52 protein-coding genes (1 of these 52 only partly in view) are annotated in these 57,671 nt (G+C 66.5%); 37 read left to right on the forward strand and 15 right to left on the reverse strand.

Translation table 11 applies throughout. The features are described from left to right. Positions 1-211: 211 nt before the first annotated feature. Entirely contained in the window at positions 212-409 is a 198-nt protein-coding gene (locus tag CH339_RS07995) for a cation transporter (protein WP_111433822.1), read from the reverse strand. Positions 410-877: 468 nt separating this feature from the next. Between CH339_RS07995 and CH339_RS08000 the strand changes: the two genes are divergently transcribed. Beyond that, positions 878-2,281 carry an EAL domain-containing protein gene (locus tag CH339_RS08000; RefSeq protein WP_111433823.1) on the forward strand — a complete coding sequence of 468 codons (1,404 nt, stop codon included), beginning with the start codon at positions 878-880 and terminating at the stop codon, positions 2,279-2,281. A gap of 458 nt (positions 2,282-2,739) precedes the next feature. Here the strand turns inward: CH339_RS08000 and mutL are convergent, their stop codons facing one another. After that, positions 2,740-4,608, reverse strand: coding sequence for a DNA mismatch repair endonuclease MutL (mutL, locus tag CH339_RS08005; RefSeq protein WP_111433824.1), 1,869 nt, complete (start codon positions 4,606-4,608; stop codon positions 2,740-2,742). Between the two features lie 260 nt (positions 4,609-4,868). Here mutL and CH339_RS08010 point away from each other — a divergent pair, with 260 nt between their 5' ends. Then, on the forward strand, positions 4,869-5,738 hold the full coding sequence (locus CH339_RS08010; protein WP_111433825.1) for a TIGR01459 family HAD-type hydrolase: 870 nt from the start codon (positions 4,869-4,871) through the stop codon (positions 5,736-5,738). Between the two features lie 220 nt (positions 5,739-5,958). Continuing rightward, positions 5,959-6,639, forward strand: a complete 681-nt coding sequence (locus CH339_RS08015) for a sulfotransferase (RefSeq protein ID WP_146610138.1) — start codon at positions 5,959-5,961, stop codon at positions 6,637-6,639. 157 nt (positions 6,640-6,796) lie between these two features. Here the strand turns inward: CH339_RS08015 and CH339_RS08020 are convergent, their stop codons facing one another. Next, a complete protein-coding gene (locus CH339_RS08020; protein WP_111433827.1) occupies positions 6,797-7,501 on the reverse strand; it encodes a protein phosphatase CheZ in 705 nt (234 codons plus the stop codon). An 81-nt stretch (positions 7,502-7,582) separates the two neighbouring features. Next, positions 7,583-7,969 carry a response regulator gene (locus CH339_RS08025; RefSeq protein WP_111433828.1) on the reverse strand — a complete coding sequence of 129 codons (387 nt, stop codon included), beginning with the start codon at positions 7,967-7,969 and terminating at the stop codon, positions 7,583-7,585. A gap of 451 nt (positions 7,970-8,420) precedes the next feature. On the opposite strand from CH339_RS08025, the gene CH339_RS08030 reads away from it, so the two are divergent. The 3 genes from CH339_RS08030 to CH339_RS08040 all read left to right on the forward strand — a co-directional run bounded on the left by CH339_RS08030 (position 8,421) and on the right by CH339_RS08040 (position 11,539). Further along, the gene (locus CH339_RS08030) at positions 8,421-8,837 is read left to right on the forward strand and encodes a MaoC family dehydratase (protein WP_111433829.1); all 417 of its coding nucleotides are present in this window, start codon (positions 8,421-8,423) and stop codon (positions 8,835-8,837) included. 131 nt (positions 8,838-8,968) lie between these two features. Next, complete coding sequence (locus tag CH339_RS08035; protein WP_111433830.1) at positions 8,969-9,970, forward strand: bifunctional riboflavin kinase/FAD synthetase; 1,002 nt, start codon at positions 8,969-8,971, stop codon at positions 9,968-9,970. Between the two features lie 126 nt (positions 9,971-10,096). Next, positions 10,097-11,539, forward strand: a complete 1,443-nt coding sequence (locus CH339_RS08040; protein WP_111433831.1) for a TrkH family potassium uptake protein — start codon at positions 10,097-10,099, stop codon at positions 11,537-11,539. A gap of 15 nt (positions 11,540-11,554) precedes the next feature. On the opposite strand, the gene CH339_RS08045 is transcribed toward CH339_RS08040, so the two are convergent. After that, a complete protein-coding gene (locus CH339_RS08045) occupies positions 11,555-12,784 on the reverse strand; it encodes a glycosyltransferase family 4 protein (protein ID WP_111433832.1) in 1,230 nt (409 codons plus the stop codon). Between the two features lie 348 nt (positions 12,785-13,132). Between CH339_RS08045 and ileS the strand changes: the two genes are divergently transcribed. The 5 genes from ileS to CH339_RS08070 all read left to right on the forward strand — a co-directional run bounded on the left by ileS (position 13,133) and on the right by CH339_RS08070 (position 20,539). Beyond that, positions 13,133-16,141, forward strand: a complete 3,009-nt coding sequence (gene ileS, locus CH339_RS08050; RefSeq protein ID WP_111433870.1) for an isoleucine--tRNA ligase — start codon at positions 13,133-13,135, stop codon at positions 16,139-16,141. After that, positions 16,138-16,671, forward strand: a complete 534-nt coding sequence (gene lspA / locus CH339_RS08055) for a signal peptidase II (RefSeq protein ID WP_111433833.1) — start codon at positions 16,138-16,140, stop codon at positions 16,669-16,671. The genes ileS and lspA overlap by 4 nt, the downstream gene beginning before the upstream one ends. Positions 16,672-16,753: 82 nt before the next feature. Next, complete coding sequence (locus CH339_RS08060; protein ID WP_146610139.1) at positions 16,754-17,434, forward strand: hypothetical protein; 681 nt, start codon at positions 16,754-16,756, stop codon at positions 17,432-17,434. A gap of 253 nt (positions 17,435-17,687) precedes the next feature. After that, positions 17,688-19,154, forward strand: a complete 1,467-nt coding sequence (locus CH339_RS08065) for a M16 family metallopeptidase (RefSeq protein WP_207189594.1) — start codon at positions 17,688-17,690, stop codon at positions 19,152-19,154. A gap of 50 nt (positions 19,155-19,204) precedes the next feature. After that, entirely contained in the window at positions 19,205-20,539 is a 1,335-nt protein-coding gene (locus CH339_RS08070; protein ID WP_245408118.1) for a M16 family metallopeptidase, read from the forward strand. A 21-nt stretch (positions 20,540-20,560) separates the two neighbouring features. On the opposite strand, the gene CH339_RS08075 is transcribed toward CH339_RS08070, so the two are convergent. After that, entirely contained in the window at positions 20,561-21,088 is a 528-nt protein-coding gene (locus CH339_RS08075; protein WP_111433835.1) for a DUF6101 family protein, read from the reverse strand. A 334-nt stretch (positions 21,089-21,422) separates the two neighbouring features. Between CH339_RS08075 and CH339_RS08080 the strand changes: the two genes are divergently transcribed. The 7 genes from CH339_RS08080 to lpxK all read left to right on the forward strand — a co-directional run bounded on the left by CH339_RS08080 (position 21,423) and on the right by lpxK (position 28,849). Next, positions 21,423-22,769, forward strand: coding sequence for a TldD/PmbA family protein (locus CH339_RS08080; RefSeq protein ID WP_111433836.1), 1,347 nt, complete (start codon positions 21,423-21,425; stop codon positions 22,767-22,769). Beyond that, a complete protein-coding gene (locus CH339_RS08085) occupies positions 22,756-23,559 on the forward strand; it encodes a 3'(2'),5'-bisphosphate nucleotidase CysQ (RefSeq protein ID WP_245408119.1) in 804 nt (267 codons plus the stop codon). Before CH339_RS08080 ends, CH339_RS08085 begins: the two co-directional genes overlap by 14 nt. Before the next feature lie 42 nt (positions 23,560-23,601). Further along, positions 23,602-23,850, forward strand: a complete 249-nt coding sequence (locus tag CH339_RS08090) for a DUF4170 domain-containing protein (protein ID WP_111433838.1) — start codon at positions 23,602-23,604, stop codon at positions 23,848-23,850. 94 nt (positions 23,851-23,944) lie between these two features. Continuing rightward, positions 23,945-25,804: an ABC transporter ATP-binding protein gene (locus CH339_RS08095; protein WP_111433839.1), complete on the forward strand. Its 1,860-nt coding sequence runs from the start codon at positions 23,945-23,947 to the stop codon at positions 25,802-25,804. Positions 25,805-25,808: 4 nt separating this feature from the next. Continuing rightward, positions 25,809-26,507, forward strand: coding sequence for a lysophospholipid acyltransferase family protein (locus tag CH339_RS08100; protein ID WP_111433873.1), 699 nt, complete (start codon positions 25,809-25,811; stop codon positions 26,505-26,507). 6 nt (positions 26,508-26,513) lie between these two features. Continuing rightward, positions 26,514-27,815, forward strand: coding sequence for a 3-deoxy-D-manno-octulosonic acid transferase (locus tag CH339_RS08105; protein WP_245408120.1), 1,302 nt, complete (start codon positions 26,514-26,516; stop codon positions 27,813-27,815). After that, positions 27,812-28,849 carry a tetraacyldisaccharide 4'-kinase gene (lpxK, locus tag CH339_RS08110; protein ID WP_111433840.1) on the forward strand — a complete coding sequence of 346 codons (1,038 nt, stop codon included), beginning with the start codon at positions 27,812-27,814 and terminating at the stop codon, positions 28,847-28,849. The genes CH339_RS08105 and lpxK overlap by 4 nt, the downstream gene beginning before the upstream one ends. Before the next feature lie 135 nt (positions 28,850-28,984). Here lpxK and CH339_RS08115 read toward each other — a convergent pair whose 3' ends face one another. Together CH339_RS08115 and CH339_RS08120 are read right to left on the reverse strand one after the other, a co-directional pair. Further along, complete coding sequence (locus tag CH339_RS08115; protein ID WP_111433841.1) at positions 28,985-29,197, reverse strand: DUF2093 domain-containing protein; 213 nt, start codon at positions 29,195-29,197, stop codon at positions 28,985-28,987. Positions 29,198-29,263: 66 nt separating this feature from the next. Continuing rightward, a complete protein-coding gene (locus CH339_RS08120) occupies positions 29,264-29,719 on the reverse strand; it encodes a nucleoside deaminase (protein WP_201240970.1) in 456 nt (151 codons plus the stop codon). Positions 29,720-29,775: 56 nt separating this feature from the next. On the opposite strand from CH339_RS08120, the gene CH339_RS08125 reads away from it, so the two are divergent. After that, on the forward strand, positions 29,776-30,843 hold the full coding sequence (locus CH339_RS08125; protein ID WP_201240971.1) for a pseudouridine synthase: 1,068 nt from the start codon (positions 29,776-29,778) through the stop codon (positions 30,841-30,843). Beyond that, positions 30,840-31,403: a 16S rRNA (guanine(966)-N(2))-methyltransferase RsmD gene (gene rsmD / locus CH339_RS08130; protein WP_111433842.1), complete on the forward strand. Its 564-nt coding sequence runs from the start codon at positions 30,840-30,842 to the stop codon at positions 31,401-31,403. Before CH339_RS08125 ends, rsmD begins: the two co-directional genes overlap by 4 nt. A 218-nt stretch (positions 31,404-31,621) precedes the next feature. Here the strand turns inward: rsmD and ubiA are convergent, their stop codons facing one another. Then, a complete protein-coding gene (gene ubiA, locus CH339_RS08135) occupies positions 31,622-32,557 on the reverse strand; it encodes a 4-hydroxybenzoate octaprenyltransferase (protein WP_111433843.1) in 936 nt (311 codons plus the stop codon). Between the two features lie 192 nt (positions 32,558-32,749). Between ubiA and purD the strand changes: the two genes are divergently transcribed. The 4 genes from purD to CH339_RS08155 all read left to right on the forward strand — a co-directional run bounded on the left by purD (position 32,750) and on the right by CH339_RS08155 (position 37,179). After that, positions 32,750-34,132 carry a phosphoribosylamine--glycine ligase gene (gene purD, locus CH339_RS08140; protein WP_111433844.1) on the forward strand — a complete coding sequence of 461 codons (1,383 nt, stop codon included), beginning with the start codon at positions 32,750-32,752 and terminating at the stop codon, positions 34,130-34,132. Between the two features lie 113 nt (positions 34,133-34,245). Further along, positions 34,246-35,154: an alpha/beta fold hydrolase gene (locus tag CH339_RS08145; protein ID WP_111433845.1), complete on the forward strand. Its 909-nt coding sequence runs from the start codon at positions 34,246-34,248 to the stop codon at positions 35,152-35,154. A gap of 3 nt (positions 35,155-35,157) precedes the next feature. Next, complete coding sequence (locus CH339_RS08150; protein WP_111433846.1) at positions 35,158-36,243, forward strand: phosphotransferase family protein; 1,086 nt, start codon at positions 35,158-35,160, stop codon at positions 36,241-36,243. A gap of 45 nt (positions 36,244-36,288) precedes the next feature. Beyond that, entirely contained in the window at positions 36,289-37,179 is an 891-nt protein-coding gene (locus CH339_RS08155) for a patatin-like phospholipase family protein (protein ID WP_111433847.1), read from the forward strand. A gap of 115 nt (positions 37,180-37,294) precedes the next feature. Here CH339_RS08155 and CH339_RS08160 read toward each other — a convergent pair whose 3' ends face one another. The 4 genes from CH339_RS08160 to CH339_RS08175 form a co-directional block, all read right to left on the reverse strand. After that, positions 37,295-39,109 (reverse strand): monovalent cation:proton antiporter-2 (CPA2) family protein, encoded by a 1,815-nt coding sequence (locus CH339_RS08160; protein ID WP_111433848.1) that lies wholly within the window; start codon positions 39,107-39,109, stop codon positions 37,295-37,297. Between the two features lie 133 nt (positions 39,110-39,242). Next, the gene (gene tldD, locus CH339_RS08165) at positions 39,243-40,667 is read right to left on the reverse strand and encodes a metalloprotease TldD (protein WP_111433876.1); all 1,425 of its coding nucleotides are present in this window, start codon (positions 40,665-40,667) and stop codon (positions 39,243-39,245) included. A 61-nt stretch (positions 40,668-40,728) separates the two neighbouring features. Continuing rightward, positions 40,729-41,679 (reverse strand): LysR substrate-binding domain-containing protein, encoded by a 951-nt coding sequence (locus CH339_RS08170; RefSeq protein ID WP_111433849.1) that lies wholly within the window; start codon positions 41,677-41,679, stop codon positions 40,729-40,731. Between the two features lie 391 nt (positions 41,680-42,070). Further along, the gene (locus CH339_RS08175; RefSeq protein ID WP_201240972.1) at positions 42,071-42,580 is read right to left on the reverse strand and encodes an invasion associated locus B family protein; all 510 of its coding nucleotides are present in this window, start codon (positions 42,578-42,580) and stop codon (positions 42,071-42,073) included. A 483-nt stretch (positions 42,581-43,063) separates the two neighbouring features. On the opposite strand from CH339_RS08175, the gene coxB reads away from it, so the two are divergent. The 8 genes from coxB (at position 43,064) to CH339_RS08215 (ending at position 49,663) form a co-directional block, all read left to right on the forward strand. Continuing rightward, positions 43,064-43,948, forward strand: a complete 885-nt coding sequence (gene coxB, locus CH339_RS08180; protein WP_111433850.1) for a cytochrome c oxidase subunit II — start codon at positions 43,064-43,066, stop codon at positions 43,946-43,948. Positions 43,949-44,024: 76 nt separating this feature from the next. Next, positions 44,025-45,620, forward strand: a complete 1,596-nt coding sequence (gene ctaD, locus CH339_RS08185; protein WP_111433851.1) for a cytochrome c oxidase subunit I — start codon at positions 44,025-44,027, stop codon at positions 45,618-45,620. A gap of 102 nt (positions 45,621-45,722) precedes the next feature. Further along, on the forward strand, positions 45,723-46,670 hold the full coding sequence (locus CH339_RS08190) for a heme o synthase (protein WP_111433852.1): 948 nt from the start codon (positions 45,723-45,725) through the stop codon (positions 46,668-46,670). Next, positions 46,667-46,849: a cytochrome c oxidase system small membrane protein gene (locus tag CH339_RS08195; RefSeq protein WP_111433853.1), complete on the forward strand. Its 183-nt coding sequence runs from the start codon at positions 46,667-46,669 to the stop codon at positions 46,847-46,849. The genes CH339_RS08190 and CH339_RS08195 overlap by 4 nt, the downstream gene beginning before the upstream one ends. A 31-nt stretch (positions 46,850-46,880) precedes the next feature. Beyond that, positions 46,881-47,504 carry a cytochrome c oxidase assembly protein gene (locus tag CH339_RS08200; RefSeq protein ID WP_111433854.1) on the forward strand — a complete coding sequence of 208 codons (624 nt, stop codon included), beginning with the start codon at positions 46,881-46,883 and terminating at the stop codon, positions 47,502-47,504. Positions 47,505-47,561: 57 nt separating this feature from the next. Continuing rightward, positions 47,562-48,431 carry a cytochrome c oxidase subunit 3 gene (locus CH339_RS08205; RefSeq protein WP_111433855.1) on the forward strand — a complete coding sequence of 290 codons (870 nt, stop codon included), beginning with the start codon at positions 47,562-47,564 and terminating at the stop codon, positions 48,429-48,431. Positions 48,432-48,509: 78 nt separating this feature from the next. After that, entirely contained in the window at positions 48,510-48,881 is a 372-nt protein-coding gene (locus tag CH339_RS08210) for a DUF983 domain-containing protein (RefSeq protein ID WP_111433856.1), read from the forward strand. Positions 48,882-48,937: 56 nt separating this feature from the next. Beyond that, positions 48,938-49,663 carry an SURF1 family protein gene (locus CH339_RS08215; protein WP_245408123.1) on the forward strand — a complete coding sequence of 242 codons (726 nt, stop codon included), beginning with the start codon at positions 48,938-48,940 and terminating at the stop codon, positions 49,661-49,663. Positions 49,664-49,723: 60 nt separating this feature from the next. Here the strand turns inward: CH339_RS08215 and CH339_RS08220 are convergent, their stop codons facing one another. Together CH339_RS08220 and CH339_RS08225 are read right to left on the reverse strand one after the other, a co-directional pair. Next, positions 49,724-50,209 carry a peroxiredoxin gene (locus CH339_RS08220; RefSeq protein WP_111433858.1) on the reverse strand — a complete coding sequence of 162 codons (486 nt, stop codon included), beginning with the start codon at positions 50,207-50,209 and terminating at the stop codon, positions 49,724-49,726. Between the two features lie 126 nt (positions 50,210-50,335). After that, the gene (locus tag CH339_RS08225) at positions 50,336-51,187 is read right to left on the reverse strand and encodes a protein-disulfide reductase DsbD domain-containing protein (RefSeq protein ID WP_170138444.1); all 852 of its coding nucleotides are present in this window, start codon (positions 51,185-51,187) and stop codon (positions 50,336-50,338) included. Positions 51,188-51,384: 197 nt separating this feature from the next. Between CH339_RS08225 and CH339_RS08230 the strand changes: the two genes are divergently transcribed. The 5 genes from CH339_RS08230 to CH339_RS08250 form a co-directional block, all read left to right on the forward strand. Beyond that, positions 51,385-51,987, forward strand: coding sequence for a YqgE/AlgH family protein (locus CH339_RS08230; RefSeq protein ID WP_244669082.1), 603 nt, complete (start codon positions 51,385-51,387; stop codon positions 51,985-51,987). Between the two features lie 154 nt (positions 51,988-52,141). Beyond that, positions 52,142-53,548 (forward strand): threonine synthase, encoded by a 1,407-nt coding sequence (gene thrC / locus CH339_RS08235; RefSeq protein WP_111433861.1) that lies wholly within the window; start codon positions 52,142-52,144, stop codon positions 53,546-53,548. Positions 53,549-53,551: 3 nt separating this feature from the next. Beyond that, entirely contained in the window at positions 53,552-54,838 is a 1,287-nt protein-coding gene (locus CH339_RS08240) for a M16 family metallopeptidase (RefSeq protein ID WP_111433862.1), read from the forward strand. Between the two features lie 16 nt (positions 54,839-54,854). After that, on the forward strand, positions 54,855-55,472 hold the full coding sequence (locus tag CH339_RS08245) for a GNAT family N-acetyltransferase (RefSeq protein ID WP_420825915.1): 618 nt from the start codon (positions 54,855-54,857) through the stop codon (positions 55,470-55,472). An 83-nt stretch (positions 55,473-55,555) separates the two neighbouring features. Beyond that, positions 55,556-57,671, forward strand: partial view of an EAL domain-containing protein gene (locus tag CH339_RS08250; protein WP_244669083.1) — the 5' portion only. The gene runs 770 nt beyond the window's last position; only the first 2,116 of its 2,886 coding nucleotides appear in the window; its start codon is at positions 55,556-55,558; its stop codon lies beyond the right edge, outside the window.

A 57,671-nucleotide genomic window follows, 5' to 3' on the forward strand; every position in this document is an offset into this window, starting at 1 on the left:
CGCGGCACGGGCCACCGAACTCGGCCGCCGCCGCGGCCGCGCCGCCCTCAAAAGGGCCTATCACGCCGTCCGCGACCGCGCCGAACCGCTGCGCGGCTAGCACCTTCCGCCGGAAAAGCTCGAACGCCGCAACCGCGGCGCGGAGCCGTCGTGCGGCATCCGCTTAAGGGCCGGCTTCCCGAGTCGAGGCGCGGCCCGCAGCCGAAAAACCCTATTTCGCGACCTCGTAGCCGGCGTCTTCGATCGCCTGGGAAAGTGCCGCCTTTTCCGCCGTCGCCGAGGCGATGTCGACCCGGCCGGCATCGAGATCGATGGCGACCTCGGCCGCCGGATCGACGTCGGCGACGGCCTTCTTCACCGCGGCGACGCAATGATTGCAGGACATTCCGGTAACGTTGAGACTGATCATTCTGGATCTCCTGGGTGGGAAAACGCCTTTGGTCCGAATGTGGAGCTTCCAGCAACCGGAAGGTCAAGCGGGACGGCAAACGGCGCTCGCGGCGGGGTGTCGCGGCTGTGCACAAGCTTGTGGATAACATGTATACGTACCGGGGATGGACTGTGACGGGTGAGGGGATTGCGTTGGTTGAAATGGCCGAAAGACCGCAAAAACGGCCGAATTTGCCTGCGCAAAAGCCCGCTGATGGCGGTCCGGGGCAGGTGTCGCGCTTTCAACTACGGTGTTTTTCAGGGCGCGGGCCGGGCCGGAATGCGCGCACGGTGCCGCAATACCGGTGAAAACCGGGGCGATTGGAAGCTGTTCTCCGGGGAAACACGGCAGACCGGCCGTGCAGGCCGGTGAAAAATCGCGCATCATCCCGTTAATGATTCGCGATTCTGCTGGGGAATCGCGGCTAGCGAACTGTTCGACACGCGTATGGCCCGCATCATCGCCATTTTCGTTTTCGTCTGCATGGTCGTGATCGCCGGCTCCGTCGGCGTCGTCGCCCATCTGCAGCTCGGCGCGGATATCGGCGAGGCGCTCCTGCTGTCTGCCGCCGTCATGCTGGTGGTGGTGATGCTGCAGGCGGAGTCCCAGCGCCGCCGCGAGCGCCGCCTCGTCGCCGGCCGGTTCGATGAGGTGCTGGAGAATTTCGAGGCCACCGCCGACGAGATCACCAATGTGGAGCGCCGGCTCGTCAAGCTGGAGGCGGAGACCCAGCCCGAACGCAGCAATCAGATCGATTCCCTCCTCGCCGAGGTCGAGGTGCTGGGTGCCATCGTCAAGCAGATGGCCGAGCAGCTGACCGAAAGCGAAGCCCGCATCGCCGACCTGGAAGAGCGCGAGCGCCAGGCCGCCGCGCCGCCGCCGGTGGCGATGATCCCGTCGCGCGACGGCGAAGAGCCCGTGCGCGACGAGGAGGCGGAAGAACGGGCCGCGCTGGCGGAAGAAGAGGCCGAGACGGCCGCCCGCCGCAAGGAGTCGGCCCGGATCGAGGCCGAACGCCGCCGGCTCGTCGCCGCCGTCCGCTCCGCCCTCGACAACGACCGCATCGAATTGCACATGCAGCCGATCGTCTCCCTGCCGCAACGCCAGGTCCGCTTCTACGAGGTGCTGACGCGGCTCCTGGAGGAAGACGGCAGCTACCTCTACCCGGACAGCTTCCTCCACGCCGCCGAAAGCGCCGGCCAGATGCCGCGCATCGACCGCTTCGTGCTGCAGAACGCCTCGCGCATCGCCCGCCGCCTGACCCAGCGCAATCGCGGCCTCGGCCTGTTCTGCAACCTGTCCGGCACCAGCCTCGTCGACGAGCAGTTCCTCGGCGAGTTCGAGCGCTTCCTGGAGATCAACAAGGATCTCGCCCGCTCCATGGTGTTCGAGCTGCGCCAGGAGTCGCTGCGCGCCATGGGGCCGCTGGAGCTGGAGGGCCTGACCTTCCTGCGCGACCTCGGCTGCCGCTTCTCGCTCGACCGGGTCCGCGACCTGCACATCGACTTTGCGGATCTCTCGGCCCGCGGGTTTCGGTTCGTCAAGCTGCCGGCCGGGCGCCTGCTCGACGAGGACACCCCGCCGCGCGGCGATATTCACGTCGCCGACATTGCCGACCTTGCCTCGCGCCACGGCATCGAGATCATCGCCGACACGGTGGAGCGCGAGGCCCAGGTCATCGGCCTGCTCGATTTCAAGCTGCGCTACGGCCAGGGCGCCGTCTTCGCCCACCCCAAACCCGTGCGCCCGGAGGTGCTCGCCTCCCTGTCGCCGCCCGACGGCCAGCCCGCGCCGGCAACCCCGCCGCCGGCCCCGAGCCTCGCCAAAACCCGCCGCCGCGCCGCGGGGTAGGGAGGCGCATCGCCCGTTGGTCTTGCCGGGTCATCTCTCCCTTGCGTCATCCCGGGTGCATTTTCACTCCGCCGTCATCCCGGGCGGAGCGCAGCGGAGACCCGGGACCCATTGCCCATAGCAACGTTGTAGTCCGTCGAGAGTCCTGCCACGGCGAGCGTCCACGCGAAGGCCTCGTTCCATCAACACCCGGCATACCGTGTGGATGGGAGCAATGGGCCCCGGATCAAGTCCGGGGTGACGGGGAGAGGGTGTTGCGGGCCGATGCGTCGCCTTGCCCGCGCTTCGGATCATGTCGCGCTGAGAGCGCATGGCAGGCGCCCCATGGATTGCCGCGTCGGCCTGGCGGCCTCCTCGCAATGACGCTGAAATGACAGAGAAAACCGTCATTGCGAGCGGAGCGAAGCAATCCAGTGCGGCCTTAGCCGCTTATCTCAACACCGGCGAGTGAAAAAAAATTACTTCCGACCGAACAGCCGCTCGATGTCGGAGAGTTTCAGCTCCACGAAGGTCGGCCGGCCGTGGTTGCACTGGCCGGAGTTGGGCGTTGCCTCCATGTCGCGCAGCAGCGCGTTCATTTCCGCCGCCTTCAGCCGCCGCCCGGCGCGCACCGAGCCGTGGCAGGCCATGGTCGCGGCGATATGGTCGAGCCGGTCGCGCACCCGCGTCGAGGCCTCCCATTCGGCAAGGTCGTCGGCAAGGTCGGTGACGAGGCCGCGGATGTCGATCTCGCCCATCATCGATGGCGTCTCGCGCACGGCGACGGCTCCGGGCCCGAAGGCTTCCAGCACCAGCCCCGTCTCGGCGAGTTCGTCGGCCCGGTCCAGGAGCCGCGAGATGTCCTCCTCGGGAAGCTCGATGACCTCCGGAATGAGCAGGATCTGGCGCGCAACGCCCCTGGTCGCCAGCGCCGTCTTGAGGCGCTCATAGACCAGCCGCTCATGGGCGGCGTGCTGGTCGACGATGACGATGCCGTCCTCGGTCTGGGCGACGATATAGGTCTCGTGCAACTGTGCCCGCGCCGCGCCGAGCGGCAGCGCCATGTCGCCGACAGCATCGCCGCCCGGATAGTCCGGCGCCTCGTCATGGCCGCGCGCATCGGCCGACGGCATGGCGAAATCGGCAAAGCCCGCCTGCTCCTCCTCAAAGCCCGACGGCGCCGGGCGTTCCAGCGGCAGCGTGTCCGTATCGCTCTCGGCCGTGGGGGTCACCGGCCGATAGGGCGAGGCGCGCCAGTCGCTCGATTGCCAGGCCGTCGCGGGCCGATGGGGCGACCGGGGAGGGGGCGCGCCGCGCGGCCTCAAGGCCTCAAGCGTCCGGGCCGCGCCGGTCGTCGTCGCCCGCGGGCCGCTGGCGCCGAGCGCCTGGCGGACGGCGCCGACCACCAGCCCGCGCACCAGCCCCGGATCGCGGAACCGCACGTCGGCCTTGGTCGGATGGACGTTGACGTCGACCTGGTGCGGGTCGAGGTCGATGAACAGCGCGACGGCCGGATGGCGGCTGCCGGCAAGGAGGTCGCGATAGGCGCCCTTCAGCGCGCCGAGCAAGAGCTTGTCGCGCACCGGCCGCCCGTTGACGAAGAAGAACTGCTGCAGCGTGTTGGCGCGGTTGTAGGTCGGCAGCCCGGCAAGGCCGGAGAGCCTGACGCCCTCGCGCTCCGCCTCGATCGGGATGGCGTTGGAAACGAATTCGCGCCCGACCACCTGGGAAATGCGCTCGCCGCGTGTGGCGGCCGGAAAGTCGAGGGCGCTGCGGTCCGACCCGGTCAGCGCGAACCGGATACTGGGATGGGCGAGCGCCAGCCGGCGCACCGCATCGGTGATCGCCGTCGCCTCGGCCCGGTCCGATTTCAGGAATTTCAGCCGCGCCGGGGTCGCAAAGAACAGTTCCTTGACCTCAACCCGCGTGCCGGCCGTCAGCGCCGCCGGCTTGGGGGGCGTGAGGCGCCCGCCGGCGACCGCGATCTCCCAGCCATGGGGCTCGTCCGTGTGCCGCGATGCGATGGTCAGTTCGGCGATCGCGCCGATCGACGGCAGCGCCTCGCCGCGGAAGCCGAGGGTGCGGATATCGAGAAGGTCGTCCTCGGTCAGCTTGGAGGTGCAGTGGCGCTCCACGGCGAGCTCCAGATCGGCCCGCGTCATGCCGCGGCCGTCGTCGCTGACCCGGATCAGCGACTTACCGCCGCCGGCGGTCACCACCTCGATCCGCCGCGCGCCGGCATCCAGCGCGTTTTCCACCAGTTCCTTGACGACGCTCGCCGGCCGCTCGACGACCTCGCCGGCCGCGATCCGGTTGACGACTGCATCGGAGAGTTTCTTGATCGCCAAGGCGTCCGGTCCTGTCCTGTCAAAAAGTTGTGCTGCCGAAGGGCATTGACGGCCCTCGCTGCGAAACGCGCGAAGGATATCGTGAAACCGGGCGCTTGCCGTCGCCCCAATTGCGGCGGTCAATGCCCGCCAATATTACTGCCGGATTCGCGCAGCGCCGTCACACGGCTTCAACAATCCTCTGCAAAGGCGGCACATGCAGGGCAGCCATACAGGCCGCCGCCTTGACCCCCACCCCGTTACCGGCTACCGCCACCGCCATGACAACCGAACCCGTTCCGCTCGCCAAGGGCCTTTCCGAAATCGCCGGCCGCTATCGCGGCCTCCTCTGCGACGTCTGGGGCGTCGTCCACAACGGCGTCGCCGCGTTCCCGACCGCCTGCGAGGCGCTGCAGAACTTTCGCGCCGGCGGCGGCTCCGTGGTGCTCCTCACCAACGCGCCGCGCCCGTCCGGTCCGATCTACGACCAGCTCGCCCATGTCGGCGTGCCGCGCGATGCCTTCGACAGCGTGGTGACCTCCGGCGATGCCACCCAACTCTTTTTTGCCCGCGAGAACGTCCGCAAGGTCTTTCACCTCGGCCCCGACCGCGATCTCACCCTCTATGACGGCACCGGCATCGACCGCGTCGACCCCGGCGAGGCGGAGCTGGTCGTCTGCACCGGCCTCTTCGACGATACCACGGAGACGCCGGAAGACTACCGCGATCTTCTCGCCGATCTGAAGGCAAAGGGGCTTCGCCTCGTCTGCGCCAACCCCGACGTCGTCGTCCACCGCGGCGACACCCTGATCTGGTGCGCCGGGGCGCTCGCCCGGGACTACGCCGCGATCGGCGGCGACGTGACGATCTTCGGCAAGCCCTACGCGCCGATCTACGACGCGGCCCTCGGCCGGCTCGCCGAGGTGGCGGGCAGGGATCTGAAAAAGGACGAGGTTCTCGCCATCGGCGACGGCCTTCCGACCGACATCGCAGGCGCCTCGGACCAGGGTCTGCCGACGCTGTTCATCACCGGCGGCATTCACGCCGCCGATTTCGGCCCCATAGAGGCGCCGGACATGGCCAAGGTGACGGATCGGCTGGAAAGCGAAGGACGCCGGGTGGTCGCCGCCATGCCGCGGCTTTCCTGGTAGGCGCTGGGCCGGACCCGCGACCCTGCGGTCGTCATCGACCGCGCGAAGGTCGGGCAGCACATATCCACCACAATTCGGCATCGCATGACGCGAGCAGGTCTCCGGCGCGCCCGGACACTCGAAGTGCGTCCGTGTGCCAAAATTTATATTTCGTATGATACGAATTGCAGACAGTCTGGGAAAATTGTAAAACGGGCCAGTTTTCAAAAAGACGGCAGCAGTGGTTGTGGCGACTCCCGAGATAACATTTGGCCAAAACGGGCATGCCGAATACGCCAAGATTTTCGTCGTCGGCCTTCCGAAGACCGGCCTGACCTCGTTGCGCCGCATTTTCGAGATCGCCGGGCTGCGCCAGCGCGGCAAGAACAAGGCCTTGCTGCGCGCGATCTGGAACGGGGACTGCTCAAATGCCGGCAGTTTTTTCGAGGAAGCCGATGCGTTTTCCGATTGGCCGATCCCTATCGTCTACCGCGAGCTTTGGCAGAAATACAAAAACAAGGCGCTTTTCATTCTGTCCATGCGCGAAGACGAATGCGCCTGGATCGAAAGCCTGAAGACGCATGCGGAAAGTTACCACTGGCAGGGTAACGTCGCGATGCGCAGGTTCTTTGGATATTATTATCCGCACGGGCGCGAGGAAGAACACATCGCCGCCTATCGCGATTTCAATACCGAGGTCCTGAACTTCTTTCGCGACGTCGGCGGCTCCGTGATGGTCTACCGGACGGGCAACAAGGACGACCTCAATCGTCTCGCCTCGGTCCTGGGCGTTGCGCCGTCGGCGATCGCCGGCGTGCACGAGAACAGCGGCTCGCAGCGACGGCGGCGCTATCCCATTCGCAGCCTGATGAACCGCTTTCTCGTGAAAATATACAGGGCCAAGATCGCCCTGTTCGGATGACCGGCGCTCCGGTCCCGCGCCGACAGGAACCGGCGTGCCGCCGGCGCTGCAGCCGAACGGCGACAGTCGGGGATCGCTGCGGCGGCGCAGACGGCAAAATGCGCGCGGTCGGATAACCGCGCGCCGTCCGGTCTTTCTGTTTGCCGCCGTTAAAAGGTCAATCGAACAGCTTGTCGATGTCGTTCTGGGAGCTCGATCCGGCGTCGTCGGCCTCATCGCCGTCCTCGGCGAGCATCCGGTCGATGTCGCTCTGGTCGACGCCTTCACCGGCGTGCTGCGGCCCGTGCAGGATCAGTTCGCGCCGGCGCCGTTCCTCATCGGTTTCCTCGTGGACTGCATCCTCGCCGACGAGCTTCAGCCGGTCGATGAAGGAGGACACCCGGGTCTCGATGAACGACAGGGTGGAAACCACCTTGGAAATCCGCTGGCCGGTGATGTCCTGGAAGGCGCAGGCCTCGAAGATCTCCACCACCCGGTCGTTGACGACTTCCTGGAAGGCCTCCGGGTCGCTCTGGTCGGCCGACATGATGGCCTCGGCCGCTTCCATGATCGAGTGGGTCGCCTCTTCGGTCGAGGCCACGATCGCGTCGAGTTCCTTGCCGGCCTCGGGGATGCGGTTGTGCTTGATATCCTCGGCCCGAAGGCTGGCGATCTCGTTGCGCATCTCCTCGATCGCCGTGGCGATCGCCGTCAGGTCCTTGTAGACGACCGTGTTGATCTTCTCGAAGACCTCCTTGTAGGAGTCGGTCATGGTCTCGGCGAGCGCCATGACTTCCTTCAGCGAGATCTCGCCGTCGCTCGGCTTGTGCTGCTGGATGTATTCCGCCACGCGTTTGACGTGGTCTGGCGAACCCTTGGACATGTCTATCCCTCATCCGGTCCCTTGGCGGAACCGGAACCTCGCCGGGAAAGTCCCGGCGGTCCCGTCACGGATTGCAGTCGATTACTCGGACGCGAAAACGGCGTCGATCTTGCCCTTCAGCGTCTGCGCGTTGAACGGCTTCACGATGTAGTTGTTGACGCCGGCCTTCTTGGCGGCGATCACGTTTTCGGTCTTCGATTCCGCCGTCACCATGATGAACGGCGTCTTGGAGATCGAATTTTCCGCACGAACCTTTTTCAAGAGTTCGTATCCGGTCATCGGCTCCATATTCCAGTCGGAAATGACCAGACCGTATTTGCGTTCCTGCATCTTGCCGAACGCCTCAGTACCGTCCGAGGCCTCGTCAATATCCGAGAACCCGAGTTGCTTCAACAGGTTCCGAATGATGCGAATCATAGTCTTGTAGTCATCGACCACAAGGACCGGCATTGAAAGATCAAGCGCCATCGTTTACTCCACACTTCTCAACGACCGCGGCGAATACGCCCCTGAATTGGTTCGCGATGTTGCGACTGGGGGCTTGATTGTCTGTAATCATGTGCATCCCCATCGCCGAATATAGTGATAGGCTCTGAAAGTTCCGTTAATTCCGAAAAAGTCTATGTATACGGCCGGAAAACCTCGGCTTTGCGGTATTCGGGACCGCAGGAAGCCTTGCTCCGGGGCGGTGCGAAAGCGGCCTTCGGGCGCTCCGGCCGCCCCGTCCTATGGCCATGTTGACGCTTCCAAGGCTCTCGCCTAAGGGTTGGCGGCAGGGCTCTTACGGCCCCGGAAACCCTCGCCGCCGCGGCACCTGCCGGAAAGGCGGGGCAAGACAAGAGCAACGGGCCTTTCCCGGTGGGAGAAACAGGAAGTGCTGGAACTCAGAACTTTATTTTACGAAGATCTTTCCGTCGGCATGACGGAAACCTTCATCAAGACGGTGTCGGCCTCCGATGTGGTCGGTTTTGCCGAGGTCTCCGGCGACCGCAACCCGATACATCTTTCCGAGCATTTCGCGGCGCGCACACCCTTCAAGAGCCGCATCGCCCACGGCCTCTACACCGCCAGCTTGATTTCGGCCGTGCTCGGCACGCGGCTGCCGGGGCCGGGCGCGATCTATCTGTCCCAGAGCCTCAACTTCAAGGCGCCCGTGCATATCGACGACGAGGTCGTGGTCACGGTGGAGGTCATCGAACTGCTGGAGCGCGGCCATCGCGCGCGTCTGCACTGCGAGTGCCATGTCGGCGAGACGCTGGTGCTCGACGGCGAGGCGATGGTCAAGGTGCCCTCGCGCACCGCCCGTCCGCTCGGCTCCAGGCCGCTTTCCACCTGAGTGCGCCGCCGGCACCCGGTCGATGGCGCCAGGCACTTGACGCCGATCCGGTGAAACGGCAGGGTCGCGCCGCTGCGAGGGGCCTATGGGAAGGCGATCCCTCCGCGGCGCAACAGGATCCGAAATTTTTCATGGAAGACGTCGGCAACGCCTCGAAGGGTCGGTTCGTCCATGCCGCCGGGCTGGACGCCGTGCCGGCTGCGGTCAAGGGCGGCGTCGTCGCCATCGGCAATTTCGACGGTGTCCATCGCGGCCACCAGGCGGTGTTGGAGCGCGCCGTCACGATCGCGCGGGAATCGGGCGTGCCGGCGCTGGCCATGACCTTCGAGCCCCATCCGCGCCGCGTCTTCCGCCCCGACCTGCCGCTCTTCCGGCTGACGCCGCCGAACGCCAAGGCAAGGGTGATCGAGGCGATCGGCCTCGACGGCGTCATCGTCGTGCCCTTCGACCGCGATTTCGCCGCCGTCTCCGCCGAGGACTTCATCGAGGACATCCTGCTGGAGCGCCTCAGGGCGAGCCACGTGGTCGTCGGCTACAATTTCCATTTCGGCAAGGGCCGGGCCGGCTCGCCGAGCTTCCTGGAGGAGGCCGGGGCGCGCTTCGGCTTCGGCGTCACCGTCGCGGAAGCCTTCGGCGACGAGGGCGGCGAGAGCATCTCCTCCAGCCGCGTGCGCGCGGCGCTGGAAGACGGCGACGTGGCGGGCGCCGCAAGCCTCCTCGGCTATCGCTGGTTCATCGAGGCCGAAATCGTCCACGGCGACAAGCGCGGCCGCGAACTCGGCTTTCCGACCGCCAACATGAAGCTTCCCGGCGACTGCGGCCTTGCCCACGGCATCTATGCGGTCAGGATGCGCGTCGACGGCGTTGTCTATGACGGTGCGGCAAGCTATGGCCGGCGCCCGACCTTCGGCGACGGCATTCCGCTGCTGGAAGTCTTCCTGTTCGATTTCGACGGCGACCTCTACGGCAAGACCGTCGACGTCACTTTCGTCTCCTATTTGAGGGCGGAGGAAAAGTTCGACAGCATCGAGGCGCTGGTTGCCCAGATGACCCGCGATACCGAAGAGGCGCGCATGGTGCTGTCCGGGCTGGCGCCGGCCTCACCGCTCGATGCCGCCCTTGCGTTTTCCTGAAAACGCCCCTTTGCAACGGGAACCGCTGCCGCCTATAGACGGTTTTAGCAATTGTGCGGGGGCGACCCCGAACGCTGCCGCGTCGATGTGCGGTGCGCCGCGCGCGGCATCCCTGAAGGGCTCTTGATGAACGTCCGGCCGATCTTCTTCATCCTCGGCTTTCTCTATTTCGGGCTGGCAACGTCGATGATCGTGCCGGCGATCGTCGACGTCGCCGTCGGCAATCCGGACTGGATCGCCTTCGTCGCCTCGGCGCTCTTCACCGGCGCCATCGGCCTCTTGCTGGCGCTCTCCTTCCACCGCGAACTGGTGGAGGGGCTGAGCATCCGCCAGGCCTTCCTGTTGACGACGCTCGCCTGGACGACCCTGCCGGCCTTCGGCGCGCTGCCCTTCCTCGGCCTCGGCATTTCCTACGCCGATGCCGTCTTCGAGGCGGTCTCCGGCATCACCACCACCGGCTCCACGGTCCTCGACCACCTGGAAAGCCAGCCGCCTGGGCTGCTGCTCTGGCGCTCGATCCTGCAATGGCTCGGCGGCGTCGGCATCATCGTCATGGCGATCGTGCTGTTGCCGTATCTGCGCGTCGGCGGCATGCAGCTCTTCCAGACGGAAAGCTCCGACCGCAGCGAGAAGATCGTGCCGCGCGCCGGCGATTTCGTGCGCCTGCTCGCCGGCGTCTACCTGCTTTTGACGGTGCTGTGCGCGCTCGCCTACCGGGCCTCGGAGATGACCTGGTTCGACGCCATCAACCACGCCATGACGACGCTGTCGACGGGTGGCTTTTCCACCCACGACGCCTCCTTCGGCTATTTCACCGAACCGTCGACGGCCTGGATCGCGGTCGTCTTCATGTTCCTCGGCGGCGTGCCCTTCACGCTGATCATCCAGGCCGTGCGCGGCCGCCCGCTGGCGCTGTGGCACGACCCGCAGGTGATCACGCTGTTCCGGTTCCTCGTCGTCGTCTCGCTGTTCGGCGCGCTGTTCCTGGTCTTCACCCACCGCTTCGAACTGCTCGACGCGCTGCTGATGACCGCCTTCAATTTCACCTCGGTGGTGACGACGACCGGCTTCTCGTACAACGACTATACGCTCTGGGGCGCGCCCATCGTCGGCACCATCTTCATGCTCACCTTCGTCGGCGGCTGCACCGGCTCCACGGGGGGCGGCATCAAGATCTTCCGCTTCATCGTCTTTGCCGGCACCCTGCGCCACCATCTGAGGGTGATGGTGCGGCCGCACCGGGTGGTGTCGGAGCACTACAACAACGTCCGCCTGACGCCCGACATCGTCACCTCGGTGCTCGCCTTCCTCGTCGCCTATCTCGGCCTCGTCGGCGTCTTCACCGTGATCCTGACGCTTCTCCACCTCGATCTCGTGACCGCGCTGACCGGCGCCGCCCAGGCGATCGGCAATGTCGGCCCGGGCCTCGGCGACGTCATCGGCCCGTCCGGCAATTTCGCATCGCTCTCCGACGGTGCCAAATGGGTGCTGTCGGCGGCCATGCTGATGGGCCGGCTGGAGCTCTTCACCGTGCTGGTGATCTTCGATCCGGAATTCTGGTCGAACTGACGGGCGTAGGCGGAGCTACTTTCCCCTTCCGGGCAATGTGCCGGTGGCGACGTCCATCATCAGTTGCCGGTGCGCCGGCACGAGGTTCTTCGCCGCATAACGGTCGAGCGCCGTCTGCCGCGCGGCAAGGCGCAAGGGCCTCAGCTTCACCTGGTTCTCGATTGCCTCGTCGATGCGGGCCGCCAGCTTTTCGGTATCGAAGAAGTCGGTGAGGAGGCCGTTGAGGCCGTCGGCGATCACCTCGCGCACCGGCGGCGTATCGGAGGCGACGATCAGCGCGCCGCAGGACATCGCCTCCAGCATCGACCAGGACAGCACGAACGGCACCGTCAGATAGACGTGGACGCTGGAGATCTGGATGACGCTGCGGAAGGTCGCGAACGGAACGAGGCCGAGGAAATGGATGCGCGCCGTGTCGAGGCCGAGCGTCTCAAGGGCATGCTCCTTGTAGCTCTTGCCGTCCTTGCGCTTGGCGCCATAGGCAACCCGGTCGTCGCCGACGATCACGGTGTGAAGGTTCGGCCGGCTCTTCTGCAGCCGCGCCACGGCTTCCATGAATTGCGGAAAGCCGCGATAGGGCTCCATGCCGCGGGCGACATAGGTGATGACCTCGTCCTTCACCGTCAGCGTCACGCCGTCGACCTCCAGCGTGGCATCGCCGTCCGGCGCCAGATAGTCGGTGTCGACACCGTCGTGGAGCACGCTGATGCGCCCGGTCAGGTGGTCGGGGAATTGCGAGAGCTGCCAGCGCGTCGGCGACACGCCCCAGTCCATCTGGGCGATGTCCATCAGGATCGGCGCGTTGCGCATCCGCGTGCGGGCGTCGGAATCCTCCGAGCGATCGCCGTCGTCGAGGAAGTCGGCGTCCGAGCCGTGCGGCCGGTAGTACCATTCGAAATAGGAAAGCAGCTTGGTGTCGGGCCACAGTTCGCGCAAGAACAGCGCCGGCCCCCAGCCGGAATGGGCGCAGACGATGTCCGGCCGCCAGCCGCGCTGCTTCAAGGGATAGAGCCCCTGGAACGCGGCCTGCGCCGTCAGCACCGCCGATTCCATCGTCGCCGCCGCCGGGTGGATCGCCTGGGTGACCTCCCGGTGCGGCTTGTAATTCACCCGGCTGATCGGAAAGGTCTGGCTGTTGGTGGCGAGCGTTCCCGCTACCATCTCGAAGCTTGTGTCCTCGGCCAGATAGTGCATCAGCCGCCGGTACTGGCCGGGAAAATTGTTGTGCAGGAACAGAATGCGCATGACGTGGCGGCCCCCTTCGCGATCCGGCTGCACATTGCCGCGTTTTCGCGCCGCAATAAAGCCCGCAAGGGACGCGTTGGGCCGAAACCAACGGGAGGCTTTTCTTGGGAAGCCCCGGTTGGTAAAAGGCCCGCCATGAGCTTCAGAAAAACCGCGACATGGCCGTTGAGGCCGCCGACCCGAATTACGCGCCCGGCCTTCGCCTGACCGCCTAAGAGACGGCGCGCGAGGGACCGGGACCGAAGCAGCCGCGCCGCCGCCCGGCCGGGCTCTTCATTCGCCGCGAACACCACACTCCTCGATGACAGGATGCGCGACAAAAAGCGCATCGCCGAAAGCGACCCCGCAATGACCGATACGACCGATACCCGGGACTATTCCAAGACACTGTTCCTGCCGAACACAGAGTTTCCCATGCGCGCCGGCCTGCCCAAGAAGGAGCCGGAGATGCTGAAGCGCTGGGACGAGATGAACCTCTACAAGCGCCTGCGCGAAGACGCCGCGGGCCGCGAGAAGTTCGTGCTCCATGACGGCCCACCCTATGCCAACGGCAACATCCATATCGGCACCGCCCTCAACAAGGTGCTGAAGGACGTCATCACCCGTTCCATGCAGATGCTCGGCTACGATTCCAACTACGTGCCGGGCTGGGACTGCCACGGCCTGCCGATCGAATGGAAGATCGAGGAGCAGTACCGCGCCAAGGGCAAGAACAAGAACGACGTCCCGATCAACGAGTTCCGCAAGGAATGCCGGGACTTCGCCGCCAATTGGATCAAGGTGCAGTCGGACGAGTTCCGCCGCCTCGGCGTCGAGGGCGACTTCGAGACGCCCTATACGACGATGGCCTTTTCGTCCGAGGCGCTGATCGCCAAGGAACTGATGAAATTCGCCATGTCCGGTCAGCTCTATCGCGGCTCCAAGCCGGTGATGTGGTCGGTGGTCGAGCACACCGCGCTCGCCGAGGCCGAGGTCGAGTACCACGACTACGAATCCGACACGATCTTCGTGAAGTTCCCGATTCAGCCGTCATCTGTGGATGGGGTTTTGGTGGTCAGCGATATTGTTGTTCCGTCGATGCAAATACCCGAGCCTCCGCTGGAAATGTTGAAACGCGCATCCGTGGTCATCTGGACGACCACCCCCTGGACCATTCCGGGCAATCGGGCGATCTCATATTCATCACGTATCAAATATGGTCTGTACGAGGTGACCGCGGCACCGGAGGGCAATTGGGCCAAGGTCGGTGATTGTTATGTGCTGGCAAAGAGCCTTGCTGAGAAAGTGAAAGCTGCTGCCCGGATTGAAGATTGGAACTTAGTTTGCGACATCGATGCCGAGTCACTCGGTAGGCTCACCTGCGCCCATCCGCTCGCCGACCTCGGCTACGACTTTTCCGTGCCGCTGCTCGACGGCGACCATGTCACCGACGAGGACGGCACCGGCTTCGTCCACACCGCCCCCAGCCACGGCGGCGAGGACTTCGACATCTGGATGGAGAAGAAGGCCGAGATCGAGGAGAGGGGGATCTCGTCGAATATCCCCCATCCGGTCGACGCCGAGGGCTTCTTCACCAAGGACGCGCCCGGCTTCGAGGGCGGCCGGGTCATCGACCAGAACGGCAAGAAGGGCGACGCCAACAAGGTCGTCATCGACAAGCTGGTGGAAGCCGGCGCGCTGATCGCCCGCGCGCGCCTCAAGCACCAGTATCCCCATTCCTGGCGCTCCAAGAAGCCGATCATCTTTCGCAACACGCCGCAATGGTTCGTCCATATGGACCGCGACCTTGCCGGCTACGGCCTTAATGGCGGCGCTTCGAACGAAAAGGACACGCTCCGCGAGCGCGCCCTTAACGCGATCGAAGACACCCGCTTCGTGCCAGCGGCCGGCAAGAACCGGCTCTACGGCATGATCCAGCACCGCCCGGACTGGGTGCTGTCGCGCCAGCGCGCCTGGGGCGTGCCGATCACGGTGTTCGTCAACAAGGAGACCGGCGAGATCCTGCAGGACCAGGAGGTCAACGACCGCGTCATCAAGGCCTTCGAGGAAGAGGGCGCCGACGCCTGGTTCGCCGACGGCGCCAAGGAGCGGTTCCTTGAAGGCCGCATCGACGATCCGGCGGCCTGGGACAAGGTCAACGACATCCTCGACGTCTGGTTCGATTCCGGCTCGACCCACGCCTTCTGCCTGGAGCAGCGGCCGGACCTCAAATGGCCCGCCGACGTCTATCTGGAAGGCTCCGACCAGCACCGCGGCTGGTTCCATTCCTCGCTGCTTGAGAGCTGCGGCACCAGAGGACGCGCGCCCTACGACACGGTCATCACCCACGGCTTCACCATGGCCGAGGACGGCCGCAAGATGTCGAAGTCGCTCGGCAACCAGGTGTTCCCGCAGGACGTCATCAAGGACAACGGTGCCGATATCCTCCGGCTCTGGGTGATGTCCACCGACTATGGCGAGGACCAGCGGATCGGCAAGGAGATCATCAAGACCAACGTCGATGCCTACCGCAAGCTGAGGAACACCCTGCGCTGGATGCTCGGCTCGCTCGCCCATTTCGAGGGCGAGGACGTCGATATCGCCGACATGCCGGAGCTGGAGCGGCTGATGCTGCACCGGCTGGTGGAGCTCGATGCCCTGGTCCGCAAGGCCTACAAGGACTTCGACTTCAAGCGCATCGTCTCGACCCTCTTCAACTTCATGACGATCGAGCTGTCGGCGTTCTATTTCGACGTCCGCAAGGACACGCTCTACTGCGATCCCTACTCCTCGACGCGCCGCAGGGCAGCCCTCTGGGTCATCGACCAGCTTTTCGAGTGCCTCGTCACCTGGCTGGCGCCGATGCTGCCCTTCACCATGGAGGAGGCCTGGCTGTCGCGCTTCCCGGCCGAGGAGGAGACGGTCCACCTGCACCTCTTCCCGGAGGTTCCGGGGGAATGGCGCAACGACGAGCTGGCGGCGAAATGGGCCAAGATCCGCGCCGTGCGCCGGGTCATCACCGGCGCGCTGGAGATCGAGCGCCGCGAAAAGGGCATCGGCTCATCGCTGGAAGCCGCGCCGAAGGTGTTCATCTCCGATGCCGGCCTGATCGTCGCCCTTGAGGGCGTCGACCTCGCCGAGGTCTCAATCACCTCGGGCATCGAGATCGTCCAGGGCGAGGGGCCGCATGACGCGTTCAGGCTCGACGACGTCGCCGGCGTCTCGGTTGTGCCGGCAAAGGCCGAAGGCACCAAATGCGCGCGTTCCTGGAAGGTGCTGACCGACATCGGCGCCGATCCGGAATGGCCGGACCTCAGCCCGCGCGACGCCGAGGCCATGCGCGAGTTCGAAGCCCGCGCCGCCGCTGCCGCGCAATGACGGAGGCCCGCGATACCGGCCGCGCCCGGCGGGCGCGGTCGCTCGGCCTCGTCGTCCTCGTCCTCGGGCTTCTGGTCGACCAGCTCCACAAATACTGGATGCTGCATGTCGTTGATATCGCGGAGAAAAGCCCGATCGCGGTGACCTCCTGGTTTAACCTGGTGCTGACCTGGAACCGCGGCGTTTCCTACGGCCTCTTCCAGCAGGACAGCCATTTCGGCCGCTGGGTGCTGATTGCCGTCACGGCGGTCGCCGGTGTCGTCTTCTTCGCCTGGCTGCTGAAGGCGACGCGCTACATGCCGGCGATTTCCCTCGGCCTCGTCCTCGGCGGGGCGCTCGGCAACGGCATCGACCGGGTGTTCCGCGGCGCCGTCGCCGATTTCTTTCATTTTCACATCGGCCAATTCTCGTGGTATGTGTTCAACTTCGCGGACATATGGATTGTTGCGGGCGTCGTCGGTCTTCTGTACGACTCGCTCGTCGGCCGCCCGAAAGATGCCGCAAAGGACGGGCATGAACCGACCGGCTAGAGCAGCGGCCTGACAGGCGGCGACGAATGTCGCGGCGCGGGCCGCCGGAATTGAGGATCGCCGGGTGACGGAGATACCGAGAGTGTTGCGTTTTCTGAAACCGCTTTGCCTGGTGGCCGGCGTCGGCATGCTTGCCGGCTGCAACAGCCTGTTGACGGGCTCCTCCGGCAGCTTCGACGACGGCACCCGCGCCGAAGAGGCGCCGGACACGGCCGTGGTCAACCGCATCATGGAAGGCCTCGGCGGCGCCAATCCGAACAACAAGCCGATCGAGTATGCGCCGCGCTCGCCGCTGGCCATGCCCGCCTCGGAAACCGATCTGCCGCCGCCGGAAGACCCGACCGTTGCCGAGGAAAAGGTCGCCAACTTCCCCGTCGACCAGGAAGAAAAGGACGCCGCACGGCGTCAGGCCGCCACCTTGAAGGAAATGGAGCGCCTGAAGAAGGACGAGGCGCCGCTGCTGACCAAGGAAGAGATCGAGGCCGGCCGCATCGCCGGTGCCGGCGAGAAGGGCCGTCCGCGCAATTACCTTGAGCGCCTGCGCGAGAAAGAGTCGCTTTCCCCGCGCCTGACCCGTGCCGAAATGGACGGCCAGCGCGTCGATGTGCCGGACAAGGAACTGAACCTCGATCCGGGCGAGGTGCCCGAGCGCCGCTATCTGATCGAGCCGCCGACCGACTACCGCAAGCCGGCGCCGAACGCCCCGGTCGGTCCGCCGGAGAACAAGTCCAAGGTCAACAAGTGGCTCGGCGACCTGTTCTGATCGCGCCCGGCCGCAGTGCTGCGGCCTGACCTTTTCGCGTTTCGTGTTTTGTCCCGTGTGCTGACGGCGTACGCCGTCGGCGCGCCGTGGTGCGGCCCGTCGCCGATCCGTCCAAAAATTACAATCACGTAATGGTTATGGCGGGGCGTTTTCCGCCGCCTATATTGCTGTGAAACCGTGCGCAGCCTTGCGCGCGCCTGCCGTCGACGCCGGCCGTTGCCGCCGTCCGCCGAAACAGCCGAGAGGACCCGCCTTGAAGCACTGGATTCCGAGCCTTGCCGCCGCAACCTTCCTTGCCGTCGGCCCCGCCCTTTTTGCCGGCGCCCCGGCCGCCCTTGCCGAAACCGGCACCAAGGCCATCGAGGCGGCCGAGAAGCCGCCGGTCGTCGGCGCGGACGTTTCCACCTTCACCCTCGACAACGGGCTGGAAGTGGTCGTCATCCCGGATCGCCGGGCTCCGGTCGTTACCCACATGATCTGGTACAAGGTCGGCGCCGCGGACGAAAAGCCGGGCGTGTCCGGTATCGCCCACTTTCTTGAGCACCTGATGTTCAAAGGCACCAAGGCCCATCCGACCGGCGAGTTCTCGGCAACGGTCGCGGAAATCGGCGGCGAGGAGAACGCCTTCACTTCCTACGACTACACCGCCTATTACCAGAAGGTCTCCAAGCAGAACCTCGAACTGATGATGTCGTTCGAGGCCGACCGCATGGCCAATCTGGTGCTCACCGACGAGGTGGTGCTGCCGGAGCGCGACGTTATCCTGGAAGAGCGCGCCTCGCGCGTCGACAATTCGCCCGCCGCCCGCCTCGGCGAGGCCTTCGACGCCGCCTTTTACGTCCAGCACCCCTACGGCATCCCGATCATCGGCTGGCGCCACGAGATGGAAAAGCTGAGCCGCGACGACGCGATCGCCTTCTACAACCGCTTCTACACGCCCAACAACGCCGTCCTCGTCGTTGCCGGTGACGTCACCGCCGACGAGGTGAAGGCGCTTGCGGAAAAGACCTACGGCAAGGTCGCCCGCCGCGCCGATCCCGGCCCGCGCATCCGCCCGACCGATCCCAAGCCGATGGCCGAGCGGTTCCTCACCCTGCGCGATCCGCAGGTGACCCAGCCGAGCGTGCGCCGGGCCTGGCCGACGCCGAGCTACACGACGGCCAAGGACGGCGAGGCCGAAGCGCTCGACGTGCTTGCCGAAGTCCTCGGCGGCGGCTCCACCAGCCGCATCTACCGCAGCCTCGTCGTCGACAAGAAACTCGCGGCCAGCGCCGGCGCCTGGTACCAGGGCACCTCCCTCGACGACACCCGCTTCTCAGTCTATGCCTCGCCGCGCCCGGGCGTCGAACTGGACGCCCTGACGGACGAGATCGACGCCATCATCCGCGACGTCGCGGAAAACGGCATCACCGACGAGGAACTGGCCCGCGCCAAGCGCACCATCGTCGCCGACGCGATCTACGCACAGGACAGCCAGGCGACGCTCGCCCGCATCTTCGGCGCCGCGCTGACCACCGGCGGCACCGTCGAGGGCGTCCAGACCTGGCCAGCCCGCATCGACGAGGTGACGGCGAAGGAGGTCCGCGAAGCCGCGAAAACCTATCTGCGCAACGACTATGCCGTGACCGCCCAACTCCTGCCGGCCCCGGTCAAGACCGCCGCCGACGCACCGAAGGACGGCGCAGATGCGGCCGCCAGAAAACCGGAGCCGAAATCCTGATGCCCGCTCATATGCCGACTGAGATGATGACCATGAAGGAGACCCGGCCCGTGATCCGGCAGCATGTTCCCGCCCGTGCAGCGCTGCAGGCGCTCACCGTCGCTTTCGCCTTCGTCGCCCTCGTGGCGCTCGCGCCGTTCGCCCGCGCCATGGAGATCCAGCGCGTCGTCAGTCCCGGCGGCATCGAGGCCTGGCTGGTGGAAGAGCACTCGATCCCGCTGATCGCGGTCAACTTCGCCTTCAGCGGCGGCTCGGCCCAAGACCCGGAGGGCAAGGCCGGTGTCGCCAACATGGTCTCCGGTCTCCTCGACGAGGGCGCCGGCGACCTCGACAGCAAGGCTTTCCAGGAGCGCCTGCAGGACACCTCGGTGCAGCTCTCCTTTTCCGAGGGGCGCGATGCCTTCTACGGCAGCCTGCGCACCCTGACGACCAATCTCTCCGAAGGCGCCGACCTGTTGAAGCTCGCTGTCAATGAGCCGCGCTTCGACGCCGAGCCGGTGGAGCGCATCCGCGCCCAGGTGCTGTCCTCGATCCGCCGCAACGAGAAGGATCCCGACAACATCGCCTCCCGCGTGTGGTTCAAGACCGCCTTTCCGAAGCACCCCTACGGCAATCCGAGCAAGGGCACGGAGGACACCGTCAAGAAGATCACCGTCGACGACCTGAAGGCCTTCCGCAAGGATGTCTTTGCCAGGGAAAACCTGAAGATCGCCGTCGTCGGCGCCATCGATGCGGAGACCGTCGGCAAGCTCGTCGACGAGGTCTTCGGCGACCTGCCGGAAAAGGCCAATCTCACCGAAGTGCCGGACGTCTCACCGGTAACCGGCGCGCGCAACGTGGAATCGATGGCGATCCCGCAGACCGTCATCCGCTTCGGCGGCGCCGGCCTGAAACGCGCCGACAAGGATTTCGTGCCGGCCTATGTGATGAACCACATCCTCGGCGGCGGCAGCTTTACCTCGCGGCTCTATGAGGAAGTGCGCGAGAAACGCGGCCTTGCCTATTCGGTCTACACCTATCTGGCGCCGATGGACCACGCCGGCATCTTCCTCGGCGGCACCGCGACCCGCTCCGGGCGCGCCGACGAGACGCTGAAGCTGATCCGCGCCGAAATCCGCCGCATGGCGGAGGAAGGCCCGACCGCCGAAGAGCTGGAAAAGGCCAAGAAGTACCTGATCGGGTCCTATCCGCTGCGCTTCGACGCATCGTCCAAGATCGCCGAGGCGCTGGTTGCCATCCAGCAGGAAGACCTCGGCATCGACTATATCGACAAGCGCAACGATCTCATCGAGGCCGTCACCCTGGAAGACGTCAAGCGCGCGGCAAAGCGCGTTCTGGCCGGCGGCGACCTGACGATCTCGGTCGTCGGGCAGTCGTCGAGCTGATGTCGGGAGAGGGGACGTCTCTTACGTCCGGGCGATGATCTCGCGTTCCGCGTAGCGCGTTTCCGTCCGCTCCGGCAGCCCGGTCTTGCGCCGGGCAAGGAAGCGCGGGCGGCGGCGCCGGTTGGTGCGGCGGCGGCGCGACAGCGTGCCGTCGAAGCGCAGGCGGCCGATCTGGGCGACCGGCTGGGTCAGGCTGCCGTCCGCCTCGATCAGCATCAACGGCAGGCCGAGGGTCTTCGACCAGGCCTGCCAGTCGGCGACGATCTCGTCATAGCTGTCGGCAACGACAAGCGGCAGCGACAGCGCCGGATCCCGGTGCAGAAGCTCGATGGAGACCGCGACCGCGCCCTCCTCGTCGAGCGGGCTCGAGCGCACGGCGATGCCGGTGAACGCCGAGACCGGCAGCGAGACGGTGAGGGGCAGACCGGACAGGCGGCGTTTGACCACCACCAGGTCCCGGTCGAGATAGATGTTTGCCTCATCGCCTGCCTGCGCGCCGGCAAGCGGGGCCGAATAACGCGCAGGCAGGGAGAAGGGATCCAGCCTCAAGCCGAAGCTGTTCCGCGGAAGCGGAGCTCTTTTACTCAACATTTGACGCCTCATGAACTTTGTTGGGGGCGGTTTTTCTTGGAGCCCCGTGTTCATGTTGAGGGTCAATTTATGCGGGACAGGTTTGGATCGGCTTAAGGGGTCTGGTTAAATTTTAGTGATTTCTGAAAGGGTTAGCAGAATATCACCAGAACTTCTGGAAACCTCTTGTTCATCTTGACGGCGGACCGCCTTGCGGGCTGCCGCGGCGCTCTTGCCGCCGTCCGAAAAATCGACCGTGCTTGCCGGGCCGCTCCGGGCGCCCTAAACAGGTCTCAACCTGGAGACTCTTTCAATGTCAGTTGATCTGGATTTAAAACCGCTTGAGGCGCGGGCCGCCGAGCTCGTTGCCGCGGCCAAGCGGGCCGGCGCCGATGCCGCCGACGCGGTCGTCGTCAAGGGCGTGCAGCTTGGTATCGATGTGCGCGGCGGCAAGGTGGAGGAGAGCGAGCGCTCCGAATCGGACGACTTCTCGCTGCGCGTCTTCGTCGGCAACCGCTCCGCCTCGGTCTCGGCCAATGTGCTCGACAGGCTCGACACGCTGGCCGAGCGTGCCGTCGCCATGGCCAAGGTCGCCCCGGAGGACCGCTTCGCGGGCCTGGCCGACCGCGAGCGCCTCGCCCGCGAATTCCCCGACCTCGACCTCGTCGATCCGGTGCAGCCGGATGCCAAGGCGCTCACCGACGTGGCGCTTGTCGCCGAGGAGGCCGGCCTTGCGGTCGAGGGCGTTGCCAAGTCGGGCGGCGCCCATGCCGGCACCAGCCTTTCCGGCCTTGTCCTGGCCACCTCCGACGGCTTTGCCGGCTCCTACCTGGTCTCCCGCCACACCATCTCCATGACGGCCATCGCCGGCAGCGGCACCGGCATGGAGCGCGATTACGAGATGTCGGTCGCCACCCACCGCGACGATCTGGACGGGCCCGAAGAGATCGGCCGCGGCGCCGGCGAACGGGCGGTGGCCCGGCTCGGCGCCGACAAGATCGAGACCCGCAACGCCGCCACCGTCATCTACGAGCCGCGCGCTGCGGCCAGCCTCATCCGCCATTTCGTCGCCGCGATCAGCGGTGGCGCCATCGCCCGCAAGACCAGTTTCCTCGCCGACCGGCTGGGCAAGCCGGTGTTTGCGCCCGGCATCCGCATTGCCGACGATCCGCTGCGCCGGCGCGGCCTCGGCTCGCGCCCCTTCGACGCGGAAGGTGTGAGCGTCGCGCCGCTCGACCTCGTCGAGGGTGGCGTCTTGCAGGCCTGGCTGCTCGATTCTGCGACCGGCCGCGAACTGGGGCTGGAAACCAACGGCCGGGCCTCGCGCGGTGGCGGCGGCACCTCGCCGTCGGCCACCAACGTGACGCTCGGCGCGGGCGAGAAATCGCCCGCGGAGCTGATGAGGGAGATCGGCTCCGGGCTCTACATCACCGACCTCATCGGCCATGGCGTCAATGCGGTGACCGGCGACTACAGCCGCGGCGCCTCCGGCTTCTGGTTCGAGAATGGCGAAATCGTCTCTCCCGTCAGCGAGATCACGGTCGCGGCCAACCTGAAGGACATGTTCGCCCGGCTGATCCCGGCCAACGATCCCGAGTACCGTTTCGGCATCGAGGTGCCGACGGTCGCCGTCGAAGGGGTGACCATTGCCGGACGCTGACGCCGCAATGCGCGCCGATCTCGACCTCCTGGCAAATGCCGCCCGCGACGCCGGGGCCCTTGCGCTCACCTATTTCCGCCGCGATCCCGAGCGCTGGATGAAGGAGGGCAACTCCGTCGTCACCGAGGCCGACATCGCCGTCGACGATTTCCTGCGCGACCGGCTGATGACGGCACGACCCGACCATGGCTGGATCTCGGAGGAATCGGAGGACGACGCGGCCCGGCTCGGTTGCGCCCGGGTCTTCGTCGTCGATCCCATCGACGGCACCAAGGCCTTCGTCGACGGCAGGCCCGACTGGACGGTGTCGCTGGCCATTGCAGAGGCCGGCCGGCCCGTTGCCGCCGCGCTCTTTGCCCCCGTTCACGACGAGCTGTTCCTGGCCTCGGCCGGCGCCGGCGCCAGCCTCAACGGTGCGCCGGTCGCGCCGAGCAGCCATGAGGGGCTGCAAGGCGCGCTGATCGCCGGCTCAAAGAACGTGCTCTCCGACACCTTTCTTGCGGCGACCGGCATCAACCGGGCCCGTTTCATTCCCTCGCTGGCCTACCGGCTGGCGCTCGTCGGCGACGGCCGCATCGACGGCGCCGCCGCCCGCCCCGACGCCTATGACTGGGACCTTGCCGCCGCCGACCTAATCGTGCATGAAGCGGGCGGTCTGATGACGGATATCGACGGCCGGCAGATCCGCTATAATGAAAAGCGCTTGCGTCATCCGGCGCTGGTGGCTGCGGCTGCCGGCGTCCATGAAGCGCTGCGGCAGCGGATCGCCTCGTCCGTCCGTCACCGATAGCCGTTCCTCCCGGACGACACCCGATCTCATGCGGAGCATCCCATGGCCGAAGAAAAGCAGAAGCAGCTTCTCCACATCGTCATCGGCGGCGAGCTGGAAGACCTGGAAGACGTGACCTTTTCCAACCTCGACGAGGTCGAGGTGGTCGGCGTCTACCCGAACTACGCCAGCGCCTACGATGTCTGGAAATCGAAGGCGCACATGACCGTCGACAATGCCCATATGCGCTATTTCATCATCCACGTGCACCGGCTGCTCGACCCGGACCACGACAAGGATCTGCAGGGCTGACCCATTGCCGCTGTCCGTGGCAAGGGGATGACGCCGGCGGTCGCGACGTGTAAGCAGCGACTTTGAACGCCGGCGACAATGCGGGAATGGTTGGTTGAAGGGCATCCTTCTAGACAAGGCGATGGACGCGCGGGACGACGACACCCTCGACGTGCCGCCGATCGAGACCTTTGAGGTCGTTCGCCGCATTGCCCGCGACCACCTGAAGCCGCGCTGGCCGCTGCTCGTGGTGGCGCTCGCCACCATGGCCTTCGTCGCCGCGACCACCGGCGCCATGCCGTTCCTGATGCAGCGCGCCATCGACGACATCTTCATCGCCCGCAAGGAGGCGATGCTCTACGTGCTGCCGGTCGCCGTCCTTGCCGTGATGGTGGCCCGCGGCATGGCCGACTACACCTCGCGGGTGACCGAGGCCTATCTCGGCAGCCGCATCATCGCCGATCTGCGCACCCAGCTCTTCGAAAAGCTCGCCTTTTCCGACCTCGGCTGGTTGCAGGCGACCCATTCGGGCCGCTTCGTCTCCGTCTTCATGACCGATGTAACGGTGGTCAACCGCGCCGCCGCCCAGACCCTTTCCGGCATCGCCAAGAATTTTCTGCAGATCGTCTTCCTGACCGCCGCCATGTTCTACATGGACTGGCTCCTGGCGCTGATCGTCCTTGCCGCCCTGCCGATCGGCGGCTCGCTCCTGCGCCTGCAGCGAAAGCGCACCCGCTCCTCGGTGCGCCGCACCTTGCAGGAGACCGGCGATCTCGGCTCCATCGTCGCCCAGACGCTGCACGGCATCCGCGTCGTCAAGGCCTACCACCGCGAGGCGGAGGAAACCTCGCGCGCGCGCGCCATCATCGACCGGACGCTGGAATACATGATGCAGACGGTGCGGATGCGCGCCGCCACCGCGCCGGTCGCCGAATCGATCTCCGGCCTCGGTTTTGCCGGCGCCATCCTCTATGGCGGTTACCAGGGCATCTATGGCGATCTGACGCTTGGCCATTTCTCCGGTTTCATGACCGCGGCAATGCTGATCTACCAGCCGGTCAAGGCGCTCGCCCAGCTCCATAACACGCTGCAGGAAGGGGTCATCGCGGCCTCGCGCGTCTACGGCATCATCGACCGCGATTCCAAGGTCGCCGAGAACCCGGCGGCAAAGCCGCTCGTCGTGCGCGAGGGCGCCATCCGGTTCGACAATGTGAGCTTTTCCTACGAGGAGGGCCGGCCCGTCCTTGCCGATTTCACGCTCGACGTCCCGGCCGGCAGCCGCATCGCCCTCGTCGGCCCGTCGGGCGCCGGCAAGTCGACGCTGATCAACCTGATGCTGCGCTTCTTCGACCCCGACGCCGGCCGCATCCTCGTCGACGACCAGGATTTACGCGACGCCACGCTGTCGAGCGTGCGCCTGTCCAACGCGCTGCTGACCCAGGAGCCGGTGCTGTTCGACGACACGGTGCGCGCCAACATCTGCTACGGCTCTGAGGGCGCCACCGACGAAGCCATCCTCGATGCCGCCAAGGCTGCCGGCGCCGACGAGTTCATCGCCGCGCTGGCCCAGGGCTACGAGACCCGCGTCGGCGAATCCGGAAACCTCCTGTCCGGCGGCCAGAAGCAGCGCATCGCCTTTGCCCGGGCGATCCTGCGAGATGCGCCGATCGTCCTCCTCGACGAGCCAACCAGCGCCCTCGATGCCGAAGCCGAGGCCAAGGTGCAGGTCGCCCTCGACACCCTCCTGGAAGGCCGCACGGTGCTAATGATCGCCCACCGGCTGTCCACGGTGAAGAAGGCCGACATCATCGTCGTCATGGACAAGGGCCGCATCGTGGAGACCGGCACCCATGCCGAGCTGATCGCCAGCAACGGGCTCTACGCCCATCTCCACCGTACCCAGTTCCGGGGCGATGCCGACAGTGCGGCGCCAGAGCCGCCGGCGCCTGCAACGCCCGCCGCGAGCGCCGGCTGACGTCATGCTGAAACGGATCGTCAAATCGGAAGCGTTCCGGCGCCTCATAGGAAATACGCTTGCCGCCTATCTGGATTTCATCGACCGCACCAGCACGCTGATCATCGAGCCGGAGGACATCGACGGCTACTACCATGCGGTGACCCCCAACATCGTCACCATGTGGCACGGCCAGCACTTCCTGATGCCGTTCGCGCGGCCGACCAACGCCGACATCCGCGTCATGATCTCCAAGTCCGGCGACGGCGACATCAACGCCATCGCAGCGAAAAAGCTGGGGATGGGCCTGATCCGGGCCTCCGGCGGCAAGACCGCGCGCCAGATCTCCCGCCGCGGCGGCGTGCGCGGCTTCCTGGAGGCGCTCCGGTGCCTGGAAAACGGCATCTCCGTCTCGCTGACGGCCGACGTGCCGAAGGGCCCGGCGCGGGTCTGCGGCCCCGGCATCGTCCAGCTCGCCAGCCGTTCCGGTCGGCCGATCCTGCCGACCGGCTATGCGACATCCCGCCGCATCGAGCTCGACACCTGGGACCGGATGGCGGTCAACCTGCCGTTCAGCCGCTGCGGTTTCGTGGCGGGCGATCCGATCTTCGTACCGTCCAACCTCGACGAGGCGGGGCTCAAGCGCGAATGCGAACGAGTCAAGGCAGGCCTCGACGCGGTCATAAAACGGGCCTATGCGATTGCCGATGAAACAACAGACTGATCCGGCATGATGGCGGCCCCGACACGGTTCTCGCCGGCAATGGCGTTCTATCGCGGCCTCGGCCGCGCGGCGACGCCGTTCCTCCACCTGTTGCTCGCCTGGCGCAACCGCAAGGCCAAGGAGGATCCCGCGCGGCGCGGCGAGCGCTACGGCCGCGCCTCCAAGGCGCGCCCGGCCGGCGCACTGGTCTGGGTCCACGCGGCCAGCGTCGGCGAGACCAACGCCGTCCTGCCGCTGGTCGAGCGCTTCGTTGCCGACGACGTCGCCGTCTTGCTGACGACGGCGACTGTGACCTCGGCCAAGATCGCCGAAAAGCGCCTGCCTGCCGGCGCCATTCACCAATACGTCCCCTTCGACGTGGTGCCGGCCGTGCGCCGCTTCCTCGACACCTGGCGGCCGCAGGCGGCCTTCTTCGTGGAATCGGAGCTGTGGCCGGCGACCCTTTCGGAGCTTGCCGCGCGCGGCGTGCCGGTCGGCATCGTCAACGGCCGGCTGTCGCGCCGTTCCTGGTCGCGCTGGAAGAAGCGCCCGGCGCTCGCCGGCACCGTCTTCGGCCTCATCGACCGCTGCCTTGCCCAGACCGACCGCGACGCGGAACGCTTCCGCGACCTCGGGCTCGCCGACGTGGTGGTCACCGGAAACCTGAAATTCGACAGCGAACCGCTGCCGTCCGACGCTGCGGCAGAGGCCGAATTGAGCGCGGTCATCGCCGGCCGGCCGGTCTGGGTCGCCGCCAGCACCCATGCCGGCGAGGACGACGCGATCGCCGCCGTCCACGAGACCCTGGCGCCCGGTCATCCCGGCCTGTTGACGCTGCTGGTGCCGCGCCATCCGCGGCGCGGACGGGAAATCGCCGGGGCGCTCGCCGAGCGCGGCCTTACCGTCGCCTGCCGCTCGCGAGGCGGCGACATTACCCCGGAAACAGACGTCTATATCGCCGATACCATCGGCGAGATGGGGCTCTTCTATCGCCTGGCGCCGGTCGCCTTCGTCGGCGGCTCGATGGTGCCGTTCGGCGGCCACAATCCGATCGAGCCGGCCCAGTTGAAGGTGGCGCTGGTGGCCGGTCCGCACCTGTCGAGCTTCGCCGACGTCTACCGCGAGCTCGACCACGCCGGCGCCATGGCCTCCGTTGCCGACGGCGCCGGGCTGATCCGCGCAATCGGGCATCTCCTCGACAATCCCGATGCGGCGCAGGAGATGGCCGCGCGGGCCGAGGCAATCGTCGCGGAGGGGCGGGGCGCGCTTGAAAAGACCTACGCGGCATTGAGGCCCTGCCTCGTGCATTGGGGAGAGGCGGCAAAATGAACCGGGCGCCGGGATTCTGGTGGCAGAAGGACAGCCTTGCCTCCCGCGCCCTCTGGCCGGTCTCCACGCTCTACGGCGCCATTGCCGGCCACCGCATGTACAAGCGGCCGCGGCTTTCGCCCGGTGTGCCGGTCATCTGCGTCGGCAATTTCACTATGGGCGGCGCCGGCAAGACGCCGGTGGCGCTTGCCGTGGTGCGCATGCTGCTTGCGGCGGGCAAGACGCCGGCCGTGCTGACCCGCGGCTATGGCGGCCGGCTGAAGGGGCCGGTGCTGGCCGATCCCGAGGTCCACACCGCCGCCCATATCGGCGACGAGGCGCTGCTTCTGGCTGGGATCGCGCCGGTCGTCGTCGGCGCCGACCGGGTGGCGGGGGCCGCGATGGCGATCGAGGCCGGCGCCGACGTCCTCGTCATGGATGACGGCTTCCAGAACCACTCCCTGGCCAAGACCCTCAGCCTCGTCGTCGTCGACGCGGCGGCGGGCATCGGCAACGGCCTCGTCTTTCCGGCCGGTCCCTTGCGCGCGCCGCTCGACACCCAGCTCCAGTTCGCCGATGCCATTGTCGCCGTCGGCGCGGGGCCGGTGGATGCGGAACTCCGCACGATCGCCGCCGACTACGGAATCCCGCTCCATGCGGCCGTGCTGGCGCCGGAGAACGGCGCCGATTTCGAAGGCAAGCGCGTCCTCGCCTTTGCCGGCATCGGCCGGCCGGAGAAATTCTTTGAAAGCCTGACGGCCTGCGGCGCCGACGTTGCCGGCACCCCCTTCGCCGACCACCACGTCTTTACCGACGTGGAGGCCGAAAGGCTGCTGGCGCGGGCCGAAAGCGAAGGCCGCCTGCTGGTGACGACGGAAAAGGACGCTGCCCGCATGAAGGCGGCAAAGGGCGCCGTGGAACGCCTCCACGCGGCGTCACGGGTCCTGAAGGTCTCTATCGATTTTGCCGATGAGGGGCCGAAGGCGCTGGTTCTTGCCGCGCTTGGCGCTCGGACTGCCCGAAACGCCAAGAAGGGATGGGCAAAGGTCAAATAAGACCGAATACCTCCGTCATCGCGAGAAGGCCGTCAGGCCGACGTGGCGATCCAGAGCGGCACGCTTGGAGCATGTGTCCCTGGATTGCTTCGCTGCGCTCGCAAAAACGTCAGGCCGGTCGAACCGACAAGCGCCTCAGCGCGTTTCCAGATGCCGCTTCAGCGAGGCCGCGGCGTCCACATAGGCTTCCTGGCGGTCGACGCTCCAGTAGCGCAGTTCGTCGAGCGGGATCGGCTGGCCGGTGACGGCGCAGCGCACATAGCTGCCCGGCTGCAGGACCTGGAAGTCTGCATCGAGATAGCGGATCTTGGCTTCGCTCGCCGGGCGCGGCGCTTCGTAGCGGTTCATCTTGGCTCCGGAAATTTGGCTGCTTGCTATCCAAAATAAGCGTTTTTCGACGAAATCGCCAGTCCCTCAATTCCGGCGGTCGGCAAAGAACGCCTTCAGCAGCCTTGAGGCCTCGGTCTCGGCGATGCCGGAATAGACCTCCGGCGCGTGGTGGCAGGTGGCCTGCGAGAAGAACCGCGGCCCGTGCTCCACCGCGCCCATCTTGGCATCGCCGGCCCCGAAATAGAGCCGGCGGATGCGCGCGAACGAGATCGCCGCCGCGCACATGGCGCAGGGCTCCAGCGTCACATAGAGGTCGAAGCCGGTGAGCCGCTCCGAGCCGAGCTCGGCCGCTGCTGTACGGATGGCCAGCAATTCGGCATGCGCCGTCGGGTCGCGGTCTTCAAGGGTACGGTTGCCGGCGCGGGCGACGATCTCGCCGTCCTTGACGATGACGGCCCCGACCGGCACCTCGCCGCGCGCGGCCGCCGCGCGGGCTTCCGCAAGCGCCGCTTTCATCGGCTGGGACGTCACACCGGTCATCGCCGTTCATTTCCCGCTTCGCATGGCTTTCGGTTTCCTGCTATCACGCCACCACCATGAAGACCCAGACAAAATCAGCCGGCCCCGCGCCGAAGGCCGAACGCATCGCCAAGGTGATGGCGCGCGCCGGGCTCTGCTCGCGCCGCGACGCCGAAAAGTGGATCGCCGAGGGCCGGGTGTCGCTCAACGGCAAGGTGCTGACGACGCCGGCGACGACGGTCGGCCCGCGCGACGACGTCCTCGTCGACGGCAAGCAGCTGCCGAAGCGCGAGCGCACGCGCCTGTGGCTGTTCCGCAAGCCGCGCGGCCTCGTCACCACCAACCGCGATCCCGAGGGCCGGCCCACTGTCTTCGAAAAGCTGCCGGCGGACATGCCGCGCGTCATGAGCGTCGGCCGCCTCGACATCAACACCGAAGGCCTGCTGTTGCTCACCAATGACGGCGGTCTCGCCCGGGTGCTGGAACTGCCGGCGACGGGCTGGCTGCGCCGCTACCGGGTGCGTGCCTACGGTTCGATCACGCAGGCCGAGCTCGACAGGCTCGCCGACGGCTTTGCCGTCGACGGCATCCTCTACGGCGCCATCGAGGCGACGCTGGACCGCCAGCAGGGCGAGAATGTCTGGCTGACTCTTGCGTTAAGGGAAGGCAAGAACCGAGAGGTGAAGCGCGTGCTGGAAGCGCTCGGGCTCGCCGTCAACCGGCTGATCCGGATCTCCTACGGCCCGTTCCAGCTCGGCGAGCTGGCCGACGGCGAGGTCCGCGAGATCCGCGGCCGGGTGTTGCGCGACCAGCTCGGCCATCGCCTCGCCGTGGAAGCGGGCGCCGATTTCGACACGCCCTTTGCCGAGGAGCCCGGCGAGAAGAAGCCGGCGCCGCAGAAGCCGGTGAAAAAGGAAGCTGCCGGCGCCAGGCCGCAGCCGAAAAAGCCGCGCCGGCGCCGGGGCATGGTCGACGTCGACGACGTTCCCGACAAGCGCGACCGCAACCGGACCGTTCGGCCCGGCAAGCCGCCCGTCCGGTCGGCCGGCAAGCCCTCTGGCAGACCGGCAGGAAAGCCGGCCGGCAAACCGTCGGCCAGGCCATCCGGGCGCCCATCCGGCAAGCGGCCGGCTCCCAAGTCGTGAGAATCGTCGCGGGGCGCTTCAAGGGTGCGGCGATTGCCGCGCCGCGCGGCCGGACGACCCGGCCGACGACGGATCGCCTGCGCGAAAGCCTCTTCAACGTCCTCGCCCATGGCTATGACGATCCGCTCGACGGCGCCCGCGTCCTCGATCTCTTCGCCGGCTCCGGCGCGCTCGGCCTGGAATCCCTGTCGCGGGGCGCCCGTTTCGTCCTCTTCGTGGAGGAGGGGCCGGACGCCCGCGCCGCCATCCGCACCAACATGGAGACGCTCGGCGCCACCGGCCTTGCCAAGCTCTACCGGCGCGATGCTACGAAGCTCGGCAAGTGCAGCCCGATGGCGCCCTTCGACGTGGTGTTCCTCGACCCGCCCTACGGCAAGGGGCTCGGCGAAAAGGCGCTGTCCTCCGTCAGCGACGGCGGCTGGGCGCGGCCGGGAGCGATTGTCGTGCTGGAAGAGGACCGGCGCAGCGAGATCGCGCTGCCGGAAGGTTTTTCGCTCCTGGAAAGGCGCGAGAGCGGCGACACGCAGTTGCTGTTCCTGCAGTGTGGGGCGAGCGAATAGGCCTCAGTCGTCATCCCGGGAAATGGGTCAGGAAGCGACGGCTGCGTTTCACGCAAACGCCGCATGGATTGCCGCGTCGGCCTTTCAGCCTCCTCGCAATAACGTTGAAAATACTCCGGAATTCCCTCAATCGTCATTGCGAGCGCAGCGAAGCAATCCAGTCCTTCCTTCGCGACCCATCTGCATGTCTCGATCTCGGCGTCCGAAAACCGCCGCCTTCAAAGATTCCGCGCAAGGCTGTCGAGCACCAGCCCGCCGAACAAGAGCCAGCCCGTGTCCCGGTTGGAGCGGAAGAGGGCGAGGCAGCGGGCCGAATCGTTGATGTCGAGGCGGGCGAGCTGCCAGCCGAGATGGACCATGACGGCGAGGAGGCCGAGATAGGCAAGGGGACCGGCGCCGGCGAGCCAGAGCGCCAGCGCGACGCAGAAGACGGCGGCGAGATAGAGCCCGCTGACCCATTGCAGCGTCCTGTCGGCAAAGAGCAGCGCCGTGGAGCGCACGCCGACGAGGGCATCGTCCTCCTTGTCCTGGTGGGCGTAGATGGTGTCGTAGCCGATGGTCCAGAAGAAGCCGGCGAAATAAAGCAGCACCGGCGCCCAGTCGAGCTGGCCGAAAACGGCGGCCCAGCCCATCAGCGCGCCCCAGGAGAACGACAGGCCGAGCACCGACTGCGGCCAGTCGGTCACCCGCTTCATGAACGGATAGGCGGCGACGATGGCGAGCGAGGCGATGCCGAGGCCGATGGAGAATCGGTTGAACTGGACGAGCACGGCGAGCCCGACCAGCGACTGCAGCACCATGAAGATACGCGCCTGGTTGCGCGTGACCTGACCGCTCGGGATCGGCCGCGTGCGCGTGCGCTCCACCCGGCTGTCGATGTTCACATCGACCAGGTCGTTATAGGTGCAGCCGGCGCCGCGCATGGCGATCGCCCCGACCGTGAACAGGAACAGGTACCAGGGATCGGGAAACGGCTGACCGGCATGGCCGGCGGCGAGCGCCGTCGACCACCAGCACGGCCACATCAGCAGCCACCAGCCGATCGGCCGGTCCCAGCGCGCCAGCCGGCCATAGGGCTTCAGCCAGGCCGGCGCGCGCCGGTCGACCCAATTGCCGGAAACCGCATCGGTGACCATTCCGGTCAGATCGCTCATGGTGGCATCGTCCTTTGTGAACGCCCCTTCTTACGGCCCAACGGCTCCCGCGAAAAGCCCCTCGCGCAATGCGACACCGAAGCGCAGCCGCTCGGCCATGCGGTTTGCGGTCGCGGTGCCCTTCATTTGCCTTCAGGATGCGGCATGCTAAGCGATCTGTCCGGAATCGTCGTCTAAAGGAAATACACCGACATGAATGTTCTGCTGATCGGCAGCGGCGGCCGCGAACATGCGCTGGCCGTAACAATTGCCCGCTCGCCGATGTGCGACACGCTTTTCGCGGCGCCGGGAAATGCCGGCATCGCCGACGTCGCCGAATGCGTCGATGTGAACGTCTCCGACCACGACGCTGTGATCGCCTTTTGCCGCGACCGGGAGATCGGCCTCGTCGTCGTCGGCCCGGAAGCGCCGCTGGTCGCCGGCCTTGTCGACGATCTCGATGCCGCCGGCATCAAGGCCTTCGGGCCCTCTAAGGAGGCCGCCCGGCTGGAAGGCTCCAAGGCCTTCACCAAGGAGATCTGCGACCGCGCCCGCATCCCGACCGCCCGCTATCGGCGCTACGACGATCCGAGCGCGGCCAAGCTCTACCTGTCGGTGATCGGCACGCCCATCGTCGTCAAGGCCGACGGGCTCGCCGCCGGCAAGGGCGTCGTCGTCGCCGAGACGAGTGCGGAGGCCGTCGCCGCCGTCGATGCCTGCTTCGAGGGCGGCATGGCGGGCGGCGTCGTCATCGAGGAATGCATGGTCGGCGAGGAGGCGAGCTTCTTTGCACTCACCGACGGCACGACCGTGGTGCCGTTGGCGACCGCCCAGGACCACAAGCGGGTCGGCGACGGCGACACGGGGCCGAACACCGGCGGCATGGGCGCCTATTCGCCGGCCCCGGCGATGACCCCGGACCTCGTCGCCCGCACCATGCGCGAGATCGTCGAGCCGACGGTGAAGGAACTGGCGAAGGCCGGCATCACCTATCGCGGCGTCCTCTATGCCGGCCTGATGCTGACCAAACAGGGCCCGAAGCTGATCGAATACAACGTCCGCTTCGGCGATCCGGAATGCCAGGTGCTGATGGCGCGGCTGAAGGACGATCTGCTGCCGCTGCTCTCCGCTTGCGCCGACGGCACGCTGGAGCCGACGGAGCTTTCCTGGCGGCCGGAGACGGCGCTGACCGTGGTCATGGCCTCCAAGGGCTATCCGGGCTCGTACGAAAAGCGCACCGAGATCGCCAATGTCGATGCCGCCGCGGCGATGGAGGACGTTACCGTCACCCATGCCGGCACGGCCAGGGAAGGCGACCGGCTGCTTGCGACCGGCGGGCGTGTCCTCAATGTCACGGCGCTCGGAAAAACCGTCAGGCAAGCGCAGACGCGCGCCTATCAGGCGGTCGACGCCATCGACTGGCCGAACGGCTTCTGCCGCCGCGACATCGGCTGGCAGGCGATCGCCCGCGAGGACGCCGAGAGCGGCCCGGAAACGCCCGAAGAAACGCCGGAAGAAACGCCGGCCGAGCAGCAGGAAGAGACGGCAGTCGAAGCCGAATCCAAACCCGAAGGCGACGCCGACAAGACCGCCTGACGACGGCTTTTTACGAGCCGTCAAAGCCTCGTGCGGCGCCGTCGCCCGTCTTGCCAAGGGCGTCGCCGCTGGCCACACTTCGCCGCGTCCCATCGAGCGGCGGAGAATCGGCCATGACCGGCAGCGACGATCTCTTTGCGGGTTTCGCGACAGAGCGGATTGCCGCCAACGGCGTGGAGCTGCACTGCCGGATAGGCGGCGACGGCCCGCCGCTCGTCCTTCTCCACGGCTATCCCCAGAGCCACGTCATGTGGCACCGGATCGCCCCGGCGCTTGCCGACCATTTCACCTGCGTCATCCCGGACCTGCGCGGCTATGGCGCGAGCGAGGCGCCGCGCGGCGGCGGCGATCATGCCGCCTATTCCAAGCGAACCATGGCGAACGACGTCGTCGCCCTGATGGCCGAACTCGGCCACGACCGGTTTCGCCTTGCCGGCCACGACCGCGGCGGCCGGGTGGCCTACAGGCTTGCCCTCGACCATGCCGACCGGCTGGAGCGCGTCGCCGTCCTCGACATCCTGCCGACCTACGAGTACTGGCAGCGCATGAACATGGCCTACGGGCTGACGATGTACCACTGGCTGTTCCTCGCCCAGCCGGAACCGCTGCCGGAAATGCTGATTTCCGCCGAGCCGGAGCGATATCTCGACCACACCATCGCAAGCTGGACCAAGGCCAAGGACCTGTCCGCCTTCGACCCGCGGGCACTCGCCCATTACCGTCGCCTCTTCACCGATCCCGCCCGCGTCCATGCCGCCTGCGAGGACTACCGGGCCGGCGCCGGCATCGACATGGAGCTGGATACCGCCGACGTCGAGGCCGGCCGCAGGATCGCGGTGCCGCTCTATGCCATCTGGGGCGGCGGCGGCCTTGCGCCCGCCGGCCCCTCGCCACTCGACGTCTGGCGCCGCTGGGCGGAGAACGTCGACGGAACCGCCGTCGATTCGGGCCATTTCGTCGCCGAGGAGGCGCCCGACGAAACGCTCGCCGCGCTGCTGCCGTTTCTGAAGGGGGAGCGCTGAGCGGTGACCGACCGTCTTAACCGCCAGGAGGCCTTTTCCGGCACGCGGCCCGTCGACGAGGATCTGCGGATCGATGTCGCCCGGCTGGAGCGCTGGCTGGAAACGGCCGTGTTCGGCTTCAGCGGTCCGGTCGAGCTACACCAGTTCCGGGGCGGCCAGTCCAACCCGACCTTCCTGCTCAAGACGCCGGAAAAGAACTACGTGCTGCGCCGCAAGCCGCCCGGCGACCTGTTGCCCTCGGCCCATGCCGTCGACCGGGAATACCGGGTGATTTCCGCGCTTGGGGAGGTCGGCTTTCCGGTGGCCAAGGCCCGCGTCCTCTGCCGCGACGAGGGCGTCATCGGCTCCATGTTCTACCTCATGGACGAGGTTCCCGGCCGCATCTTCTGGGAGCCGGCGATGCCCGGCTCTGACCCGGTGGAGCGGGCCGCCGTCTACGACACCATGAACCGCACGCTCGCCGAACTGCACAATTTCGATCCGGATGAGCTCGGCCTTGGCGATTTCGGCCGCAAGGGCGGCTATGTCGCCCGCCAGATCGCCCGCTGGTCCCAGCAGTACCGCCTCTCGGCGACCGAAGAGATCCCCGAGATGGTCCGGCTCATCGACTGGCTGCCGGACAATCTGCCGCCGGAAAACCCGACCCGCCTCGTCCATGGCGACTATCGCCTCGACAACCTCATCGTTTCGTCGTCCGGTCCGAACATCGAGGCGGTGCTCGACTGGGAACTGGCGACGCTGGGCGATCCCGTCGCCGACGTCGCCTACCACGCCATGCAATGGGTGATGCCGGCCTCCGATAGCGGCGCCGGCGTCGGCACCCTTGCCGGGGAAAACCTCGAAGCCCTCGGAATCCCGGCGCTGGATACCTATCTGGCCATCTATGAGGAGCGGACCGGCCTCAACGTGCGTGCCCATCTGGATTTCCATTTCGCCTACAACTTCTTCCGGCTGGCGGCGATCTTCCAGGGCATTATCGGCCGGGTTCGCGACGGGACCGCCGCCAATCCGGAGGCGGCGCGCATGGCCGCGCAGGTCCGTCCGCTGGCCGAGGCCGCCTGGCACTACGCCGAGCGGGCCGGGGCGTGATGGCCTTGCGCCTTCGGGTTTCGGCCTGACGAAAGGAACAAAAAAATGACGACCCCGAAAGTCGGGCTGGCCCTTGGCGGCGGCGGCGCGAGAGGCATGGCCCATATCGCCGTCATCCAGGCATTCGACGACCTCGGCATCCGCCCGACGGCGATCTCCGGCGCCTCCATCGGGGCGATGATCGGGGCGGGCTACGCCAGCGGCATGACCGGCGCGGAGATCCGCGAATTCGCCACCGACACCTTCGCCAACCGCGCCGATGTGCTCGGCCGGCTGTGGAAGGTGCGTCCCAAGGGCCTGTCGGAGCTGTTCGGCAATCGCGGCATCGCCCGCTTCGATGCCGAGCGGGTGACGCAGATGTTTCTACCCGACACCATCGCGCCGACCTTCGAGGAGTTGCAGACCCCGCTCACCATCGTCGCCGCCGATTTCTACGGCTGGTGCGAGGCCGACATCAGCTCCGGCCCTTTGCTGCCGGCGGTCGCTGCCTCCATCGCCATTCCGGTCATCTTCAAGCCGGTGGTGCTGGACGGACGCATCATGGTCGATGGCGGCGTCATCAATCCGCTGCCGTTCGACACCTTGCCCAAGGACGTCGACATCGTCGTTGCCGTCGACGTCGTCGGCGGTCCGGAGCCCGGCGACCATGGCGGGCTGCCGAACGCCACCGAATCGATCTTCGGCGCCACCCAGCTCCTGATGCACTCCATCCTGCGCGAGAAACTGAAGCTGCGCCGGCCGGACATCCTCGTGCGCCCCGACATCAACGCCTTCAGGGTGCTCGACTTTTTGAAGACGGCGGAGATCATGCGGGCGACGGCGCCGCTGCGCGAGACGCTGAAGCGCGACCTCCACCGCGCGATCGATGCCTTTGAGGCCGGCGCCACCCTGCAAAAGACCCTCGATCCGACTGAGGGCGAACGGACGGAGGCGTGATGCCGACCTAAAGCACGTTGCGTTTTTCCTGAAACACGCAACGTACTTTAGGTCCTTGTTTTGACGCGATTTCTTATCCAAAAAGTCTGTCAACTTTTTGGGAAAGCGCTTTGGCTCATTCCGCCTTGTCGTCGGACGCCACCGCCCGGGTTTCCTCGCTGAGCGCCTGGCTTTCCCGGTGCGGCTTGGTCAGCGGATGCGGCACCACGCGCTTGGCGAAGACGAGGTCGTTGCCGGCGTGGATGCCGTCGGTTTCCTGCAGCACCAGCCGTTCCGCATCGAGCCGGCGCACGCTGTCCACCACCTCGTCGGCCTCGCTGTTGTCGACGCCCAGTTCCACCAGCGCCTCCCGCCCGAAGGCGAGCGCCGATTCCAGGGTCTCGCGCTGCTCATAGGTGACGTCCTTGCGCCTCAGTTCCAGCGAATGCATGCGGTCCTCGGAGCGCACATAGAGCTTGGCGAGGGGAAACTCGGAGCGGACGATGCTGACGATCCTGTCGGCCGAGCGCCTGGCGGTGCAGACCGCGATCACCTCGGCCTTGGCGGCGCCTGCGGCGCGCAGCACGTCGAGCCGGACGCCGTCGCCGTAATAGATGTGGAAGCCGAACCGCGCGGCGGCCTTGAGGCGCGCCGGGTCGTTGTCGATGATGGTGACGTCGATGCCGCGGGCGAGCAGCACCTGCGAGACGATCTGGCCGAAGCGGCCGAAGCCGACGATGAAGACCGTGCCGCGGGCGCCGGCGAAATCCTCTTTCAACTCTTCGCGGCGCGGCGTCTTCAGCAGCCGTTTGGAGAAAAGCCCGACCACCGGCGTCAGCGCCATGGAGATGGCGACGATAGCCGCCAGCATGGTGGTGTCGGCAAGCCGCATGACCTGGGCGGCGGCGGCGGTGGAAAACAGCACGAAGCCGAACTCTCCGCCCTGGGGCAGGAGCACCGCGACCCGGACCGCCTCGTTGTGGGAGGCGCCGAAGGCCCGCGTCAGCCCGTAGAGAAGCACCGTCTTGACGGCAAGGAGCGCCACGACCGCGCCGGCGATGGTCGTCCAGTTGCGAACGATGACGGCAAGGTCGATGGACATGCCGATGGCGAGGAAGAAGAGGCCGAGAAGGAGCCCGCGGAACGGTTCGATGTCGGCCTCAAGCTCGTGCCGGAAGGACGATTCGGCAAGCAGCACGCCGGCCAGGAAGGCGCCGAGGGCCATGGAAAAGCCGACCCCCTCCATCAGCCACGCCGCGCCGATGACGACCAGCAGCGCGGCCGCCGTCATGATTTCGCGGGCTCGCGCGTGGGCAAGCGTGCGGAACAGCGGATTGATGAAATAGCGCCCGGCAACGACGATGGCGAGCAACGCCGCGCCGCCGGCGGCGGCGCTGACGAGGCCGGTCGTCAGGTTCCGCGGCTCGCCGAACGGCGCCAGCACCGAGACAAGGGTCAGGAGCGGCACGATGGCGAGGTCCTGCATCAGGAGGATGGAGAACGCCCGCTTGCCGTAGCCGGTGTTGAGTTCGGCCCGTTCTTCAAGGGTCTGTACGCCATAGGCGGTCGACGACAGCGCCAGGCCGAAGCCGGCGATCAGCGCCGCGGAAAGATCGAAGCCGAAGCCGGCAAGGGAGGCCGCGGTCAGCACCGCGCCGGTGACCACCACCTGCAAGGTGCCGAGGCCGAAGATGTCGCGCCGCATCGACCACAGCAGCGAGGGTTTCAGTTCCAGCCCGATGACGAACAGGAGGAAGACAACGCCGAGTTCGGCCGTGTGCAGGATTTCCGCCGGGTCGGTGAAGATCCGGAACCCGCTCGGGCCGACCGCGATGCCGGCGGCGAGATAGCCGAGCACGGAGGAAAGACCCAGCCGCTTGAAGATCGGCACGGCAATGACGGCTGCCGCCAGCAGCACCAAGACATGGGTAAATTGTGACGTCGATTCCACGGCGTCCCGTTCTCGTCGAAATGAATCGGCTATCGCGGCCAAGTGGTATCGTCTCGCCGCGCCGGTCCGCAAGGCGAAAAAAGGCTGCGACAGGATGGCCCCTTCAAGGCCGCAGGGGGAACGCCTTGGGGGACTAGCCGGTGCCGCCGACCGTCATGCCGTCGATCCTGAGCGTCGGCTGGCCGACGCCGACGGGCACGCCCTGGCCGGCCTTGCCGCAGGTGCCGATGCCCGGATCGAGCGCCATGTCGTTGCCGATCATCGGCACCCGGGTCAGCGCGTCCGGGCCGTTGCCGATCAGCATCGCGCCCTTGACCGGCGCGCCGACCTTGCCGTTCTCGATCCTGTAGGCCTCGGTGCAGGAGAACACGAACTTGCCGGAGGTGATGTCGACCTGGCCGCCGCCGAAGGAGACGGCGTAGATGCCGTCCTTGACCGAGGCGAGGATCTCCGCCGGGTCGTGCTCGCCGGCCAGCATGTAGGTGTTGGTCATGCGCGGCATGGGAACGTGCGCGAAGGACTGCCGCCGGCCGTTTCCGGTGGGCTTGACGCCCATCAGCCGGGCGTTCTGGCGGTCCTGCATGTAGCCCTTCAGGATGCCGTCCTCGATCAGCACGGTGCGTTCTGTCGGCGTGCCCTCGTCGTCGACGGTGAGCGAGCCGCGGCGGTCGGCAATGGTGCCGTCGTCGATGACGGTGACGCCCGGCGAGGCGACGCGCTGGCCGAGGAGCCCGGCAAAGGCCGACTGGTCCTTGCGGTTGAAGTCGCCCTCAAGCCCGTGGCCGACGGCCTCGTGCAACAGGATGCCGGGCCAGCCGGGGCCGAGCACGACATCGAAGCTGCCGGCCGGGGCCGGCACGGCGTCGAGGTTGACGAGCGCCTGGCGCAGCGCCTCGTCGGCGCAATATTGCCAGGAATCCTCGGTGATGAAGCGCGAGAACGCTTCCCGGCCGCCGGTGCCGTAGCTGCCGGCCTCCTGGCGGTCGCCGTCGCCGACGACGATGGAGACGTTGAGCCGGACCAGCGGGCGCACGTCGCGGACCCGGGCACCGTCGGCGCGAAGGATGTCGACGACCTGGTGCGAGCCGGCCATGGAGACGGTCACCTGGCGCACCCGCGGATCGCGGTCGCGGGCATAGGCGTCGATGGTCTGCAGCAGCTTGACCTTGTCCTCGAATACCGGCCCGTCGAGCGGATTGGCGTCGCCATAGAGCGAGCGGTTGGTGCGCGCGGGCGGGGCGGCATAGGTGCCTGTGTAGCCGCGCTTGACCGCCTGGACGGCGTCTGCGGCGCGCTTCAGGGAGGCCTCGGACAGTTCGTCGGAATGGGCGTAGCCGACGGCCTCGTCGGCAACGGCCCTCAGGCCGAAGCCTTGCGCGGTGTTGTAGCTCGCCGACTTCAGCCGGCCATTGTCGAACATCAGCGCTTCGGACTGGCTGTATTCGAAGAACAATTCGCCGTCGTCGGCGCCGGAAAGGGCGTCGGCGGCGATCGTCGTGACCCGGTCGGTGTCGAGCCCTGCGGCCCGGATGAGATCGACGCTGGTCGGTTCTGTCATGAAAAAGCTCCTGATCAGCGCCCGATCCGGGCGCCGCAAATCTTGGAAAGTCGATAGAGATTTAGGGCGTTACGCTCCGCCTGTCACTGTCGGCGGTGGCAAAAGCCGGCGCGGGAGGAATCGCGGCGTCCGGCATCTGTGGCAGCAGCCAGTCGCGAAAGAGCCGGATCTTGCGCTGGTTGCGGTGGCGTTCCGGATAGACCAGGTGCCAGGCCTCGCCGTTGTCGTATTGCAGGTCGAAGGGCTGGATGAGGTCGCCGCGGGCAAGCACGTCGCGATAGAAGAACGGCGTCAGGATCGCGACGCCCTGGCCGGCGATGGCGCGGTGCGCCTCCAGCATCTGGGCGCCCATGCGGGTGACGGGGTTGTGGCCGAGATCGGGGTTTTCGATGCCGGCGGCGGCGAACCATTGCATCCACCACGGGTCGTCCGGCCCGATGATCGGCAGCGCCAGAATGTCGGCCGGCGTACGGATGCCTCCGACGGATTCGGCGAGCCCGGGGCTCAGCATCGGCGTGAACGCTGCGCTGACGAGGAGGTGGCCGGCGAGCCCCGGCTCGATGCTCGTGCCGGCAACGATCGCCACGTCGACGTCGTCCTCGCCGAAAGCCCGGTTGAAGTTGTAGGGGATCAACCGCACGGCGAGCGCCGGGTGCTTCATTTGGAAGTCGCCGATATGGTTGCCGAGCCAGGTCGTCGCAAAGGTCGTGTTGCAGGAAATGACCAGCGTCTCGTCGGCCCGTTCGGCGATCTCCGAGATCGCTTCGGCAAGGGCGTCGAAGGCCTCGCCGGCGCGGCCCGCAAGGCGCGATCCGGCATCCGTCAGCGTCACCTTGCGCGGCCGCCTCAGGAACAGCTTCACGCCGAGCTTTTCCTCCAGAAGCCGCACCTGGTAGCTGACGGCGGCCTGGGTCATGCCGAGTTCGTTTGCCGCGCGGGTGAAGCTGAGATGCCGGGCGGCGGCCTCAAAGGCACGCAAGGCCGGCAGCGGCGGCAGGCGACGGTCCTTCATGGGCGCTCCATGGATAAACTGAGTTTATGCATTAGGGCCGAATTCAAACTGGAAAAGCAACGCCGGCGTGGAATGATGACCGCATCCTGTTGATGCATGAGGCGTTCCGCCATGGGCCAGAACCCGTTCGCCGGCCGCGGCCGGCTGCGCTCCCTCCTTGCCGTTTTTCGAGTCTTTTCGGTGGCGTTCGGGTCATCGGGGCGCCGCCTCGATGCGGGCGACGTGTCACCCGGCCTTGCTCGCGACCTGGGGCTCACGGATTGCACCCGTCCGCGCCGGGGAGATCGGGCCGACAGGTTGGGAATCGGTGCGAGCGCCGACGATCCATGGCATCAGCCGCCGCCGATGCCGCCGGTGTGAGAGCAGAAAGGAGGGAAAATGCGCGCGCCGCTTACGGCAGCGCGTCGTAGCCTTCCTTGAAACCGGCGAGCGAGATCGGGATGCCGATGCCTTCCTCGATGGTCTCGAAGATGATGAAGGTGGCGATCGTGCCGGTCTCCAGCTTCTTCAGAAGGTCCTCGTTGAGGGTGACCTCGGCGATGCAGCCGTTCGGCAGGCAGCGCAGGAACTGGACGCGGCCGATTTCCTTGTCGTCGATCCTGAGCCCGAGGCCATGCGGCAGCAGCAGGCCGAGCGGGGCGAGGATGCGCAGGAGCTGGGCCTTCTGGTCGGCGGTCTTCAGGACGATGACGGACAGGCCGACATTTTCCCGGTCCTCCGCCGTCACGTTCTGGATCAGCGCGCACTGCTCGGCCTTGGCGCCCGGCGGCGTATCGCACCGGATCTGCCAGTCGCCGTGCTGGGACCGCACCTGCCCCTGGCCGGCCGCCGGCGCCAACGCCAGTCCGGTCACCAAAGCCACTCCCGCCGCAAGGCGCGTAACATATCGCAAGAACACCACGTCGTTCTCCCGCCCGTCCGAAAACCAGTAACAAACCCGGGCCCCGGTAGCGGCGCCCGCCCCATCTGTGCCCGAATCGCTGTCGTTTCGCCAGCCCAAAGCGGGAGGAACCGCCGGCCGGGCGGTGCAAAACGCCGAAATCCCCGGCCCGGTCCCTATTTCATCGATTTGCGGCAGCGAAACGGCAGCGACGCCGATAGATGCGATTTTTCGTGCCGGTAGAGCCCTGCGTCAACTTGCCGCGATTGGGCTTGCAAACCGTTTGCGGGCCGGGATAAATTCAAAAAAATGAATGTACGTAAGTTGGACTTGAGTTTTTGATCCACATCAAATTAAAGCTAGAACCACTTTAGCAGGACCGATTGACGCAGAGACGTTGTGACCGGCGCGTCGGCGGTCCCGAGGCAATCTCACGGACGACGGCAGGACCGGCGCCCAAGAACAACGAGAAGGGAAGGGGGCAACGACGTGATCAAATCGACGATGCGTCTCGCCGCGCATGTCCTTGCGGCGTTCGCCGCGCTCACAGGTTTCATCGGCGCCGCTTTTGCCGACCAGCCGGTGCCCTGGGGTATCGGCATGCAGGACGCCGCGACCCCGGTGATGGAAGACATTCACTGGTTCAACAATTTCACCCTCATCATCGCGATCGCCGTCACGCTTCTGGTCTTCGTGCTGTTGCTGGTCGTCCTGTTGAAGTTCAACGCCAGCGCCAATCCGACGCCGTCCAAGCGTTCGCACCACACCATGCTGGAAGTGGCCTGGACGCTGGTGCCGATCCTGATCCTGGTCGCCATCGCCGTTCCCTCCTTCCGCCTGCTCTACAAGGAGCTGGAAGTGCCGGAGGCGGACCTCACCATCAAGGCGACCGGCTACCAGTGGTACTGGGGCTACGAGTACACCGACGACGGCTATGACGGCCTGTCCTTCGATGCGGTCATGCTCGGCGACGACGAGCGGGCCGAGCGCATCGAAAAGCGCGGCCTGACCGAGCGCGACGTGCCGCGGCTGCTGGCCGTCGACAACCAGGTCATCGTTCCGGTCGGCAAGGTCGTCCGGGTCCAGGTGACCGCCGCCGACGTCATCCACTCCTTCGCCGTGCCGGCCTTCGGCATCAAGGTCGACGCCGTTCCGGGACGCCTCAACGAGACCTGGTTCCAGGCCGAGCGGACGGGCGTCTATTTCGGCCAGTGTTCGGAGCTGTGCGGCTCGCGCCACGCCTTCATGCCGATCTCGGTACGCGTCGTCACCGAGGAGCAGTTCGCGGCCTGGTCCGCGGCCGCCAAGGACGATATCGACGCGGCCTACGAGGCGCTGATGGCGTCGGTCAAGGCCGACAGGAAGGCAATCGACGTGGCCAAGCGCTAGGCGCGGCCGCGTAACGCATCTTCGGCCGTGCCGGCCCCGCGCCGGGCGGCCCTGAGACTCAAAAGGGGAAACTTCAATGGCGGGTGCGGCAGCAGAGGCGCACGATCATCCCACCGGATGGCAGCGCTACGTATACTCGACCAACCACAAAGACATCGGCACCATGTACCTGATCTTCTCGATCGTGGCCGGTGTCGTCGGCGGGCTCCTGTCCGTCGTCATGCGCATGGAGCTGCAGGAGCCGGGGATGCAGATCTTCGGCGATCCGCACACCTTCAACGTCTTCGTGTCCGGCCACGGCCTGATCATGGTCTTCTTCATGGTCATGCCGGCGCTGATGGGCGGCTTTGCCAACTGGTTCGTGCCGATCATGATCGGCGCCCCGGACATGGCGTTCCCGCGCATGAACAACATCTCGTTCTGGCTGTTGCCGCCGGCGCTGACCCTTCTGATTCTGTCGATGTTCGTCCCCGGCTCGCTGTCGGGCGCCTCCGGCGCCGGCACCGGCTGGACGATCTACGCGCCGCTGTCGACCTCGGGCAGCCCGGGACCTGCCGTCGACTTCGCGATCCTGGCGCTGCACGTCGCCGGCGCCTCGTCGATCCTCGGCGCCATCAACTTCATCACCACCATCTTCAACATGCGCGCGCCGGGCATGACGCTGCACAAGATGCCGCTGTTTGCCTGGTCCGTGCTGGTGACCGCGTTCCTGCTTCTCCTGGCCCTGCCGGTGCTCGCCGGCGCCATCACCATGTTGCTCACCGACCGCAACTTCGGCACCGCCTTCTTCGATGCCGCCGGCGGCGGTGACCCGATCCTGTTCCAGCACCTGTTTTGGTTCTTCGGCCACCCGGAGGTCTACATCCTGATCCTGCCGGCCTTCGGCCTGATCAGCCACATCATCTCGACCTTCTCCAGGAAGCCCATCTTCGGCTATATCGGCATGGCCTACGCCATGGTCGCCATCGGCGTGGTCGGCTTCATCGTCTGGGCCCACCACATGTACACGGTCGGCCTCGACGTCGACACCCAGGCCTATTTCGTCTTCGCGACGATGGTCATCGCGGTGCCGACGGGCATCAAGGTGTTCTCCTGGATCGCCACCATGTGGGGCGGCTCGATCTCGCTGAGGACGCCCATGCTGTGGGCGATCGGCATGATCTTCCTGTTCACCATCGGCGGCGTCACCGGCGTCATGCTCGCCAATGCCGGCCTCGACCGCTCGCTGCACGACACCTATTTCGTGGTCGCCCACTTCCACTACACCATGTCCATGGGCGCCACCTTCGGCATCTTCGCCGGCTGGTACTACTGGTTCCCGAAGATGTTCGGCTACATGTACAACGAGACCATCGGCAAGCTGCACTTCTGGCTGACCTTCATCGGCGTCAACCTGATCTTCATGCCCCAGCATTTCCTCGGCTACCAGGGCATGCCGCGCCGCTACGTCGACTATCCGGACGCCTTTGCCGGCTGGAACTTCATCGCCTCGATGGGCTCCTACCTCTCCTTTGCCGGCGTCATCGTCTTCCTCGTCGGCGTCGTCATGGCGTTCTCCAAGAAGGTGCCGGCAGGCAACAATCCGTGGGGCGAGGGCGCGACGACGCTGGAGTGGACCCTGTCCTCGCCGCCGCCGTTCCACCAGTTCGAGACCCTGCCGCGCATCAAGTAGGCGGCCGAACAATTCCGGCGCGGGCGATCCTTTTAAGTGCGCCCGCGCCGGCTCCATTCCCCGCTGCGGCGGCACCGATAGCAAAACGGATTTGAGTATCTTATGGCCCTGACCGAACGCACCGAGCTCATTGAGGAGCACGACTGGTCCAACGAGCTGATCGGCGAGATGGCGACCGTCGGCGACTACGTCCAGCTCATGAAGCTGCGCGTCATGTCGCTCGTCGTCTTCACCGCCCTTGTCGGCATGATCATCGCCCCCGTCGCCATCCATCCGGTGCTCGGCTTCATCGCCCTCGTCTGCATCGGCGTCGGCGCCGGGGCCTCCGGCGCGCTCAACATGTGGTTCGACGCCGACATCGACGCGGTGATGTCGCGCACCGCCAAGCGTCCCGTGCCGGCGGGCCGGGTGACGCCGGATGCCGCGCTCACCTTCGGCATGACGCTGGCGCTCGGCTCGGTCAGCGTCCTCGGCCTCGTCGCCGGCTGGTTCGCCGCCGGGCTCCTCGCCTTCACCATCTTCTTCTACGCCGTCGTCTACACCATGTGGCTGAAGCGCTCGACCCCCCAGAACATCGTCATCGGCGGCGCCGCCGGCGCGCTGCCGCCGATGATCGGCTGGGCGGTGATGACCGGTTCGGTGTCGTTGCAGAGCTTCGTCCTCTTTCTCATCATCTTCCTGTGGACGCCGCCGCATTTCTGGGCCCTGTCCCTGTTCAAGGCGGAGGAATATGCCCGCGCCGGCGTGCCCATGCTGCCGGTCGTTGCCGGCAATCCGGCGACCCGGCGCCAGATCTTCTATTACGTGGTGGCGCTGGCGCTCTCCGGCTTCCTGCCCGTCATCGTCGGCCCGTCCGGTATCGCCTACGGCGTTGCCGCGACCGTCCTCGGTGGCATCTTCGTCTATCGGGCCTGGCAGTTGCTCAGGACCGACGAGGAGAACGAGCGCCAGAACGCCGTGCGCGTCTTCACCTATTCCATCCTCTACCTGTTCCTCTTGTTCGCCGTCCTTGCCGGCGAGCACATTGTCAGGCTTATGGTGGCGTCATGACCCTCCAAATCGCAGAGAGCATCATGACCGAAGACGGCATCAAGCTGACGGAAGAACAAAAGAAGCGTCGCCGCGGGCGCTCCATCGCCATTGGCCTGGCGCTAGCCGCCCTGGTGGCGGTGTTCTACGCCGTGACCATCATCAAGCTCGGACCCGGCGTCCTGGAGCGGCCGCTCTAGGGCTTCGGATCGAAAGGCACGACGGACGGACATGACGGAACGCGGAAACAAGACCGGACAGCAGACGGGGCGCAGCAATGCGGTCATTGCCGTTGCCTGCATCGCCTTCGTCGGCGCCATGGTCGGCGCCGCCTATGCCGCCGTGCCGCTCTACCAGATCTTCTGCCAGGTCACCGGCTATGGCGGCACGACCCAGCGCGCCGCCGCTGCGCCCGCCGTGCCGATCGACCGCGAGATCACCGTGCGCTTCGACGCCAATGTCGCCTCCGGCCTTCCCTGGAAGATGACGCCGAACGAGCGCACCGTGAAGCTCAAGGTCGGCGCCGTGCGCACCACCTCCTACAAGGCCCACAGCAACGGCGACCAGGTGACGTACGGCACGGCGACCTTCAACGTCACGCCCTTCGAGGCCGGCGTCTATTTCTCCAAGATCGACTGCTTTTGCTTTACCGAGCAGCATCTGAAGCCCGGCGAGACCGCCGACATGGGGATCACCTTCTTCATCGATCCGGCGATCGCGGAGGATAAGAACCTCGACTACCTGAAGACGATCACGCTCTCCTACACCATGTTTCCGGACGACCCGCCCGAGGACGGCGCAAGCGCGGAGCGCGCCGATGCGGGAACGCCGGACGACGACAACAAACGCCTTTGATCACGGTGGCGGCCTGAAGGCCGGCGCCGCTTGAGAGACACTATCGGGGAACAACCAATGGCAGAGGCCCATACCAAGAACCACGACTACCACCTCGTCGATCCGAGCCCGTGGCCGTTCACCGGTGCCGTCGGCGCCTTCGTGATGGCCGTCGGCGCAATCGCGATGATGAAGTGGAATCTCGGCGAGGAGCTGGTGCTGTTCGGCGCCGACCTCACCGGCTGGGGCATCTTCGCCATCGGCCTCTCGATCATCCTCTACACCATGTTCGGCTGGTGGCGGGACACCGTCCGCGAGGGCCGGGCGGGCGATCACACGCCGGTGGTGCAGCTTCATCTGCGCTACGGCATGATCCTGTTCATCGCCTCGGAGGTGATGTTCTTCCTGGCCTGGTTCTGGGCCTATTTCGATGCCGCCCTGTTCCCCGGCGAGGCGATCCAGTACGCCCGCACCGAGCTGACGGGCGGCACCTGGCCGCCGGAGGGCATCCACACCTTCGATCCCTGGCACCTGCCGCTGTTCAACACCATCATCCTGCTGTTGTCCGGCACGACGGTGACCTGGGCGCACCACGCGCTGCTGCACAACGACCGCAAGGGCCTGAAGCTCGGGCTGCTCACCACCGTGCTGCTCGGCCTGCTGTTCTCCTGTGTGCAGGCCTATGAGTACGCCCACGCCGCCTTCGACTTCTCCGGCAACATCTACGGCGCGACCTTCTTCATGGCGACGGGCTTCCACGGCTTCCACGTCATCGTCGGCACCATTTTCCTCACCGTCTGCCTGATCCGGGCGCTGAAGGGGCATTTCACGCCCGAGGCCCATTTCGGCTTCGAGGCGGCGGCCTGGTACTGGCATTTCGTTGACGTCGTCTGGCTGTTCCTGTTCATCTGCATCTATGTCTGGGGCGCCGGAACGCCGGCCCATTAGGAACGGAACGCAAATTATCGAGGGGCGGGCCGTTCGCGCGGTCCGCCCCGAATTTTTTCAGTGAGGAGGAACGGCGGCATGAGCGACGAGCATTTTCCGGCCCATCCGCCGTTTGTGACGGGCCTGCGCGGCCGCTGCCCGCGCTGTGCCTCGGCCTCCATGTTCGACGGCTTCCTGGAGATCCACGAGACCTGCCCGTCCTGCGGCCTCGACTATGAGTTCGTCGATTCCGCCGACGCGCCCGCGGTCTTTGCCTCCTTCATCGTCGGCTTCATCGTCGTCGGCCTGGCGCTTGCGGTTGAGGTCGCCTACCGGCCGCCGATCTGGCTGCACATGGTGCTGTGGCTGCCGCTGGTGGTGATCCTCGGCCTCGGATGCCTGAGGCCCCTGAAGGGCATCTTCATCGCGCTCCAGTACCACCACAAGGCGCGCCAGGGCGAACTCGGCTGACGGCAATGGCAGTAGTGGCGGACAAAGCGCAAAGGCCCGCCTGGCGCGGCCTTGTCGTGCCGGCGGTCTTCACCCTCATCGGCCTTGCGGTCCTTATCTCCCTCGGCAACTGGCAGGTCCGCCGGCTCGCCTGGAAGGAAGACCTGATCGCCACCATCGACGCGCGGATCGCAAGCGAGCCGATCTCGCTCGAAGCGGCCCTTGCGGAATGGAAAAAGATCGGCGACATCGCCTACCAGCCGGTGCGGCTGACGGGCACCTTCGATCATTCCCACGAATTCCACGTCAACAGCACCGACAAGGGCGATGTGGGCTGGAACGTCTATACGCCGCTCGTCACAGGCGACGGCCACACGGTCCTCGTCAATCGCGGCTTCGTTCCATACGAGAAAAAAGACGCGGAGAGCCGCGCGGCGGGACAGATCGAAGGCCCGGTCGCGTTCGTCGGCCTTGCCCGCACGCCGCTCGCCGAAAAGCCGAACTATTTCGTCCCCGACAACGATGTTGCCGGCAACGTCTTCTACTGGCGGGATTTTGCGACGATGGCGAAAGAAGCGGGGCTTGCCGGCGATCCCGGGCTGGTGCCGTTCTTCGTCGAAGTGCGGGAGATGGAGGTTTCGGGCGGCTGGCCGCGCGGCGGCGTCACCCGCGTCCGCCTTCCCAACAGCCACCTGCAATACGCGGTGACCTGGTACGGCCTGGCGCTCACCCTTGCCGGTGTCTTTGCCGCCTTCGCCTGGTCGCGGCTGAAGCGCCGGCCGGACGGGGCGGAACCGTCCTGACCGGTCAAAAGAAAACGGGCGGCGCCAGGGCCGCCCGTCCATTGGTCGGGGTGGTTCGGCTCAGAGCTGTTCGATGAGCGCGGCCGCGCCCGAAACGTTCACCTCGCCCGGCGCGTCCTCGACGTTGAGGGCTTTCACCATGCCGTCGTCGACCACCATGGAATAGCGCTTGGAGCGCGTGCCGAGGCCGGCACCGGAGCCGTCGATGTCCATGCCGATGGCCTTGGCGAAATCGGCATTGCCGTCGGACAGCATCAGGATCTTGCCGTCGGCGCCGGTGGCCTTGCCCCAGGCGTCCATGACGAAGACGTCGTTGACGGCGACGCAGGCGACGGTGTCGATGCCGTTGGCAACGATCGTCTCGTAGTTCTCCAGGAAGCCGGGCATGTGGTTGCGGTGGCAGGTCGGCGTGAAGGCGCCGGGCACCGCGAACAGCACCACCTTCTTGCCGGGAAAGATGTCACCGGACGCAAGGTCGGCCGGCCCGTCCGCCGTCATAACCTTGAAGGTCGCCGCGGGAAGTTTGTCGCCAACAGTGATGGTCATGGGTATTGCCCCCTTGTCTTTATGGATGATTGCAGGCCGAACGGCCTTGGCGAGAAAGATAGGTCACAAGGCGCACCAGTCGAGGTCGCGCGGCCGTCCGATCCGCATCGGCGGTGGCGTATCCGGCTATTTGAGGGTCCAGATCTGCTCGGCCGCCTGGTTGCCGTTGACGAGGGTGAGCCGCAGTTCGGCGCCGGGAAGCTTCGCCGTTTTCGGCAGCCATTCCAGCGGCACGCGCCAGCGCGCTGTCGCCCCGTCGCGGCCCGTCGGCTTTGCCGCCGGCAGGAACCAGTCGGCCGGGCCTTCCACGAAAAGGTCGAACGGCGCATCGGGATCGACCAGTTCGGCCGAGACGAGGATCGCCCTGTCGTCGCGCTCGACGCTCGCCACCCGGAGCCCGTTCTCCGCATCCGCCGGCTTTTGCCGCGGCACCTTGGCATCGTAGCGGGCAACGAGCAGGGATGCCGCCATGTCGGTGTCGTCCGCCTTGGAAAGGTCCATGCGGATCTCCGCGCGCGCGGGCACGCAGATCGCCTCGCAGAGCCCGTAGTCGACCTCAAGGTCGAGGAGGGTGGGCTGCGACGGGTCCTTCGGCGTCACCGTCACCGGAAAGACCACGGTGTTCTTGTAGCCGATCATCGTCGAGCCCGCCTCGTCGAAGCGCTTGGGCACCGGGAAATCGACCTTGAAGTCGGCAAGGTTCACCGAATCGGCGACGTCGAACTGTGGCGGGATGCCGGCATCGCCCGGCTGGCGCCAGTAGGTTTTCCAGCCCGGCTTCAATTCGATCTCGATTCCGGCCCGCAAGCTGCCGTCTGCGCCGGCCTGGCCGCCCGGCACGATGACGCGCAGGCGCCCGCCATGGGCCTCGGCCCAGGACGAGGCCGCGGCATGGGCGGCTGCGGCCGAGGCGAGGAACGCGCCAAGCAGCGCAAACGAAAACGTCAGTCTTTTCATGGCCAGGATCGTGTTTTTCATGGAATCCGTCATATCGCCGGAACAAGGACCTGTCGTGTCGCAATTCATCATATGTGCGTGATCTGGCAGGCCCCGCAAGTCCGTCCGACAACACCGGAACCAGCGGTTCGCGTCCGACGGCTTCAATATGGAAATGATCTGCACTAGGTTAGGGGCGAATGACCTATCACGGCCGGACGGGAGCGCCACCGCAACTCATGGGACAGTCTGCTCAGTCGGACAAGGGATATCTGGACGGCAAGGTTCTGATCGCCATGCCCGGCATGGAGGACCAGCGCTTTGCCCGCAGCGTGATCTATGTCTGCGCCCACTCCGAGGACGGGGCCATGGGCATCGTGCTGAACCAGGTCGCCGACCAGGTGAGCTTCGAGGAGCTTCTGGTCCAGCTCGAGATCATCGACGAGACCGAGGCCGCGCACATCGCGGTCGACGGACCCAACATGGTCGTCCACCGCGGCGGGCCGGTCGAGACGGGCAGGGGCTTCGTGCTCCATTCCGCCGATTTCTACCTCGCCAATTCGACCCTGCCGATCAACGACGACGTCTGCCTGACCGCCACCCTCGATATCCTCAAGGCGATCGCCGATGGCGAGGGGCCGCAAAAGGCGATCCTGGCACTCGGCTATTCCGGCTGGGCGCCGGGCCAGCTCGAGGCGGAGATCCAGGCCAATGGATGGCTGCACGGCCCGGCCGATCCCGACCTTCTGTTCGGCGCCGACCTCGATGCCAAATACGCCCACGCCCTGCGCAACATCGGCATCGAACCGGCGATGCTGTCGGCCGAGTCGGGCCACGCCTGATCTTCTTTTCGCAACGGCGACCGCGCCGGCCGGCCGGCGCAGCCGTTGCATCCCGCAACGCCGTCGCCTTGCCGGGGCGCCCCCTGGGCGTTAGTTTTGTTTCGTTGGCCACGAAACTTCTCGCCATCGACGGATCCACAAGGAGCGCCCTTTATTGCGCTATCTAAGCACACGCGGGGAAGCGCCCGCACTCGGCTTCAACGACGTCCTGCTGGCGGGTCTCGCCCGCGACGGCGGCCTCTACCTGCCCGAGACGTGGCCGCGCATCGACGAGGCGGAAATCGCCGGCCTCACCGGCAAGCCCTATGCCGAGGTCGCCTACCGGGTGATCCACCCCTTCGTCGACGGCGACATCGCCGATGCCGATTTGAAGGCGATGATCGACGAGGCCTACGCCACCTTCGACCACACTGCGGTCGCGCCGCTCGTCCAGTTGTCCCCCCGCCAGTTCGTCCTTGAGCTGTTCCACGGGCCGACGCTGGCCTTCAAGGACGTCGCCATGCAGTTGCTGGCGCGGCTGATGGACCATGTGCTGGCCGAGCGCGGCCGCAAGGCGACCATCGTCGGCGCCACCTCGGGCGATACCGGCGGCGCTGCCATCGAGGCGTTCCGCGGCCGGGACAATGTCGACATCTTCATCCTCTTTCCGGAGGGCCGGGTCTCGCCGGTGCAGCAGCGCCAGATGACGACGGTCGCCGACGCCAACGTCCACGCGATCGCGGTCAAGGGCAATTTCGACGACTGCCAGGCGTACCTGAAGGCGATGTTCAACGACGCCGCCTTCCGCGACAGGGTCGGCCTTTCCGGCGTCAACTCGATCAACTGGGCCCGCATCGTCGCCCAGATCGTCTACTACTTCACCGCCGCCGTGGCCCTCGGCGCGCCGGCCCGCAAGGTCGCCTTTTCCGTGCCGACCGGCAATTTCGGCGACATCCTCGCCGGCTATGCCGCGGTGCGGATGGGCCTGCCGGTGGACAAGCTGATCGTTGCCACCAACATCAACGACATCCTCTACCGGGCACTGGAAACCGGGCGCTACGAGGTGTGCGGCGTCGTCCCGACCGCTTCGCCCTCCATGGACATCCAGGTTTCGTCGAATTTCGAGCGGCTCTTGTTCGAGGCCCATGGCCGCGACGCCGCCGCGATCTCGCGCATGATGGCGGGCCTTTCCCAGTCCGGCGCCTTCACCATCGAGCCGGACGCGCTTGAGGCCATCACCCGCCATTTCGCCGCCGGGCGCACCGACGAGGACGAGACCGCGGCCACCATCCGGCGTATCCGCGCCGAGACCGGCTATCTGCTCGATCCCCACTCCGCTGTCGGCGTCAGCGTTGCCGAAAGGCTCGGCCCTGACGACGGCATCACCGTGACGCTCGCCACCGCCCATCCGGCGAAATTCCCCGATGCCGTGGAAGCGGCTTGCGGCGAGCGCCCGGCCCTGCCGGAGCGGCTGTCCGACCTGATGGAGCGCCAAGAGCGCTTCACGCCGCTTCCCAATGATCTCGACACAATCAAGGACTTCGTCCTCGCCCGCGCGACAGCGGTGGCGGCGGAGGCATAAGGTATGAGTGTACGCATTACGCCGCTGGACAGCGGCCTCACGGTTATTTCCCACAACATGCGCCAGCTCGAAAGCGCCGCCCTCGGCGTCTGGGTCGGCGCCGGCTCACGCTCCGAGACGGCCGAACTGAACGGCATCTCCCATCTCCTGGAGCACATGGCGTTCAAGGGCACGAAGCGCCGGTCCGCGCGCCAGATCGCCGAGGAGATCGAGGCCGTCGGCGGCGAACTGAACGCCTCCACCTCGGTCGAGAACACCTCGTTCTATGCCCGCATCCTGGAGCCCGACCTGGATCTCGCCCTCGACATCCTCTCCGACATCCTGGTTGCACCGGCCTTCGACCCGGAGGAGCTGCGCCGCGAGCAGCACGTCATCCTGCAGGAGATTGGCGCCGCCAACGACACGCCGGACGACTACGTCTTCGACCTGTTCCAGGAGGCGGCCTGGCCGAACCAGCCGATGGGCCGTCCGATCCTCGGCACCAAGGACACGGTCCGCGGCTTCGGCCCCGGCGATTTACGCAACTACCTGTCGACCCACTACCGGGCGCCCGCCACGGTGCTGGCCGCCGCCGGCTCCCTCGACCACGACAAGCTGGTGCGGCTCGCCGAGGAGCGCTTCACGGCGCTGTCCACCAAGGACGCCCCGGCGATGGAGCCCGGCCGCTATGTCGGCGGCGAGATGCGCGAGCGCCGCAAGCTGATGGAGACCCAGATCGTCCTTGGCTTCGAGGGCATGTCCGTGATCTCGCCGGACTATTTCGGCGCCCAGCTTCTCGCCGGCCTGCTCGGCGGCGGCATGTCCTCGCGCCTGTTCCAGGAAGTGCGCGAGCACCGTGGCCTCTGCTATTCGATCTATGCCTTCCACTGGGCGTTCAGTGACACGGGGCTGTTCGGTATCCACGCCGCCACCGGCGAGGACGACATCGCCCAACTGATGCCCGTCATGCTCGATGAGCTGGAGCGCGTCGTCGACGACGCCGCGGAGGAGGAACTCGCGCGCGCCCGCGCCCAGATGCGCGCCTCGCTGTTGATGGCGATGGAAAGCCCGGCGGCCCGGGCCAACCAGCTCGCCCGCCAGATGCTGATCTTCGGCCGTCCGCTGACCACCGAGGAGATCGTGGAGCGGATCGAGACCGTTTCGGCCGCCGACATCCGCCGCATCGCGGCCACCGTCTTTTCCGGTTCGCGGCCGACGCTGGCCACCGTCGGTCCGGATGCCGGCATTCCGGGTATCGATGATATCGCCAGCCGTTTTGCCGGCCCGACGTCGCTGGCAGTCGGCGCCTGATACGAGGGGGGCCATGGTGGCGTTCCTGCACTCCGTTGGATCGCTCGACACCGGTCCGACCATCAAGGGCGATGGCGTCTTCCTCAGGACGCCGACGATGAACGATTTCCGCGAATGGTCCGAGCTTCGGGCCGAGAGCCGGTCGTTCCTTGCGCCCTGGGAGCCGATCTGGCCGAGCGACGATCTGACCCGCCAGGCCTTCCGGCGCCGCCTCAAGCGCTACCAGCGCGAGATCCGCGACGACCTCGGCTACCCGTTCTTCCTCTTTCGCTCCGGCGACAACACGCTCCTCGGCGGCCTGACGCTCACCCATGTGCGCCGCGGCGTCGCCCAGGCCTGCACGCTTGGCTACTGGATGGGCGCCCCCCACGCCGACCGAGGCCACATGACCAACGGGGTGCGCGCGGTCCTGCCGTTCGTCTTCGAGACCCTGAAGCTGCACCGCATCGAGGCGGCCTGCCTCTCCCACAACATCGCTTCGATCAAGCTCCTGGAAAAAACCGGCTTCGTCCGCGAGGGCCATGCCCGCAACTACCTGTGCATCAACGGGCGCTGGCAGGACCACCTCCTGTTTGCGCGCGTGCTGGAGGATCATCTCGGCCTGACGGGAGACGGCGCCGCCGGGGCGTCTTGAAAACGACAAAGAATCCTTGTGAAGCAGGCACGCAATCGATACTCCTTCGCCACTGTTCTGGCGTCCGCTCCGGAGACCGCTACTTGCGTTCCATCGGCTTGATCCTTCGGTTCTGGCTTCTCGTGCTCTTCCTTGCGCTTGCCGCGCAGCGGGGGGCACTGGCCGTGGAAGCGATCGTCGTGCCGCTCGACGTCGATGCGCTGGACCTGACCCGCTCCATCGAACTCCACACCAATGTCGGCGACCGCCTGCAGGTCTCAACCGCGCCCGGCCCCGACGGCATCGTCCGGCGCATCGAGGTGACCTCGCGCTCCGGCGAGAACTCCGACTGGGCGGTGTTCGCGCTCACCAATCCGGGCGACGAGCAGATCGACCGGCTGCTGGTGGCGCCCCATTTCCGGCTCGTCGGCTCCGGCCTCATCAAGCCCGACCTCGGCGCCTCGCGCATCGCCTCGATCACGCCGAGCCAGGGCTTTGCCCCGGAACGCCAGCCGAGCCAGGAAGCCGACGTCTTCTTCATCACCCTCGATCCGGGGGCGGTGATCACCTTCGTTGCCGAACTGAGCACGCCGACCCTGCCGCAGCTCTATCTGTGGGAGCCGAACGCCTACAAGGATTCGATCAACTCCTACACGCTGTTCAAGGGCATCGTGCTGGGTATTTCCGGCCTTCTGGCGCTGTTCCTGACGATCCTCTTCGTCGTCAAGGGCACCATCATGTTCCCGGCGACGGCAACGCTCGCCTGGGCCGTGCTCGGCTATCTCTGTATCGATTTCGGCTTCCTCAACCGGCTCCTCAGGCTGGAGCCCGGCAACGACCAGATCTACCGCGCCGGCGCCGAGGTGGTGTTCGCCGCCTCGCTGGTGATCTTCCTCTACGCCTATCTGAACCTCAACCGATGGCACATCCGCTACAGCCATGTGGCGCTGGTGTTCCTGCTTCTGCTAGGTGCGCTGCTCGGCGTTGCCGTCGCCAATCCGTCGCTTGCCGCCGGCATCGCCCGCATCATGCTCGGCCTGCTCGGCATCTTCGGCTTCGCGCTCGTCCTCTGGCTCGCCTACCAGCACTACGACCGGGCGATCATGCTGATCCCGACCTGGTTCTTGCTTCTGGTCTGGCTGTTCGGATCGGCGCTGACGGTGACCGGCAACCTTGCCAACGACTTCGTCCAGCCGGCGCTCGCCGGCGGCCTCGTGCTCTTCGTGCTCTTGCTCGGCTTCACGGTCATGCAGCACGCCTTTGCCGGCGGCGCCGTCGCCGAAGGCCTCTTCAGCGATGCGGAACGACGGGCGCTTGCCATCACCGGCGCCGGCGACATCATCTGGGACTGGGACGTTCCGCGCGACCGCATCTTCACCAGCGCGGAGGCCGACGAACTGCTCGGCCTGAAGCGCGGCGCCCTCGACGGCCCGGCCAGAGACTGGCTCGACGTCCTCCACCCCCAGGACCGCGACGGCTTCCGGGCAACGCTCGACGCCGTCGTCGACCAGCGCCGCGGCCGCATGTCCCAGTTCTTCCGCCTGCGCGGCCAGGACGGCCATTTCCGCTGGTTCCACCTGCGCGCCCGGCCGATCCTCGGCTCCGACGGCGAGGTCATCCGCTGCGTCGGCACCATGCTCGACGTCACCGACGTCAAGACCACCGAGGAGCGGCTGCTGCACGACGCGGTCCACGACAACCTCACGGGCCTGCCGAACCGCGAGCTCTATCTCGACCGCCTCGACCGCACGCTCACCCGCGCCACCAATGAGGACGGCCGCAAGCCGGCGGTGTTCCTGCTCGACATCGACCGCTTCAAGCAGGTCAACGACAATCTGGGCCTGTCCGTCGGCGACTCCATCCTGTTGACCATGGCCCGCCGCCTCGGCCGCCTCCTGAAGCCGGAGGACACGCTGGCACGGGTCGGCGGCGACGAATTCGCCATCATCCTGATGTCGGAGCAGGAGCCGGACAAGGTGGCGGCCTTTGCCGACTCCATCCGCCGCACCGTGCGCGCGCCGATCACCTTCGGCGACCGTGAGATATTCCTCACCGTCTCCATCGGCATCGCCACCTTCGATGCCAAGCAGCTCGACAACGAGGAGATGGTCAAGGACGCCGAGATCGCCATGTACGCCGCCAAGGGCCGCGGCGGCGACCGCATCGAGGCGTTCCGCCCGGCGCTGCGCCAGCACCGCACCGACCTCGTGGAGATGGAGG

The sequence above is a fragment of the Rhodobium orientis genome (assembly GCF_003258835.1).
Classification (GTDB): domain Bacteria; phylum Pseudomonadota; class Alphaproteobacteria; order Rhizobiales; family Rhodobiaceae; genus Rhodobium; species Rhodobium orientis.

What these genes read in the sequence shown, in the direction of transcription:
- CH339_RS08210 (WP_111433856.1), top strand. Translation starts at nt 48,510, where the DNA reads ATGAGCGACGAGCATTTTCCGGCCCATCCGCCGTTTGTGACGGGCCTG.
- CH339_RS08155 (WP_111433847.1), top strand. Translation starts at nt 36,289, where the DNA reads ATGACGACCCCGAAAGTCGGGCTGGCCCTTGGCGGCGGCGGCGCGAGA.
- CH339_RS08080 (WP_111433836.1), top strand. Translation starts at nt 21,423, where the DNA reads ATGTCAGTTGATCTGGATTTAAAACCGCTTGAGGCGCGGGCCGCCGAG.
- ileS (WP_111433870.1), top strand. Translation starts at nt 13,133, where the DNA reads ATGACCGATACGACCGATACCCGGGACTATTCCAAGACACTGTTCCTG.
- CH339_RS08195 (WP_111433853.1), top strand. Translation starts at nt 46,667, where the DNA reads ATGACCCTCCAAATCGCAGAGAGCATCATGACCGAAGACGGCATCAAG.
- ctaD (WP_111433851.1), top strand. Translation starts at nt 44,025, where the DNA reads ATGGCGGGTGCGGCAGCAGAGGCGCACGATCATCCCACCGGATGGCAG.
- CH339_RS08010 (WP_111433825.1), top strand. Translation starts at nt 4,869, where the DNA reads ATGACAACCGAACCCGTTCCGCTCGCCAAGGGCCTTTCCGAAATCGCC.
- CH339_RS08090 (WP_111433838.1), top strand. Translation starts at nt 23,602, where the DNA reads ATGGCCGAAGAAAAGCAGAAGCAGCTTCTCCACATCGTCATCGGCGGC.
- CH339_RS08230 (WP_244669082.1), top strand. Translation starts at nt 51,385, where the DNA reads ATGGGACAGTCTGCTCAGTCGGACAAGGGATATCTGGACGGCAAGGTT.
- CH339_RS08145 (WP_111433845.1), top strand. Translation starts at nt 34,246, where the DNA reads ATGACCGGCAGCGACGATCTCTTTGCGGGTTTCGCGACAGAGCGGATT.
- CH339_RS08115 (WP_111433841.1), bottom strand. Translation starts at nt 29,197, where the DNA reads ATGAACCGCTACGAAGCGCCGCGCCCGGCGAGCGAAGCCAAGATCCGC.
- CH339_RS08190 (WP_111433852.1), top strand. Translation starts at nt 45,723, where the DNA reads ATGGCCCTGACCGAACGCACCGAGCTCATTGAGGAGCACGACTGGTCC.
- CH339_RS08000 (WP_111433823.1), top strand. Translation starts at nt 878, where the DNA reads ATGGCCCGCATCATCGCCATTTTCGTTTTCGTCTGCATGGTCGTGATC.
- CH339_RS08200 (WP_111433854.1), top strand. Translation starts at nt 46,881, where the DNA reads ATGACGGAACGCGGAAACAAGACCGGACAGCAGACGGGGCGCAGCAAT.
- CH339_RS08100 (WP_111433873.1), top strand. Translation starts at nt 25,809, where the DNA reads ATGCTGAAACGGATCGTCAAATCGGAAGCGTTCCGGCGCCTCATAGGA.
- CH339_RS08170 (WP_111433849.1), bottom strand. Translation starts at nt 41,679, where the DNA reads ATGAAGGACCGTCGCCTGCCGCCGCTGCCGGCCTTGCGTGCCTTTGAG.
- CH339_RS08035 (WP_111433830.1), top strand. Translation starts at nt 8,969, where the DNA reads ATGGAAGACGTCGGCAACGCCTCGAAGGGTCGGTTCGTCCATGCCGCC.
- lpxK (WP_111433840.1), top strand. Translation starts at nt 27,812, where the DNA reads ATGAACCGGGCGCCGGGATTCTGGTGGCAGAAGGACAGCCTTGCCTCC.
- coxB (WP_111433850.1), top strand. Translation starts at nt 43,064, where the DNA reads ATGCGTCTCGCCGCGCATGTCCTTGCGGCGTTCGCCGCGCTCACAGGT.
- CH339_RS08025 (WP_111433828.1), bottom strand. Translation starts at nt 7,969, where the DNA reads ATGGCGCTTGATCTTTCAATGCCGGTCCTTGTGGTCGATGACTACAAG.
- CH339_RS08020 (WP_111433827.1), bottom strand. Translation starts at nt 7,501, where the DNA reads ATGTCCAAGGGTTCGCCAGACCACGTCAAACGCGTGGCGGAATACATC.
- tldD (WP_111433876.1), bottom strand. Translation starts at nt 40,667, where the DNA reads ATGACAGAACCGACCAGCGTCGATCTCATCCGGGCCGCAGGGCTCGAC.
- CH339_RS08205 (WP_111433855.1), top strand. Translation starts at nt 47,562, where the DNA reads ATGGCAGAGGCCCATACCAAGAACCACGACTACCACCTCGTCGATCCG.
- CH339_RS08125 (WP_201240971.1), top strand. Translation starts at nt 29,776, where the DNA reads ATGAAGACCCAGACAAAATCAGCCGGCCCCGCGCCGAAGGCCGAACGC.
- CH339_RS08120 (WP_201240970.1), bottom strand. Translation starts at nt 29,719, where the DNA reads ATGACCGGTGTGACGTCCCAGCCGATGAAAGCGGCGCTTGCGGAAGCC.
- ubiA (WP_111433843.1), bottom strand. Translation starts at nt 32,557, where the DNA reads ATGAGCGATCTGACCGGAATGGTCACCGATGCGGTTTCCGGCAATTGG.
- CH339_RS08030 (WP_111433829.1), top strand. Translation starts at nt 8,421, where the DNA reads ATGACGGAAACCTTCATCAAGACGGTGTCGGCCTCCGATGTGGTCGGT.
- CH339_RS08225 (WP_170138444.1), bottom strand. Translation starts at nt 51,187, where the DNA reads ATGAAAAACACGATCCTGGCCATGAAAAGACTGACGTTTTCGTTTGCG.
- CH339_RS08240 (WP_111433862.1), top strand. Translation starts at nt 53,552, where the DNA reads ATGAGTGTACGCATTACGCCGCTGGACAGCGGCCTCACGGTTATTTCC.
- CH339_RS08040 (WP_111433831.1), top strand. Translation starts at nt 10,097, where the DNA reads ATGAACGTCCGGCCGATCTTCTTCATCCTCGGCTTTCTCTATTTCGGG.
- purD (WP_111433844.1), top strand. Translation starts at nt 32,750, where the DNA reads ATGAATGTTCTGCTGATCGGCAGCGGCGGCCGCGAACATGCGCTGGCC.
- CH339_RS07995 (WP_111433822.1), bottom strand. Translation starts at nt 409, where the DNA reads ATGATCAGTCTCAACGTTACCGGAATGTCCTGCAATCATTGCGTCGCC.
- lspA (WP_111433833.1), top strand. Translation starts at nt 16,138, where the DNA reads ATGACGGAGGCCCGCGATACCGGCCGCGCCCGGCGGGCGCGGTCGCTC.
- CH339_RS08220 (WP_111433858.1), bottom strand. Translation starts at nt 50,209, where the DNA reads ATGACCATCACTGTTGGCGACAAACTTCCCGCGGCGACCTTCAAGGTT.
- CH339_RS08105 (WP_245408120.1), top strand. Translation starts at nt 26,514, where the DNA reads ATGATGGCGGCCCCGACACGGTTCTCGCCGGCAATGGCGTTCTATCGC.
- CH339_RS08045 (WP_111433832.1), bottom strand. Translation starts at nt 12,784, where the DNA reads ATGCGCATTCTGTTCCTGCACAACAATTTTCCCGGCCAGTACCGGCGG.